We start from the raw sequence: 57671 nt of genomic DNA, 5'->3' as shown, positions 1-57671 counted from the left end.
GTGACAGTCGTTGTATAGCGAAACCAGTGACGTTATTTTAAAACGAATGCTATCCAATGTATCCTCTGATGTCGACAAATCTGAGGGCTCTTTTATTTATGACGCGACCTCACCGGTTGCCATTGAGCTTGCTCAGCAAGAGGCCAATCTCGACCAGGTCGCTCAGAAGTTTGATATTACAACTTTAAGTGGCGATGAGTTGGCCATGAGAATCTACCAACGGACGGGAATCACCCGAAATCCAGCGACCTACGCTACGACAGACGTAACCATAACCGGCAACGGAACAATGACTATTGGGGATCTTGTTCAAACCCCTGGAGGAGTCCAGTTCAAATCAACTGAGCAAGTAACCATCAGCGGATCGGCGAGTGTCCGTGTTGAAGCTCTCATCGCCGGATCATCAGGTATGGTTCCAGCGAACCAGATCACCCAGTTTCCGGTTGCCATCGCAGGTCTTGTTAGTGTCACAAATCCCAACCCAACTCAGGACGGCTTTGATGCAGAAAGTGATTCAGCCCTTTTGCAAAGGTATTACGATTACATTCAAACTCCGGCAACCGGAGGAAATATTGCTCAGTTTGTTAATCTCATGAAAGATTTTACGGGTGTCGGCGATGTGAAAGTCTATCCCACTTGGAATGGTAACAACACTGTAAAACTGGTGATGATTGACGTGAATAAGCTGCCCCCGAGCAGCGATTTAGTGACAGCGGCTCAGGCTTATATGGACCCAGGGGTCCAAGGACTCGGGCTGGGAGCTGCTCCGTTCGGAGCCTTTACGACCGTGGAAGGCACATCAGCAAGTACGATAACGGTTAATTTTACAGCCGTTAAGGATTCGGATTATACCGACGAACAACGACTGGCCAGTGTCCAAGCGAATTTAACATCCTATCTCCGTTCGATCGCATTCGTAGAAACCTCAGTAAGTTACGCCAAGATTGGATCGGCTATTTTATCCAGTCAAGGGATCCTGGACTATAGCGATTTAACGGTCAACGGAGGAATTTCCAATGTTGCTCTCAGTTATACCTCATCGTTAACAGAAACGCCTGTTCTTGGAGTGGTGACTATTGCTTAGCGATAATTTGAAAAGTTCTCTTCCTTTTTTTATATCGAGCACTCAGCTCTTTACAGAGTTATTCGTTGCAGAAGGGCAAGAACTGGATGGTCTGGACGCTGATCTTGCCGATCTACAGGCTCAATTTAACGTTGATACGGCGACTTGGGCTTTAGATTTTTATGAAAAGGAACTTGGCATACCGACCGATTATACAAAACCTTTGGCGTATAGGGCCAGTGTTATTAAGTCCAAGTGGCGGGGCGGCGGGAAGCTCAATTCAACTTTGATAAAAACGGTTTGTGATGCGTTCACGAATGGAAATACTGAGGTAATGTTCGATGGAACCATTAAAGTCAAGTTTAATAGCATTCTGGGTATACCACCGAATCTTGATGATTTAAAAGCAGCAGTTCATCAGATTAAGCCAGCCTACTTGGAGCTGGTTTATTTATTTTCATATCTTCTTATTAGCGAGATAGACAAGACCATGACCATCGACCAGCTTGAATCGACCCCACTTAACGAATTTGCAGGAGGTGTTTAAATGGCTAAGACAACCCCGAATTTGGATCTATATGAAGTTGATCCGGAAACAGACGGATCGCTGACCTTCAACATTCAAACGATGCTCAATGACAACTTTGACAAGATCGACTCAGCGATCCCAGCAGCACAGGCAGCAGCTCAGAGCTACACAGACTCGAAGTTTCCTATCTCTGCTTCAGAACTGAGCGCAGGAGCTGCCATCGATACGGTTATTGGAAATCGAATCGGGGACCCAACGCTGGCCGCACCTTCGAGCACCGGAACGATTACTCAACTGTTTGGATGGTTGATGGGCAGGATTAAGGCGATCTCTGGAACGACAAACTGGTATGATCCCCCAGACATAACACTTGCGGTATTAAGTACTCATAAATCCAGACATGCTACGGGAGGGGCCGATGCTTTAGGTCCATCTGATATAGGAGCAGAAACACCATCAGGGGCACAGGCGAAGGCAACAGCAGCACAAACGTCGGCGCAATCCTATACAGATTCTTCGGTAGCTCAGGTTAAGTCAGATGCTCTAAATTACAAGCATGTTATATCAATGGGAGGGCTTTGTTAATGGCAGTAGGCGATAGAATACCGACGGAGTTGGCGCAGTCAGCATTAAGCGCCACGGCAACAAATTATTTCACCAACGCAGGGTCGAGCTATAGAACGCAACTATTAGAAGTATGCTTAGTTAATACGGGCTCTTCGCAGCGAGTTGTAACTCTTTATAAAAATGGGTTGGCGGCAAACAATCAAATTGCCAATTCTATCACACTCCCAGCAAACACCTCAACCATTATTGACTTAAAACTCGTAGCAACCGGAGTACAAACTTTTGGAGCAAATCAAGACTCCGGAACCGACATAACGATGACCGTCAGCGGCATTGTCGAACAAATATCGTAGGTGATTTGAGTGGGTATTAGATTATTTGGAGCTGTTCAAGGTTTAAAGGCCCAGGTCCAAGGTATGCTTCTCGGCCTGGGAACTGGCGGGAACGCCAAAGCCTCAGACGTCCTAAATGGAAAAGTTGTCACAGTCGATGCGGGGCAGATTACTGGAACCATGCCAAATGAAGGCTCCGTGACACTCACGCCGGGGCCTTCCAATGTTCCTATTCCACAAGGCTACCATGACGGGACCGGAAAAGTCACAGCGGTCGTCGTACCGGCAACTAATGTCTTGACCGGAACAACGATCGCTGGAACAGCCGGAACCATGCCCAACAATGGTGGCGTGACAATCACGCCAGGGGCAGCCTCCCAAACAATCCCGCTGGGCTATCATGATGGAACCGGAACGGTCCCGGCTGTCGTCGTTCCGGCGGCGAATGTTCTGACAGGCACAACGATTGCTGGAACAGCCGGAACTATGCCAAACCGGGGAGCCGTGACAATAACACCAGGGCTGTCTGACCAGACGATTCCAGCCGGGTATCATAACGGATCTGGAACGGTCCCGGCGGTATCAGTACCGGCGGGGAATGTTTTGACAGGAACGACGATCGCCGGAACAGCAGGAACCATGCCAAACCAGGGAGCACCGACGTTCACACCTTCTACTACAGGAGACACGGCAATATCAGCAGGGTATTATTCCGGCGGGACTGTTAAGAAGGCTTATCCTGTCGGAAGTATGGTATCTAACGTCACGGTTGAACAGATAGCATATTCAGCAAATCCGAACAGTAGTAGTACCGGAAATGGAGTCGCTGTTGATTCGCAAGGTAATATGTACATTGTAATTAATGCTGTTTTGTATAAGTACAACTTAGCAGGGTCGCTTGTGTGGTCAAAGAGTGATTTCTCCTATTTTAGTGTGTTCGTAGACCAGTATGATTATATCTACACTAACCACAACAACTCCAATATTCATAAGATGGACGGTTCAGGTAATACGATCTGGAATAACGCCGTAGGGGTTCAACAAGCCTATAATATCAGCATATGCAATTCTGGCTATATTTACACTTATGATGGGGGTACAAGTACCCATCCCACGAGAAAGCATGATGGAAGCGGTAATATAGTCTGGACCGATACAACAATTGGTTCTAACTCTTGGTTTGCTCACACAAATTTTAGTACCGAAATGACTGTTATCTCAGCAGATACGACTTCATCTAGTATCGCAATCCGAGTGGTAAACTCAAGCGATGCTTTACAATGGAATCTGACTGCTTCTGCTTCGGGAATGTCAAACTGTTCCGGCGCGATTATGGGTTCCGATGGGTATGTATATGCCAGAAATGGCGTTCAGCTTATGAAACTAAACAATAGCGGCGGGATGGTATGGTCTGTGGCTATAAATGATACCTATACACTAAAAGGAAATATAGCCATCGACAATTCGAACAATATCTATATCGTTGAATACCAAACAGGTCATAGGTATATGAGAATCAATTCAAGTGGCTCCATTCTATGGACTTACACGGCATCAAATATGACTCCGTATGCAATTAACACAAATCTAAGTGGCAGTTATTCATGCGTTAGTATCCCATACGCAGGTGGTTCCGTATTTTACGGTAATACGCAATATCTAATAAATGGCTAGGGGGGAATTAAAGATGATATTCTTAGGTAACTTATCTGTCATAGATCCGAACAAATCGTTGGTCAATTTCATTCACTATATACCTTTAGACCCGGAACATGGGATGAAGGATGATAACGGAAATCTAATGCCCCAAGATGAATTAAATTCAATGGGTATTCTTGTTGATTCACTACCTCAACCGACTCCCCCGAAGGGCTTTATATCTCTGCAACGTATGTAGATCCAACTACGAAGGAAGTATCTTATGGCTATGCTCAAACCCCTAAAACCCCCGAACAACAATTAGCAGATTTACAGGCTCAAAACGCCCAAATGCTTCTGGCCCTGGTGCTAGGAGGTTTGATGTAAGATGGATTGGGTAGCAATTTGTACAGATTATTATAAAGACGGTTACTACAACAACGACACCTTAAAAGTATTCGTGGTCAAAGGCAAAATCACTGCAGACGATTACAAGACGATTACGGGGTTTGATTTTGTCGCTTAAGTAAAATTAAGAGGTCTGATTAATTACTCACTCAACAATGGCTTTTTATAAATGGGAGTTTAGCGAATATCAGCCAATCCTGAAAATGTCGTAGTATAGAGCAAATGTTGTATCGACGCGTCCGAATTGCATGATCTTAACAATGCTTTGACAATACGCCGATAGGTAACGGCAAAGGAGCTCCATTTCCAATTAGTTGATGGATAATTGTAACAAGTTATCTTCAGTGTTTATAGAATAAATAGGGAACTGCAAAAAGAAGAAAGGGGTCGAACACGATGAAAGGTTTAATAAAGCTGACACTTTGTCAAAATGGCTGTTGTCCAACCGTAGAATTTGATACTGACAGTGTAATCATCAAGGATGATTTTGGTGGGAAAGTATCCCTAACCACAGCTCAGTTCAAAATTCTTTTAGATCGATGCGTAAATAATGAAGGTGAAGCGTAATGCTTTTTCAAATACTACTAACATTAAGCATTCGATTCTTTCTATTTGATTTTGTTCTGTTTAAAGGTTTAAGAAATTACCTTAAAATAAAAGGGTATTTCTTCAGAAAACTCCTGAGTTGTCCTTTCTGTCAAGGATTTTGGAGCGGTCTGGGAGTCTTCCTGACTACTCACTTAATCACTTTTAATCTAAGTTTTTTACTACCCATGCTTAGTTTTGGTTTTGTCACGGCTTATCTGAGCATGATGACTACTGCCATATTTTATCCCTTGATTGATAAGTTCGAGAAAAATTACGGCACCCTTTGATAGCCACAAAAAATACAATATTAGCTTAATCCGAGTGCTGACGAGTGCATTTTTAATGTAGATAACCTTCGCTAAAGACCCAATAAACGAAGCTAAATGACACCTTTAAACAGAGGTGTCATTTAATTTTTAGAGGAGATGATACTTGGACCCAGAGGAAGGTGATATTTGTAAGAAATCAATTAAAACCGATGACATTACAATTCTCGGTTCCAAGAAAGGGGATCTAACCCGTGAGTGAACAAGAGATTGCCGAACTTAAAACTCGCGTCGCTGTCTTAGAAACCAAAAATGAAGCTGCAGAAGTAAGGCTCAATTCCCTAGAGATCGATGTCGGCAAAAAATTCGACCGACTTGAGGCTAAGTTGGATCAAGTTTTACAGGCTGCCCGAGGAAGGCCGTCGTGGTTCGTGGCACTGGCGATCTCAGGACTCATGACGATTGTTACGGGACTAATTGTTTATTTGGTGACACAACATTAAGGAGCGGGTTATGAGCTATACGATTGAACAAAATTTTATCCCCGGCCTTCCAAAAGAGCCTTACGATAACGGACATTATGTTGGAGTAATAGCTCATTCGACGGCGAACAATGGTGACTCAGATGATGGAGAAAGAAATTATGAATCTACTACTTGGCAAAATGCGTTTGTCCATTTCTTCGTGGACGACCAGAAAATTGAACAAGCTGCAGATAGCAACTATATCTGCTACGGGGCCGGGCATACGGCCAATCACCTGGGGTATGTCCAAGTAGAGTTATGTCAAACAGCTGATCCAACCAAGTTTAATAAGGCCTACGCCATGTACACTTGGTTGCTGGCAAAGTTGCTATATAATAGGAAGATTTCTGTCGTGGATGGGGTAACGCTGATGTCCCACGCTCAAGTTTCCGCTAAGTGGCATGAGACAAACCATACTGACCCAATCGATTATTTAGCAAGTCACGGGAAAACATGGGCTAATCTGGTGGCGGATGTAGCAGCTCAATATATGCAAATGGAGGAGGAAGACAAGGTGTTGAACGTTGCAGTTTTATTATTCACGAAAGATGATTATTGGGCCGGTGTCGATGTTGCAGCGAAGAACGGTAACTGTGCTTTATTTATAAGACCATCAGATCAGTCTGTTCCTGCTGAGGCGATGAACACAAAGCAGCTCTTCGTTGTAGGGGGACCGACGGCCAAACATCCCAATGAAGTGTTGTTAAGTGGGAAGGACAAATATGCAACGGCTGCTATGGTTGCGAAGTATTTAGGGTAATAAATCAGGTCAAAGATGGCCTGATTTTTCATTTAACGAAGGAGGAATTATGATGCTTCAAACGATACTTAGTTCAATAGTGGACACGAAAGTCTTGGCTACTTTGGAAACTGTGCTCGGTTTAATTCTGGCGGACTTTATTCTAGGAGTTTTAGTTTCGCTGAGAAATGGAAACTTCAGTGCCAGTAAGCTGCCGCAGTTTGTACAGACAAGCCTAATTCCTTATATAGGGGGGTTATTGGTATTAGGGTTGTTTTCTAACGCCAACGCGGAGCTAGGGGCATTGTTTTTCACGATTGCAGCTACAATCACTGTAAAATTCTTAGCCGATATTACCACAAAAGCAACGCAATTATTTAGTGGATTCCAAATTCAGATTCAAAGTCCGATTAATGTTACATCAGTAGTTCAATCTCAAGCAGCGTCTTCTGGGACAAATGATACTAACGATATAGCTTCCATTCCTACGGAACAAGAGCCTGTTAATACTGCCCCGGTTGCTACTACTGATATGACTTTTACTGGATCAGTGGCTGCCCCACAAGGATAGAATCATTCAGAGAACGGTCTCGAACCTAACATCCCTCAACGATTTGTCGATGAGGGATGTTAAACTTGTACTTACGAAGATTTTTTCAATTGATATTCTAGCTGAATGTGTTTATAATAGAACATAAGTTCGATAAATACCAAATACATGTACTGAGAGGCGATTGCAATGAGAGATGTTTGTGAAGATTGTGGCAGAAAATCGTATTGTTTGGAACCATGCGAAGAGTGGTTAATTGCTCATGAGCAATGCCCAGTCTGCCGGAACAAACTTTTACATATTGGAGGATGTACAGAGTGCATTACTGGCGATTGGGCGAAGTGTGGCTGAAATGAAAGTTGTTATGGAGCCCATCGAAATGATTGCTTGGTTTGATATTCCTGGCACACCACGTCCTATCCGCTTTCGACATGCTGAAAATGTTGTTAAGGTTGAGATGATTAAAAGGATATCTGAAGAGAAAATAGCTGGTAACCGAATGAAGATTTATGAGTGTCAAAGCGAGATTCATGGACAGATGAGACTTTTTGAGCTCAAATATGAGCTGAATACGTGTAAGTGGTTCTTGTTCAAAATGTAGGTGTAAACGATTTTTACGCCCTATTACAGGATAAATGTCTTCCCAGAAACAGTAAAGTATTATCAGAATCCGTCCAACTGAAAAAAATTTATAAGGGGAACGCATAGTGCGACTCCTCTTCTATTTGTGTTATACAATAGGTCCATGTTGACCATTAACAAGCTTTGTAGTATCTTTCATACAGCAGTAAGATTATCGGCTAAAATCGTGAAGGGTGAGGACCTTTAAAAATGAAGTACACAGAATTCGAGTTTAATATCAATCAGGGATCTGTAATTTATCTATGATCGTTTCAACTTTAATACTTCTCGCAACTTTGTTCATATTTACTGTTGGAAAAAGTCCGATTTTCCGAGTGGATCGAGCCGGAGTTGCGATCATTGGTGCTTCTCTGACGATTGCCACAGGAATGACCTTTGATCAGGCTGTCGGTGCGATTGATTATAGGACCATTGTTCTCTTATTTTCCATGATGATTATTACGGCTTACCTAAACTTATCTGGTCTCTTTCAACTGGTTGGTGATTATTCGATAAGTAAGCTGCAAACCAAAAAACAATTGCTGTTTGCGGTTATACTATCGACGGGTATTTTATCCGCGTTCTTCATAAATGATATTGTTTGTCTTCTCTTTACTCCAGTGGTAATTCTGATTTGTAGCCGCATGGAGCTTAATCCGATCCCATATTTACTGGGCGTGGCTACCGCCTCAAATATAGGCAGCGTCGCCACTTTGATCGGTAACCCGCAGAACATTCTGATCGGAAGTCTATCCCATATGCCTTTTAATTGGTATATGGCAGTGGCTGTGCCCCTGTCCCTTGTTGGTCTTATGTTGAATTACATGGTCATCGCTTGGGCATACAGGGAAGAACTCAACGGCCTTCTCCCGAATTGCTCGCCTATGGTTGGAGTTGTTCACCGTTACTTGATTAGAAAAGGCTTGGTAGTGATGGTATTGGTCTTGTCTGGCTTTCTCGTGGGGTTTGATCCTGCTGTTGTTGCCAGTTTAGGTGCTGCTATGCTCCTAGTAACTCGGCGTCTCAAACCGAACAAGGTGTATGCCGGGATCGATTTCAATCTTCTGGTCATATTTATTGGACTATTTGTTATCATCGGCGGTGTAGAACAAAGTGGCCTGATTGGGCGACTGCTAAATCCTCATTTTGTCCAGAATGTACAGAGTTTACCACTATTTACGGTCTTAACTATTCTGTTTTCCAATGTAGTAAGTAATGTGCCAGCGGTAATGATGCTGAAATTTCTAATTCCGACATCTTCTGCACATGTATGGTGGGCAAGTATGGCTGTTTTTAGTACTTTGGCGGGTAATTTAACCTTGACTGGTTCCATAGCCAATCTAATCGTGGTAGAACAAGCCAAAAAGCAAAACGTAGATATAAACTTTTCCACTTACCTTAAAATCGGATTTCCCTTAACTATAGCCATGGTCGTTATAGGTCTCGTGTACTTTAGGCTACTATTTGGGATATGATACGGTTACTATTGACTCTCCACTACTAAAAACAAATTAACTTGCTATCCAACCAATACAGAGCTAACATCACTACACCCGGACAATCTAGCGGGTGTAGTGATGTTATTTTAACTGCAATATGTTCCCACAAGCCTCCAAAATCACTGTATTGAGGAAGGAAAGGAGACACATGAAAAAGATAAGGACCATTGAAAAATCTCCAACTCTTAATGAGTCTCACAAAAAGCTTAGAGTTTGTGCTTACTGTCGGGTTAGTACAGACCAAATCGACCAACAAAACAGCCTGTCTGCCCAAGTCCAGCATTACACTTCCTATATAAATAGTAATCCAGCTTGGACCTTTGCTGGCATCTATTCGGATAACGGCCTATCCGGCAAGAACGCGGCAAAACGACCAGAGTTTATGAGGATGGTTCAAGACGCTGAGAATAAGAAATTCGACCTTGTCATAACGAAGTCAATTTCCCGTTTCGCTAGGAATACTCAAGATTGTTTGGAAACTGTACGTAAACTTAAACTACTTGGAATTGGAGTTCAGTTCGAAAAAGAGGCGATAAATACTCTAACCGCCGAAAGCGAACTCTTACTTTCCATCCTAAGCTCCGTCGCAGAGGAGGAGTTGGCCTCCATTTCTCAAAATATGCATTGGAGTAATCAACGGCGATTTAAGAAAGGTAAGTTCTCAGTTAGCACAAAACGTTTCCTTGGTTATGATAAGAACCATGATGGAAATCTTCTTATAAACGAAGAACAAGCCGCCATTGTGAGGCGAATCTTCAAAGACTATCTTTCAGGTCTGGGAGTTTCCTGCATAGCCAAAGGTCTTGAAGCGGATGAAATTAATAATATCTCCGGGAAGGTTAAATGGGCCGAATCAAGCATCCGAGATATTCTAAAAAACGAGAAGTATTGTGGGGATGCTCGCTTGCAAAAAACCATTACAACGGCCCTATATAATAGGAAGCGAAATTCTGGTGAAGCTCCAATGTACTATGTGAAGGACTGTCATCCTGCCATTATTAGACGGGAAGATTTTGATAAAGTCCAGGAATTAATGATGGAGAGGGCCAAGTCAAAAGGAAATATTGAGGGTGATGAGAGAAGTACCAAAATCGTTATACTTTCACTGGAACCATTGTTTGCGGCCATTGTGGAAATACATTTAAAAGGCATATGGACAATTGCGGTACTGTCGCAGAGAAAGTTTCTTGGATTTGTGGCACATATATAATAGAAGGGAAAAATTCATGTGGGGTAGGGAGGATTAAAGAAGAGACCATTAAAGGCTTGTTCGAAAGAGTTTTTAATCGGCTTTATGATGATCGTGTCAGGCTGCTGGGAGATTATAATGCAAAATTGGAACGAGAAAAGTTAACCGAGTTAGATAATGAGCGCATCGCGAAGTTGGATGAGGAAATTGAGAAACTCATCAAACAAGAACGGGCGCTCTTTTTAATTGAAGAAAAAGGTTATGCCGATCACAATTTTGTGAAAGCTGAACATGAGGAACTGGTTAAAACGTTGACTGGGTTTCAAATGAAACGATCTAATTGGATGGATGAAATCAATAAGCGAGATACCAGAATGGCAAGAACCTTGGAACTTGAGTCTATTCTCGAAGCACAAGAAGGTAATATCACAGAATTCAGCGATGACTTGTACAGTAGGATAGTTGAAAAGATAGTAGTCAAAGAACGAACCAAATTAATATTCCAATTAAAAAACGGCCTTGCTTTCGAGGAGACATACACCTTGAAGCGAGGCCACGATATTTTCTAGGGAGGTATTATTAATGGCAACAGTAACAGTAATTCCAGCAAAACCGATGCAAGAATTGAAAGGTTTAGAGGCTACTGCAAGACTTAGAGTTTGTGCCTATGTGAGGGTTTCAACCGATAATGAAGAGCAACTATCGAGCTACCAGGCGCAGGTTGAGCATTACACTTCTTATATCAAGAACAATCCTGCTTGGGAATTCTGTGGGATTTTTGCGGACGAAGGTATCAGTGGCACCAACACAAAAAAACGTGTTGAGTTCAACCGTATGATCGAATATTGTATGACTGGTAAAATCGACATGGTGATCACTAAATCAATCAGCAGGTTCGCTAGGAATACTCTTGATACTTTGAAATATGTACGTCAACTTAAGGAGAAGGGGGTAGCTATTTTCTTCGAAAAAGAGAACGTAAATACGCTCGATAGTAAGGGAGAATTTCTGATAACCTTGCTCGGAAGTTTGGCACAAGAAGAGAGTTCAAATCTGTCACAAATAACCCGGATGGGAATTTCCTACCGCTTTCAAGAGGGCAAGGTTTTAGTTAACCATAACAAATTCCTCGGTTATACCAAGGATGAACAGGGTCAGTTAGTTATAGTCCCAGAGGAAGCTGAGATAGTTCGGCGGATTTATCGAGAATTCCTTGATGGCAAAAGTCCCTACAAAATTGCAAGTAATTTACAAAGGGATGGGATACTCACTGGTGCAGGCGGTTCGCATTGGTATGACAGTACGGTCATTAAGATTTTAAGGAACGAAAAGTATATGGGCGATGCGCTGTTGCAGAAAACTTTTACAGTTGATTTTCTAACGAAAAAGCGTGTAAAAAATACTGGACATGCCGCTCAGTATTATGTTGAGAATAGCCATGAAGCTATTATCAGTAAGGAAGAATTTGCGGCGGTGCAGATGGAATTAGAAAGACGGGCGAATATGCGTGGTTATTCCAAAACCGGAAAGAGCAAGTTTACGAGTGATTATGCTTTTTCGGGGACCCTTTTTTGCGGGAATTGCGGAAGCAAGTTCCGGCGCATGAAGTGGGGGAGGGGTAAGAACGAGCAAATTGTTTGGGTATGTATCAACCATCAAATGAATGGAAATGAAGCCTGCGAGATGAAGGCAGTTAAGGAAAAGGCTTTAGAGAAGGCATTTGTTCGGGCTATGAATAGAATCATTGCCAGTAAAGAGACCTATATAATAGAAGAAATTAGTGGTACTGAGTATGATTTTGAGGCTATTGATGCCAGGTTGAAGGATCTTCAGCAAGAGTTGGTGAATGTGGTGCGGAATAATCAGGAATATTCCAGTTTGGCCGCTGAGATTGAAAGGTTGCAGGTCCATAAGCAAAGGTTGAAGGGAGATGAGGCTGAAAAAGTATGGAGAGACAGAATGCGAGAAGACTTCATGGCTTATCTGGATGCTAGGGAAGGTAAGCTACTGGATAAGTTTGATGGGGATTTGTTTCGGAGATTAGTTGAGAAGGTTAAGGTTTTGTCGATGGTGGAAGTCGTGTTTGTATTTAAAATTGGAGTTGAGATGTGGGAGATACTATAACAAATTTACAATAATAGGCATATTATGGATATAATAAAGTGCAAGGTGGTGTAAAAATGGCGACAATCGACGTTTTCCCTACTGATAGTGTCTATATATCCCAATTTTATCACAATACTAATTTTGGAGCTGTCGATCAATTGTTTACAGGACAATATCTTATAAGTAAGGTAAATCATTGTAAACCGGATGCTTATAGAACACTATTGAAATTCGATATTAATTTACTTTGCTCTGATACAATATGTAGTGCTAAGCTATTTCTTTTTGTAAATAGGAAAGATAAACCCGATGCAGAGCTTTCGCCACAAACCGTAACAATATATGAAAATGAAAATGACTTTAACCAAGCAACTGTAACTTGGGATACAGCACCAAATACAATTATTACTCCTTATTCTTTTAATGTAACTGATCATGATGTAGGGTCTTATATAGGAATTGATATTAAGGATTTAGTTCAAGGTTGGGTTAACTCTTGTCATGTGAATGACGGTATTACACTTATTGGAATTGAAGATAAAATAGATACGATTATTGGATACGCAAGTACGGGAAGTGTCAATCCGCCTTTTTTAAGCATAAACTTTAGCTCATGTACTGGTGCAGCAGGAGCAACCGGGGCAACCGGAGCAGCAGGAGCAACAGGAGCAGCAGGAGCAACCGGGGCAACCGGAGCAACAGGAGCAGCAGGAGCAACAGGAGCAGCAGGAGCAACCGGAGCAACCGGGGCAACCGGAGCAACAGGAGCAGCAGGAGCAGCAGGAGCAACAGGAGCAGCAGGAGCAACCGGAGCAACCGGGGCAACCGGAGCAACAGGAGCAGCAGGAGCAGCAGGAGCAACCGGGGCAACCGGAGCAACAGGAGCAGCAGGAGCAACCGGAGCAACCGGAGCAGCAGGAGCAACCGGGGCAACCGGAGCAACAGGAGCAGCAGGAGCAACCGGAGCAACCGGAGCAACCGGAGCAGCAGGAGCAGCAGGAGCAACCGGGGCAACAGGAGCTGCAGGAGCAACCGGGGCAACAGGAGCAGCAGGAGCAACCGGGCCAACAGGAGCTGCAGGAGCAACCGGGGCAACAGGTGCGACCGGAGCTACTGGTGCGGGATTAGCAGCATTTGCCTATATTTATAATTTGGGCCTTCAAGTCGTACCGTTAGAAGCGGATATATTATTCAGTGATAACGGAGTAATTTTAGGTAGCATTACCCATGCGCCGGGAACAGCTCCAATTATCCTTGGTGCTGCAGGCACCTATTCTATCTGGTTCAACACTGAATGTAATGAAGCTAACCAGTTTACCCTCTTCCAAAATGGTGTTGCCGTTGCTGGTGCCATCTACGGCTCCGGGGCTGGAACTCAACCTAACCCAGGTATGGTAATTATTACAGCTAACGCCGGTGATGTGTTAACCTTGAGAAACCATACTAGTGCGGCGGCGGTTACCCTACAGACTCTAGCAGGCGGGACTGAAAGCAACGCAGATGCCTCTATCTTGATTGAAAAAATTAGTTAATGACGATGAATTTTTTAGGCCACTTAGGAGCAGGCCATAAACATGCTCTCAAAGTGATATTCAGTTTTTGGACCGGTCTTTGTCTCTACTGTGCAAACTGTGGTAAGGATTGTGCTAGAGCCTTGTAGGCTGTACGAGTAAAGTAGTTATCCGAAACGCCCATAAAAATTTTCTATAAGGTAAAACACCGGTCAAGGTAGTGAAGGTTACCTTGACCGGTGTTTGGCACATGCATATAATCAAGAAACCGTCAATTGTTTTCTTTACCGACTTTATAAAGTGTCAATGTGTTTGCTAACCCGACAAAATAGCGACCCCACGCAAGAAGAGAGTTCCAATCTGTCACAAATCACGAAAATGGGGATAAGTTACAGATTTTAAGAGGGGAAGGTTTTAGTTAACCATAACAAATTCCTCGGATACACCAAAAATGAGAATGGTGAGTTGGTAATCGTGCAAGAAGAAGCCGAGGTAGTTCGCCGAATATATCAGGAGTTTCTTGATGGTAAAAGTCCTTATAAAATAGCAAGTAATTTACAAAAGGATGGGATAATCACTGGCTCGGGTGGTTCACGGTGGTATGACAGTACGGTCATTAAGATATTGAAGAACGAAAAGTTCATGGGCGATGCGTTGCTACAAAAAACCTACACGGTCGATTTTCTAACAAAAAGGCGTGTAAAAAATACAGGACATGCCACCCAGTATTATGTTGAGGATAGCCATCCTGGGATTATTAGTAAAGAAGAGTTCACAGCGGTGCAGATAGAATTTGAAAGACGAACGAATATGCGTGGATATTCCAAGAGCGGAAAGAGCAAGTTTACGAGTGATTATGCCTTTTCAGGGAAGCTCTTTTGCGGATATTGCGGTAGCAAATTCCGGCGAACTAAATGGGGAAGGGGTAAAAATGAACAGATTGTCTGGATATGTATTAACCATCAAACGAGTGGAAATGAAGCTTGTGATATGAAGACGGTTAAGGAGAAAGCTTTGGAGCAGGCATTTGTGCGGGTTATGAACCGGATCATAATGAATAAAGAGGCCTATATAATAGAAGAAAGTGGTGGCCCTGAGTTTGATTTTAATGATATCGATGCCAAGATAGCTGAGCTTCAGCAAGAGTTAGTGAACATGGTGCGGAATAATCAGGAATATTCGAGTATGACCGCTGAGATAGAAAGGTTGCAGGCGCATAAGCAGAAGATGAAGAGCGATGAGGCTGAGAGGGCATGGAAGGGTAGGGTGGTAGAAGATTTCAAGGCTTATCTAGATGCTAGGGATGGCAAGCTACTGGATAAGTTTGATGGGGATTTATTTCGTAAGTTAATTGAGAAGGTCAAGGTTCAGTCGATGGTTGAGGTGGAGTTTGTGTTTAAAATTGGAGTTGAGATGGGGGGGATACTATAACAAATTTACAATAATAGGCCTATTATGGATATAATAAAGTATAAGGTGGTGTAAAAATGGCGACTATCGACGTTTTCCCTACTGATAGTGTCTATATATCTTGGGATACAGCACCAAGTACAATTATTACTCCTTACTCTTTTAATGTAACTGATCATGATGTCGGATCTTATATAGGAATAGATATTAAGGAGTTAGTTCAAGGTTGGGTTAACTCTTGTCATGTGAATGACGGTATTACACTTATTGGAATTGAAGATAAAATAGATACGATTATTGGATACGCAAGTACGGGAAGTGTCAATCCGCCTTTTTTAAGCATAAACTTTAGCTCATGTACTGGTGCGACAGGTGTAGTAGGAGCAACAGGAGCTACTGGTGCGGGATTAGCAGCATTTGCCTATATTTATAATTTGGGCCTTCAAGTCGTACCGTTAGAAGCGGATATATTATTCAGTGATAACGGAGTAATTTTAGGTAGCATTACCCATGCGCCGGGAACAGCTCCAATTATCCTTGGTGCTGCCGGCACCTACTCTATCTGGTTCAACACTGAATGTAATGAAGCTAACCAGTTTACCCTCTTCCAAAATGGTGTTGCCGTTGCTGGTGCCATCTACGGCTCCGGGGCTGGAACTCAACCTAACCCAGGTATGGTAATTGTACAGCTAACGCCGGTGATGTGTTAACCTTGAGAAACCATACTAGTGCGGCGGCGGTTACTCTACAGACTCTAGCAGGCGGGACTGAAAGCAACGCAGATGCCTCTATCTTGATTGAAAAAATTAGTTAATGACGATGAATTTTTTAGGCCACTTAGGAGCAGGCCAAATCCAACAGGCTCTCCAAGTGATATTCGGTTTTTGGAAAGGTTTTTGTCTCTACTGTGCAAACTGTGGTCAGGTTGTACCAGTGTCTATGGCTATAACTTGAAATTAAATCACCTATATTTAAAGGCGCCTTCTCACAGAATGAGAGGTCGCCATAATATTTATTGTGGGATTAAATAATTTGTTCATACTAATTCTCCATACATTGGAGGGATTTTTGTCCAGCCTTTCGTTTTCCCATATTTTAGGAATTTATCATACGAACTCATTTCGTCTTTAAATAAATCGATGAATATTTTACGCAGGCTGTCATTTCTTACCGTCTCCATTACTGCCCTCATGTGCAGGTCAATAGAATTCTGAAGTCCTGAGAGAAGAATTCTATACATAAATTGATCTTCCATTGCTTCCGGATCTATGCGCTGCACCATTTCAGCGGGTGGCCTTTCAGGTACATGGACACTATATTTTATACACAGTTCCTCAAGTTCGTCGATCTGCTTTTTGATAATTATTAAGCCCATATCTAATACAGCAATAAAGCTTGTGTCATGGGCAAAACTAATGGAGAACATGACTAATTCCAGCTGGTCATATCTTAAGTTTAGATGGTCCCAGAGATGGAAAGCTTCACTGATCGATAAATCCTCAGTTTTAATTGGTTTAGAGGGCTTATAAGCCGGAGGATTGTCCTCCCAACTCTTCAATTTGCCAAATTTATACAGTATCTGAAATTGATAGGCGTGGCCTAACAGGGCATGTTTGAAAAGTTCTCGGAGTTGATCATTATTTGTAGTGGTTCTATAAGACCGACCAAGGACAACCATTTGAGTAACTAGGTCTTCAAATATTCTCCTGTAAATATATCTGTCTGTAAGCTCATCAAGCTTTTTATCAATCCGGATATCCACTGCGGGTCTCTTGGGCAAGGTTACCGAATAGTGGGCTGCTTTCTCTTCCAATATCTTTGATTCCTTTATAAAGGTACTTAAGAAGCGACTAAGTATAAGATCAAAATCACGGTCATGGATAAAGTTCCTATACATCTGAAGGGTTTCTATACTTCCATAACGTGCTCTTAAGGCATTCCATAAATTGAAGGCTCCTAGAATATCAATAACTTCTTCACCTGATATTTTTTTAAAGATAGAAAACAAAACAATCACCTCATTATAAAATTGTTTTAGTATCCGTTTGGTAGGGTATTTTTATGCGATGCAAAGAAAGGCCTGATGAACCCGGGATCGACAAGTTATAGGTATTTGAGATGTATAATATAATTAAATAATTAAAGGAAAATAGAGGTAATATCCAAATAATGTCCAATATTAATATATAATAATAATTCGGAATGAACAGAGGAAAAATATATTGCAAAATAACTTTAGCGTAAACGAGAGTTTTCCAGTGGTTGGAATCGGAGTCTCGGCTGTTGGGGAAAAGACATTTAAAGCTTTTTTTGAAACAATACCGGACGACTATGGGATGGCCTTTGTTATTGTCGGCTGTCACGAAATGACGGTTCAGGTCCTGCAGGAATACATATCTATGCCTGTTTTAGCGGTGAAAGACGATATGAAGATGCTGCCAAATCATGTGTTTGTATGCCCCGTAGATAAAGATACCGGAGTTGTACGGGGTAATTTTTTTTTGAGGGAACCCCTTTCTAATCCTCGAAAACCTTTAGATTATTTTTTTAGCACCCTGGCCTATGACCAGGGTGAAAATGCCATATGTATTATTCTTTCCGGCATAAGTCATGATGGGGCCTTGGGCTTGAAAGAAATTAAAGCACAGTTTGGTACAGTAATGGTCCAGGACGGGGGCTTAGGGGGGTGTGCGGATTCCGCCGGCAGTGCCTCGGTCTTGGGATTGGCAGATTATAGTTTACCTATTGGGAAAATGGGTGACCAGCTTCTTGTCCATAGCAAGTGGTTGCAGCGAAGAGCTTCGCGAAGTATGAACGAAAAATTGAGCAAGAACTCAGAAATACTCAAGAGAGTGCTTTTTATTATCCAAATGCACAACAGCCACGATTTTTCCCTATACAAAAAAGGCACTATTTACCGGCGAATCGAAAGCAGAATGCGCGTCTGCCATATTCAAGATATTGAGGAGTATGTTCGCTATTTGCAGCAAAACGCGGCAGAAGTAGAAACCCTTTTCAAAGCGATACTCATTAATGTAACCCGTTTTTTCCGCGACCCTGAAGCATTCGAGGTTTTAGAGAATCAAGTGATTCCAGATTTACTGGCGGATAAACCTGAGGGATATAACCTACGAATATGGATCCCCGGGTGTTCCAGCGGGGAAGAAGTCTACTCCCTGGCAATCATAATTCAGGAATGCATGAACAAAGCCCGGCAGAATATGACTCTGCAGATATTCGCTACAGATATTGATGAAGACGCCGTTTTAACGGCAAGGACTGGCTTATATCCCTTAAGTATCGCGGATGACATGCACCCTGAGCGCTTAAAACGCTTTTTTAAGCTGGAAGAAAATCGCTACCGCATTTCGAAGGAAATTCGGGAAACCATAATTTTTGCTTCCCATAATCTTATTAAAGATCCGCCTTTCATTAAGGTGGATATGATCAGCTGCCGAAACCTGTTAATATACTTTGAGAATTCCTTGCAGAAAAAGATTTCCAACCTTTTTCACTTCAGCCTTCTACCCAATGGAATACTCTTTTTAGGTCCTTCCGAATCCTTTGGAAGCAACACGAACCTTTATACTGTGCTAAATAGCAAATGGAAGTTATATAAACGCCGGGATGTCATCTCCAAGCTCTGGACAAATTTTCTTCCCGGTTCATCTATCGTTACGGCAGCGAGGGCAAGGGCGAATTTAACAAGCATCGTAGGATCGGAAAAACCAGGAATGATCAATTCTATAGAGAAAATGTTGTTGGAAAACTATACCCCGCCCTGTTTTATAGTCAACGAAAAGGGAGATATCATTTATATCAATAGCCGGAGCGGAAAATATTTTGAATTGGCTGCCGGAGAAGCCAGCCTGAACATCGCGACCATGGTTAAGGAGGAAATGCGGTATAGTTTAAGGGCAGTACTTCGTCAGGCAGCAAAAACAAAAGAAGACATTACGATTGAAGGCGTAAGGGTGATCATCAATGGCGAACAAGTCACTCTTAATTTTGGTGTTAGGCCGATTGACGAACCCGGAACATTACAGGGTTTGATCCTGGTGATCGTTGAGGAAGTTTTGGCATTACCCCTAGATACCCCGCTTAATAACATCGGAGACAGCTCGTTAGACAGTGTGACGCGGATCGACGAACTGGAGAATGAGCTGAAAAGTACAAAAGTTCAACTGTTCAGAACAATCGAAGAGATTGAATTATCCTATATGGAGACAGCGGCGGCCAACGAAGAACTGCACTCCGCTAATGAGGAATTACAGAGTTCCAATGAAGAAATGGAGACTTCTCGAGAAGAAATGCAGTCCCTCTACGAGGAAGTCGTAACCGTGAACAACGAACTGCAAAATAAGCTGAATGAACTTGCCCACTCCAATGACGATATGACGAATCTTTTAAATAGCACAGAAATCGCCTTTATATTTCTGGATAGTAATCTGAACATTATGCGGTATACTCCTTTAGCCCCTAGGCTTGTTAACGTCATTCCTTCAGATGTTGGTCGTCCTCTGGCCCACCTTGTAACAAGGCTCCGAAAGACGGATATTGTCAGCGAAGCTCAGAGGATTCTGGAAACCTATGGCCAAATTGAGAAGGAGGTTGAAACATTAGACGGGGTATGGTACCTGATGCGGTTAACACCCTATCGAACCTCCGAAAACACGGTGGCTGGTGTCGTAGTTTCTTTTGTTAATATCAGTAAACTTAAGGCGCTGAATTTATTAAATACTGAGCTGAGGGACAGACGTGATTATGCCTTTAGTATCATTGAGACCATAGACTTTCCCCTCCTGGTGCTGGACGGTGATTTTAAGGTTCTAACAGCGAACCTGGATTTTTACCATGTTTTCCAGCTGACGCCTTTAGAAACGGAAGGCAGGTCGCTTTCACAACTTAGCAAAGGCCGATGGAACACCCACGAGTTGGAGGAAAAACTCACTACTATTATCGCTGAAGGGGTATCTTTTCGAAGCTTCCTCTTGGATTATGAATTTCCAGGCGTCGGCTATAAAAAAATTTACCTCGATGCCCACCGGATTAACAGCAAAAAGCCTTCTGCAGATTTAATCCTAGTCATCTTTAAGACGGAGAATTAATTTAGTTATGTTTAAATAAGGGGGTTGGTGATTGCATGGATGGTGTAAAATTACGCCAGGAAGCAGAAGCACTAAGAAACCAAAAGAACAGAGCTTTAGGGAATACTTCGGCAGAAGGTTTAATGGAGAATAAGGAACTTGAGCTTTATGAGATCGAATTATCAATGCAAAATGAAGAATTGAAGCGTGTTGGTCTGGAGAACGAATTATCCCGGGACAAATATAAGAAATTATATGATTTTGCCCCAGTGGGGTTTTTTACCTGCGGGACGAATGGCCTGATCCTGGAAGTAAACCGAACAGGGGCTGCTCTATTCGGAGTGGAGAAGGATCATTTATTGGGTAAAGTTTTTACCAGCTTTGTGGCAGCTGAACACCAACACAATTTTTCTTCCTACTGTGAGTTGCTGCAACGAATTAACACAAAGCAGGAATGCGAACTGGACCTCCGGAAGAATGATGGGACAGTTTTTTGTGCTTTAGTGGAAGGAATAGCAGAAAAAGTAGACGATGAAAAAAACACCCTTTGCTTTCTTGCGGTCAAAGACATTACCGAACGGAAGAAGAATGAGGAAGATAAGTTGAATTACCAACGGATGGAATCTTTAGGAATTCTGGCTGGGGGCATAGCCCACGACTTTAACAATCTTCTGACTGTCATATTAGGCAATATCTCGTTATTCAAAATGAAGAGTTTGAAACAGGAAAAAAACCTGGAACTATTGGAAGAGGCAGAAAAAGCCTGCCAGCAGTCTACAGATTTAACCTTGCAGCTACTGACCTTTGCCAAAGGTTGTAAGCCCTTTAAAGAGGTAATATCCATTGTTCCGTTACTTAAAGATACCGTCATTTTTGCTATGAGGGGTTCCAATGTGCGTCATGAACTTGATTTGCCCGATGATTTATGGATGGTAGAGGTTGATGGCGGACATATCAGACAGGTGATGAATAATCTGGTCATCAATGCCCAGCAGGCTATGCCTAATGGGGGAACGGTGTCTTTGAGGTGTGAGAACAAATACTTGACACAGGAAGAGGGACTGCCGTTAAACATAGGCCCCTATCTGAAGATAACCGTGGAAGATCACGGAGTTGGCATCCATAAAGACCAGTTGAACAGGATTTTTGATCCTTACTTTACGACAAAGGCTCAAGGTAACGGGTTGGGATTAGCTACTTCTTATTCCATAGTCAGGCGGCACAATGGTCACATTAGTGTTGAGTCCGAACGAGGTCAGGGAACAGTTGTATCGGTATACCTTCCAGCCATACCAGGGATGGCTCTGTCAGAGAAGAAGGCTCCAGAGCTGTCTCTCCCGAGGCAGGGCAAGATTTTGGTTATGGATGATCAAGCCACCATACGAGAAGTTATCGGGGGATGCTTGCCCAGTTGGGTTGTGAACCTTCTTTAGCCGTAGATGGAGAGGAAGCGATCCTTCTTTACAGGGAAGCCAGTGAGAGGGGCGAGCCCTACGATGCTGTTATTTTCGATTTAACTATTCCCGGTGGAGCAGGAGGCAGGCAGGCCCTAGCGGAGATCATTAAAATAGATCCCCATGTCAAGGCCATAGCCTCCAGCGGCTACTGTAACGACACTATTATGACTGATTTTAAAAAGTATGGATTCAAAGCGGCTTTACCTAAGCCTTTTTGCCTGGAGGAACTAAGCGGAGTCCTCAGGAATACTGTTTTGGACTTCATGTAATCTTTATCTCTCAGGTTAACTTTATCAATTTCAGAAAGATTCCTTAAATGAAGTTGTGTTGTGCTGAGTGTACAAACATACGCGATGTTCTTAATGGCTCAACTCTTTCCTTTGTATATGGGACATCTAATACCGTTTGAGTCTTGCCAGAACGTTTGTGACGCTCTGGCTTTTCGTTTTTCAAATAGAATTATCAAATTCCTCTGTTAAAGTCAACCAATTACTTCCTGTAATATTTCCTTCAACATTTGTGAATTCTATTAATAATTCTAAAAAATAAAAGACATTGTTAAACATATTATTCAGATGTAACTCAAAAGAATGTTTGACTCATAAGAGGAGGTAATAACCCAACATGAAAAAAATAAAGGATAGAGATACCCTTTCAATTGTTTCAGGAATGATTGGACTTGTTGGATTGATGCTTACTGATGGAATCTCTCAAAAAGCAAAAATATCCAAAAGGTCATATAGAGAAGCTGCCGCAGGGGTCTTCGTATCCAAGAATGAAGCGGAAAATTTAAGGGGTCAGGCGCTTGGGGTAATAATGAACTCCGCTGTGAGCATTCTTGGGGCTAATTACATCATCAAACGTATGTCGCAAAACGGACGCGATAAACTTGTTTCTAAAGGGATTACATCAGGAATTGTCTTCGGAGCAATAGCTACGGCTATCCCAAATCTTGCCCCCTGGAATAAGATGAGGCCTAGAGATGCGGCAAGTAATCTGTCCTACGTTTTTAGTAACATAGTTTTCGGTTTACTTGCCACCTTTTCAGCAGCTAAATTGGGGCATGATACACTTTTCGATACCCCACCTCAAAACGACTATTTGAAACCGACTGAAAAAACAACTGAGCAAATAAAAAAGTCGAAAAGAAATAACATTCAACCTGTTTATTCGGATGTAAATCCCAATCTAGAAGAAACAACATTCTTTATGTAATTCGTTTTTCCATATGTTACTATCACGAAAAAAATGTCGTTCAGGGTTGCTTTCGACCTTGACCGACATTTTTCGATGCATATAGTTATGAAACTGTAAAATGTACTCTTTTCTAACTTTATGAAATGTCAATGTGTTTTCAAAGCCAACAAATCAAGCACCCGAGACACGTTGAGACCGTGGTAAGTTTGAAAACACTTACATTTTGAAAGCCGCCTGTATCAAGGGCTTCTGGCCTGGGGAATTATCCCAATAAGCTAAAAATGTCAAGAATGTGTTAAGACTGCGTCCATGGAAACATATTCGAGGTAAATATAGCATTTTTGCAAGAAAGATATGCTAATAAATGTGTCGCGGTGTCTAGGGAGCATAAATTTTTCTCAAACCCTTCATTCGGAAACATTAAAATGTTTTGCGTTTACTATAAAGTTGTGAGATGATTGAAGAGTAAAGGCAGGGGTTGTGTGATGGGCAAAGTTAAACGTTGCAGTTTTATTATTTACGAAGGACGATTTTTGGAGCGGGATTGATGTCGCTGCGAAAAATGGAAACTGTGCCTTGTTTATAAGATCAGCCAACCAGTCTGTTCCGGCTGAGGCCTTGAGCTCCAAGCAACTCATTGTTGTGGGAGGGCCAAGCACAGGGCATCCAAACGAAGTACTGTTATCTGGTAAGGACAAATTAGCTACAGCTGCGGAAGTTGCTAAGCATTTAGGGCAATGATTCGGGTCAGAGATGGCCTGATTTTTAATTTAAGAAGGAGGAATTATTGTGTTAAGTTTTATCCAATCATTAATAGCAACAAATGTTCTCATTACACTTGAGACAGTTCTAGGTCTAATATTCGCATATTTTATTTTTGGAGTGTTGCTTTCGCTTAGAAACAGTAATTTTAATTTTAGTAAGCTGCCCCAATTTGTAGAAACGAGTTTGGTTCCCTATATTGGAGGTCTTCTTGTGTTAGCTCTGTTTTCCAATGCTAACGTAGAGTTAGGAGCATTATTTTTTACCATTGCTGCAACGATTACGGCGAAATTCTTGGCTGATATTGTAACCAAAGCGGGGCAACTGTTTAATGGATTGCAAATTCAGAGTCCAGTGACTGTGGCGAAAGCAGATGTTCTACCACAACCGGCTCCTGCACAGCAAGAACCAGTGGCACAGCCTGCGGTCAATGTTTCTGCGGAGGTTACTCAGTAAAATGAAAGATATATGTTCAGATTGTAAACGAAAATCTTATTGTATGGAACCGTGTGAACAATGGTTAATTGAGCATGACAAATGCCCGGTATGCCAAAACAAGCTCATTCACCGCGGTGGATGTACAGAGTGCATCACTGGGAGCTTCCAGAATAGCCAAAGGTCTTGAAGCTGATGAAATTGAAAATATCTCCGGGAATGTTAAATGGGCCGAATCAAGCATACGAGATATTCTCAAGAATGAAAAATATTGTGGTGATGCTCGACTGCAAAAAACAATCACAACGGCCCTATACAATAGGAAGAGAAATTACGGCGAAGCCCCAAAGTACTATGTGAAAGATAGTCACCCAGCTATAATTAGCCAGGAAGATTTTGCGAAAGTTCAGGAATTGATGGCACTTAGGGCCAAATCGAAAGGTAATGTTGAGGGTGATCGAGAAAAATACACAAATCGATATGTTTTAACAGGAACTATTATCTGCGGACACTGTGGAAATAAATTTAAAAGGCATATAGACAATTGTGGTACTGTTGCCGAGTCTATTTGCTGGATTTGCAGCACGTATATAATAGGAAGAAAAAATTCTTGTGGGGTAGGGAGGATTAAGGAAGAGACCATTAAAGGATTGTTTATCAGAGTGTTTAACCGGCTTTACACTGATCGAGCCAAGTTGCTAGGAGATTATAGGGCAAAGTTGGAAAGAGAGAAGTTAAATGAGTTAGATAATGAGCGCATCGCGAAGTTGGATGAGGAAATTGAGAAACTCATTCAGCAAGAACGGGCGCTCTTTTTGATAGAAGAAAAAGGTTATGCAGATCACAATCTGGTGAAAACTGAACACGAGGAGCTAGTTAAAAAGTTGACGCAACTTCAAACGCATCGATCGGATTGGATGGCTGAAATCAATAAGCGAGATACTCGAATGGCCAGAACCTTGGAACTTGAGTCAATTATCGAATCTCAGGGTGGCAACCTCACGGGATTCCATGATGAGTTATATAGGAAGATAGTCGAGAAAATCGTGGTTAATGAACGAACCAAATTAATATTCCAATTAAAAAACGGCCTTGCTTTCGAGGAAAAGTACACCTTGAAGCGAGGCCACGATATTTTCTAGGGAGGTTTTATTAATGGCAACAGTAACGGTGATTCTAGCAAAACCGATGCAAGAGTTAAAAGGGTTAGAGGCTACCGCAAAGCTCAGAGTTTGTGCTTACGCTCGGGTTTCTACAGATAATGAAGAGCAACTGTCGAGCTATCAGGCGCAGGTTGAGCATTATACTTCGTACATTAAAAACAATCCGGCTTGGGAATTTGTTGAGATTTTTTCGGACGAAGGAATTAGCGGCACGAATACCAAAAAGCGTGATGGATTCAACAGAATGATAGATGATTGTATGAATGGCAAGATTGATATGGTGATTACCAAATCTATTAGTAGATTTGCTAGGAATACTCTCGATACTTTGAAATATGTACGGCAATTGAAGGAGAAAGGAGTGGCTATTTTCTTTGAAAAGGAGAACGTGAATACTCTCGACAGTAAGGGAGAATTCCTAATTACGTTGCTTGGAAGTTTGGCGCAGGAAGAGAGTTCCAATCTGTCTCAGATCACCAAGATGGGAATTTCCTATCGCTTTCAAGAGGGTAAGGTTTTAGTTAATCATAACAAATTCCTCGGCTACACTGAGGATGAGCAAGGTCAGTTAGTCATAGTTCAAGGGGAAGCTGAAGTGATCCGTAGGATATATCGGGAGTTTCTTGATGGCAAAAGCCCCTATAAAATTGCATCTGGCTTAGAGAAAGACGGTATACTCACAGGATCGGGTGGATCACGATGGTATGACAGTACGGTTATTAAGATTTTGAAGAACGAAAAGTATATGGGCGACGCTTTGTTACAGAAAACCTACACCCTCGACTTCTTGACAAAAAGGCGTGTGAAAAATGCCGGATATGCCGCCCAGTATTATGTTGAGGATAGCCATCCGGCAATTATTAGTAAGGAAAAATTTACGGCGGTGCAGATGGAAATGGAAAGACGGGCCAATATGCGCGGTTATTCTAAGACTGGGAAGAGCAAGTTTACGAATGATTATGCTTTTTCCGGTAAATTATTCTGCGGGAATTGTGGTTCAAAATTTCGGCGCATGAAGTGGGGCAAAGGGAAGAATGAACAGATAGTCTGGGTATGTATCAACCATCAAATGAATGGAAACGAAGCTTGTAATATGAAAGCAGTTAAAGAGAAGGCTTTGGAGAAAACATTTGTACGGGTAATGAATAGGCTTATTGTGGAAAAGGATAGTTTGATGGTAAGGAATTAGGCGAGGAAGAGTACAGGGTTGAGGAGATTCAGAACAGGATTGAAGAATTACAAGCTAAAATAATTAACTTGACCAAAGCGGGATTTGATGAGAAAGAGTATAAGATTCTAGCAGGGGAAATTGATTTGCTGCGTGAAAGGGTTCGTTGAAAAGGTTAGGGTGCGGTCAATGGTTGAGGTGGAGTTTGTATTTAAGGCGGGGTTGGAGGTGAGGGAGATTATATAATTAATATTGTCTAGAAATAGAATGCCGGTTAGGGTTTTATTACCTTGACCGGCTTTTTAACATTAGGTATTTTAAATAATAAATATTTCATAAATAATAAAATTAAATAATTTTAAATTTTGATCAATAGATACCATTAAAATCTCGAACTAATTAAAGCGATGAGAAAGCGGATGTACGGGAATTCTACCTGTCAGATAAAACGATGCCCCGGCTTTAGCCCAGTCCGACGTTGGGGTAGCTATGAACAGCGGTACTCAGGCAGCCAAAGAAGCCGGGAATATGGTTGATCTGGACAGCAATCCTACGAAGCTCATCGAGATCGTTGAAATTGGCAAACAACTCCTGATGACCAGAGGAGCACTGACAACCTTCAGTATTGCGAATGATGTGGCCAAATATTTTGCGATCATTCCTGCTCTGTTTGTCGTCACCTACCCGGAATTGGGTGCCCTAAATATTATGCATTTAGCTACGGCGCAGAGTGCAATTTTATCTGCCGTAATCTTCAACGCCCTGATTATCATTGCCCTCGTACCCTTAGCTTTGCGTGGGATTGCATACCGTCCTCTCGGAGCAAATGCCATCTTAAAGCGAAACCTCTTAATCTACGGGTTGGGAGGTTTCATTGCCCCCTTTATAGGGATAAAGTTAATCGATATATTGCTGGTTGCTTTAGGTTTAAGTTAAGGTGTTAATGGAAAGGATGAGAATTTCATGCTAAAAACTTGGGGCAGGGCTTTTATGTTATTAATAGCCCTGACAATCATCACAGGAATTGCCTATCCCTTAGTTGTTACGGGCCTGGCGCAGTTGATTTTTCCGCATCAGGCCAATGGCTCTTTAGCATACCAAAACGGAAAACCGGTTGGCTCGGAGATGATTGGTCAGAACTTCAGTGATCCACGATACTTTCATGGCCGTCCTTCGGCAGCAGGGAAAGATGGCTATGATGCCACGAGTTCTGGCGGTTCGAACATGGGGCCAACGAGCAAGGACTTATTGGATCAAGCTGCTAAGAATGCGGCTCAAGTTAGAACAGAAAACGGACTCTCTTTGAATACCCCTGTACCCAGCGACCTAATTACGGCTTCGGCGAGTGGACTGGACCCGGATATCACGCCTGCCGCCGCCCAGATTCAGGTAGCTCGAGTAGCCAAAGCCAAAAATATGAATGAACAAAAAGTACAGGCCCTGGTTAATCAGTATACGGAAGGCCGACAGTTTGGTTTTCTTGGGGAGCCCAGAGTGAATGTCCTTAAACTAAATCTGGCGTTGGATCAACAATAAAGAACAATAAATGTAGTAAGTTATGTCAAGCGCTACCAAGATGTTGAGGAATTATTGGCTTCAGGTATCAATGTTTATACTACGCTGAATATCCAACACGTGGAAAGTTTTAATGATGTCGTGGCGCAGATTACTGAGGTAAATGTTCGCGAAACAATCCCTGACCGAATTCTAGAGATTGCTTCCCAGATTCAATTAGTAGATATTCCGCCGGAAGAGTTGATCCAGCGACTAAAAGAAGGTAAGTTTATGTCCCGGGCCAAGCGGGTGAGGCTTTAAAGAAGTTTTCCGGCCTGGAAATATCAATGCCTTGCGCGAGATTTCGATGCGTTATACGGCACAACGGGTGGACCGTCAATTGAAATCGTTGGCCTTAACGGAAATGATGTTGCGAAAGAGATTCTGGAATTGGCCAGAAGGTGCAATATTTCGCAGATTATTATCGGGAGACCGGAACAAACCATGACATTGCTAATAAATTGGATTTTCCACAATAATCCTTTAATATATGCTGAAGGAGATTAATATGGAAACGAAAGGACCACGAATTTTAATAGTTGACGATGAGTTGCAAATTCGCCGGTTTTTGCGGGTTAGCCTTACGAGCCACGGCTATGATGTTAAAGATGTGGGGACAGGTAAAGAGGCCCTGGATGAGGCAGCAATTTTTGGTCCAAACCTAGTTATTTTAGATTTAGGATTACCCGACATCGATGGCCTCGACGTATTATACAATTTACGGGAATGGTCTAAGGTGCCGATCATCATACTCTCAGCAAAAGAACAAGAGCAGGCGAAGGTTATGGCCTTAGATTCTGGTGCTGACGATTATGTCACCAAGCCATTCGGGATGGGCGAATTACTGGCTCGAATCCGGGCAGGTTTAAGGCATACGATGGCCGCTGGTGAAGAACCTGTCTTGAAATTTGACGACTTATCTATTGATCTTGCACATCGTAACGTGAAATTAATGGAAGTAGAGGTTAAATTAACCCCCACTGAGTACGAGTTGGTAAAACAACTGGCTAACAATGCTGGAAAGGTGCTAACGCACAAGTATTTACTTCATGCGCTTCGAGGAGAAAACTTTGAAAACAATATTCAGTACCTCAGAGTTTACATGGGGCACCTTAGGCGTAAGATAGAGCGGGATCCCTCACGTCCTAGACATATCATTACTGAACCAGGCGTCGGTTATCGATTGTTATAAAACAACATTTATTTACTCTTCCTTCGCATTTCATACATGCGAAGGACTTTTCATGGTTGAAAATTGAATAATTTATATTTAAAGAATAAGTAAATAATCTACAGAATTTAAACTCTGCTTATTAAAATTTAATTAAGAAATATGTTTACAAATAAATAAAAATTAAAGAATATTCAGATATCCATTATTGCGCATTTATGTTTTATTTATATTATTTTAATAAATTTTTATTACCTTTTTTATTGGAGTGAGATTATAATATAGCCTATACTTCGCGATTAAAAAAGCTTTTAAAGGAGAAAGATAAGTTTTGAATTAGGAATTTTGCAGCATGTAGAATTTAGGAAGGGGATTAAGATGCTACGCCTTAAAGACATCATCATTGGCAAACCGCTACATAATTCGTCGCTTGTTCACGAGAAATTAACAAAAATTAAAGCATTAGCGGTGTATTCCTCAGATGCATTATCATCCGTAGCCTACGCTACAGAAGAAATCCTTTGGGTTCTTGCACCTATTGGCGCCTTTGCTTTGTCGTTTTCTCTTCCAATCTCGGGGATTATCTTATTACTTTTAGCGACCTTAATTATGTCTTATCGCAAGACAATTTTTGCCTATCCATCAGGTGGGGGGGCCTATATAGTCGCAAAGGACAATTTAGGTCAGCTCGCTGGTTTAGTAGCAGGGTCTTCTCTCGTGTTAGATTATATATTAACAGTTTCTGTAAGTATAGCCTCTGGTGTGGCGGCTATTACCTCAGCTTTTCCTAGCCTACTTCCTCATACAGTAGCCTTGTGCTTATTCTTTGTTTTACTATTAATGATTGTAAACCTTCGAGGAATTAAAGAGGCTGCGACTGTTTTCACATTGCCCACTTATGTCTTTATTATTTCGCTGTTGACTTTAATTGGGATTGGTATATATAAACATTCCATGGGTTTACCAATTCCAGCGGCTCCGATAAATCCAGTTCTAGGTTCAACTCCTCAAAAATACATTACCTTATGGATATTAGCAAGAGCGTTTTCGTCAGGTTGTACAGCGTTAACAGGAGTAGAGGCAATCAGTAACGGTGTCCCCAATTTTAAAGAACCTCGTTCACGTAACGCAGCACTAACCCTTGTTTCCATGGGAATTATTATTGTTTTTCTTTTTGGAGGAACCACATTTTTAGCTCAAATTCTCCATGTGACACCTAACTCTAATGAGACGGTTATCTCGCAGATAGCTCGTTTATTAACAGGTAGAGGATGGTTCTACTACTTATTACAGGCGAGTACCGCTGCAATTCTAATTTTGGCTGCAAATACGAGTTATAATGATTTCCCTTTAGTCTTTAGTCTAATAGCAAAAGATGGATATTTACCACGGCAATTTTCCGCTCGCGGTGATAAGTTGGTCTTTTCTAACGGTATTATTACTTTATCGTTATTGTCTGCGGTATTGCTCGTTGTATTTGACGGGGATACGCATAACCTACTCCCACTCTATGCAATAGGAGTTTTTCTGTCGTTTACCTTATCCCAAGTTGGTATGGTAGTTCACTGGCGAAAATCAAAAGAGGCAGGCTGGAAAACCAATCTTCTGGTTAATGGGTTCGGTGCAACATTAAGTGGGATTGTACTTGTAATTTTGGCAACTACAAAATTCATCCATGGTGCATGGATCGTAATAGTTTTGATACCGCTCTTGATTGGGTCTTTCTTGAAAATCCATAAACACTATATTGATATAGCCAAGAAGCTGAGAGTCGATGATCAAATATGTGAACATCCTGAACACATAAAAGTCATAGTACCTGTTGCTACGTTTACTAGAGTCGTTGTTAATACCCTTGAATATGCTACATCGATTAGCAATGACGTTACGGCCGTGCATATAATACTTGATGAGGAAAAATCCGAAAAGTTAGAATCGAGATGGGATAGTTATTATCCAAATATCCCTTTAGTTACGCTTTCAAGCCCTTATAGAGCCTTTTTGGCACCTCTTATAAAGTATTTAGAAAGTGTAGAAAAAACGATAAAATCTCACGAGTTAATTATGGTATTAATCCCAGAATTTATTACTCATAAATGGTGGCAGTACTTTTTGCATAATCAAACTGGTTTGGTTTTAAAATCTGTGTTGTTCTTCAATAAAAGCTATGTTATTGCCAGTGTACCCTATCATATTAGTGAACCACAAAAGAAAGTCATTACTGAAAAATAACCATTAGTATTTGTCTTTTGAGAGAGTCTTTTGACTCTCTCATTAAGTTTAGAGAGCAAAAACTTAATGTGTTTGCTAAACCAACAAATCGAGCACTCCAGGCACGTGGAGACCGTGTCTTGTCTCAGAAAACAGACACTCTAAAGTCGTCTGTGGTGCAGGTTGTAGATCTTTGAAATATTCAGAATTAAATCAAAAACAGGCGCAATGTTTCTATCTGCTTTCGAGGGAACATGTTTAGGGATTTAGCTGGCAAAGAGGCTAAAAAAGTGTCAAAATGTCAAGGGGGACTTTGAGTCAGTGATACCAAGGGATGTTTTTGCTACATAATGCCTTCAAACTAAGACAAAAATACATTCTAATTTTCTGTTTTTTGGCCGCTGCCTAAGTGGTGGGGGCTTTTTTGTATTATTGAACACCGTGTGACGGGAGACTTTCATGCATGGTGTACTTAACTACACCAATCCATGCGAACAAGTTTTGAATCTAAGAGTTCTATGGTAGCATAAATATCAGATGGAACATCTTCTATTAAAAGTAGATCTCCTTTCGAGATACGCAGTGATTCTTCTGTTGAAAAATTAAAGATACTACTGCCGTGACCACAAAAAAATGCTGTCGTATTGTATGGGTTATGACACGTCTCGCAATAACCACCGACTACTACAGTCTTATTTTTATCTACAACAGACATTTTACCATGGACATTTTTGTCAAGTTGCATATTAAAGTCTGTAATTTTTCCTTTTCCGAATGTCTCCCAGCCACCATCGAAAACATCTATTTGATCATACGGATGCATTACGATATCGTAATGGCCCTTATGACTGATAGTTGAGGTGCCTTCCAAAACTATGAGATGACGCGTTATGTTGTAAAGAGGAGTAAATTTAGCATCTTCATCAGAAGTAGCAATTGCCATACTCAGTCGAATTGAAAAATCTCTGGCCGCAAACGAAGCTGAGTTCGGGAAAATAAAATATTGTTTACCGATTCCACCTGCCCAAACGGATGTTAACGCTGCCTCCTCTTTAACAATGGCAATTTTCATGTTCTGCCTCCCTTACAAAAGATCAATTATTTTAATGCGTATCCAGAATAAAAATGATCTGTAAATGGGATACCATGATTTGGCGTTTTAAGACTTGTCAAGACGTGGCTTTTTTTCCTGCTAAATATCTGCGGATTCATTGTACTAAGATATATGGTTCTGGTGCAAGCTTAAAAATCTTGTGTTAAATGGGATACTCTCGAGAATTTGGACAACTTAACTTGGTAATATTCCGGGTACGATGGCAGATTGTTATTCACCAATGCCACTTGCGCTTATCTAAGCTCAAGAAGAAAAAGCCTCGCTATCAACAAGGAACACCCAGGCCCCGGTCTAATTCATCATTCTGATCGAGGCAATCAAAATACGAGCAAGGCATTTCGACAACTTTTGGAACAGAATAGGATTTCCGGCAGTATGAGCCGCAAGGGAAATCCCTACGATAATGCCCCAATGGAATCATTTTTCCAAACCCTGAAGACAGAGTATGTCTACAAACGATGCTTTCAGACTGGGATGGAATATCGTAGGTGGCGAAGCAATGGCTATTGCAGGTTTTTTTCTAGTCGCAAGTTATGCTTTAAACGCCCTTTCTCCAAAGCTTGCCGGTAAGTTTCAGGTCTCCACCACTATGATTAAAATTATTCCTCTGGTTCTAATGGCTCTTGTCGGAACAATCGTTGGTCTCAAAAACGGTATTTTGATTAGCAATTTTACAAGTGGCCCCATCGCCAATGCGACTAGTAGCAACCCTTTATTTACCGCAGTTGTTGCTACCGCTTTCGCATACGAAGGATGGATTATTGCAACCAGTATCAATGCTGAGCTTAAGGATGCAAAAAGAAACCTGCCGCGAGCTCTTACTTTCGGAACGTTGTTTGTGGTCCTAATCTATATCCTATATTATACTGGACTTGCTGGAGCAGTTAAAAACAGCATTATGATGAAAGGTGGCGAAACTGGAGCAAAATTAGCGTTTTCCACTGTTTTCTCTAATGCGGGAGGTATAGTTCTGTTTGTTTTCGTTGTAATTTCCTGCCTGGGAACTTTGAATGGCCTGATGTTGGGCTGCACCCGTGGCCTCTACTCTCTGGCGGCTAGAGACATGGGCCCAAAACCGGAAGTGTTCAAAAGCATTGATAAAAACACGAATATGCCGACTAACTCTTCTATTATTGGTGTTTTACTCAGTGGCGTATGGCTTCTATACTTCTATGGTGCAAATTTGACGCCTGTCTCGTGGTTTGGCATTATTTATGAAGAAGATCAAGTCACCTGGTTCCAGAGCATTAAAGTTTATCGGTGTACCTATATTTGCCTGATCGCTTGAAACTCTGGGTAGGCTAATCCCGTTTTGCGCAAAAACATATTGAACGAATCCCGAACAATCAAACCCTTTTGGTGATTCGCCGCCCCATAGGTACGGAGCCCCAATGTATTTTTCCGCAGTGGCAATGATGGCGTTTGCTTTATCGGCATGTAATATCTTGGCATAAGCACTAGTTAATGCCTCACTAGTGTTCGTCCCAACAATGCCATCGGCACTTAAAGAGTTAGCTTTTTGAAAAGCAACGACCCCCGTTTCAGTTTTTGCACCGAAGATACCGTCAGGACTACCAACATTATCACCAAGGTAGTTCAGTTCAGTTTGTACCTGCGTGACCTCAGGGTCAGTTGAGCCGACTTCTAGTAAGGTATTACCTGTGGATGCTTGCGCGGTTTGAGCGAAGCCGAAAACGAAAAAGGTTGCAAGAACTCCTTCATTTTTTAGCTCCAAACTTGTATGTGATTAGTTTCATTATATAAAAGAAGAATGGACAAACTATAAAGGAAATGTATCCATTACATTTATAGTTAGTATAAGAAATTGTTTGAAAAGGATAGGATTTAATCATTAAAATAACTGAGATTCTATTTCAAAAAGCTCAACGAAGATCCGCATCTAAAGCTGAATTTACTTGAAAACATAATTACAACAAATAAATTATAGATTTTTAATGCTTAACTATAAATATTTAATTGTAAATAGAAACTTGTGGCGATTTTCCCAGCAAATCTAATAAGGGTACATTACGAAATTCATAAATCCTTCACACATTCCTGTTTTAGTTGTGTTAATATTGCACTTGACGTTGAAAATTCCTCAAGAAAACAATAATAAACAGGAGTGTGGCAAGTTATGAAAAAAAGACGAATTGATTGGGTTATCTCAGGTGTCCTAATTGTAGCTGTAGCACTAGTTGGTGGAAATATACTATATAACACCCAAAATGCTAAAGCAGATACACCAAGTTATATTACTGGGACAGTAAGAATGGGTACTGTTGAGAAATCAGTCAGTGCTTCAGGAACGATCCAATCGCTCAATCAATACGATTTATCGTCAAGCAGCGGAGGGAAGATTACAGAGATTGATGTCAAAGTCGGTGACTCAGTGAAGGCCGGTCAACAATTAGCGAGGTTTGACTCAAGTCAGGCTCAAGAACAGCTCGACACAGCGCAAGCAAACCTTATCCAAGCCCAAACGAAAGTGGATCAAGCTGGATCTAACAGCACTAATTTAGAAGCTGCGCAACTTCAACTTTCTGCAGCCCAAATCGCGTATGATTCCGCAAAGACTGTTCTCGCGGATACCATCATCAAAGCACCCGCTGATGGAATTATTACCGCTGTCAATGGCCAGGTTAACTCAGCCTCCTCTAGTGGAACATCATCAAGTGGTCAATCCTCTTCAAATAGTACAGGAAGCCAAGGAAACAGCGCTTTGATCTCTATGATAGGTACCTCTGACACGATGCAAGTGGTCGTTCCTGTCAACCAAGTGGATATTGGCAAAGTCAGTGTAGGGCAAGCAGCCAATATCACATTGGATGCCTATCAAGGCCAGACATTTTCAGGAAAAGTGACTGAAGTGAGTCCAACGGGCACATCGCAAAGCGGTGTAACAACCTTCAACGTAGCCATTAATGTTACTAATAAAGATAATGAAATGAAATCTGGGATGAGTGCTAATGTAACGATCATTATCGCTCAAAAACAAAATGTTCTCACCATACCAAGTTCTGCAGTCCATACCAATGGTTCTAATGAAACTGTTTCCTTGCTGAAGTCTGGCTCAACAATCCCTGTGACTCAAACCATACAAACGGGGCTTGACGATGGCAAGACTGTCGAAGTCGTTCAAGGGCTCCAAGCGGGCGATAAAATCGTGCTAGGAATCCGAAGCACGAGCTCGCAAACGAAATCTCAAACATCACAATCGGGGAATTCCCTCAATAAAGCCTTAGGCGGAAGCACTGGCAACTTCGGTGGCTCTGGCGGAGGCATGGGCGGCTATGGTGGCAGTTCCGGTGGGGGCCGAGGAGGATATTCAGGCGGCAATGGCGGTTCATCGAGCAGAACTCAAGGTTAGGAAGCAGGTGATATGGCATGATTATTCTTAAAGACATCGTCAAAATTTATAAAACGGGGGATCTCGAACTAAGAGCACTGTCGGGAATTAATCTGATGGTGGAGGACGGAGAATTTGTGGCCATTATGGGGCCATCAGGATCCGGTAAATCGACGATGATGAACATTCTCGGTTGTTTAGATACCGCGACATCTGGAGAGTTTTTGTTAGATGATTTAAATATCAACCATGCTCGAGAGGATGAGTTAGCGGAAATTCGAAATCGGAAGATAGGCTTCGTTTTCCAAAGCTTTAACCTATTATCTCGAACGACGGCGTTAGAAAATGTTGAATTGCCCATGCTTTATAATGGGATAGGTGCTCGGGAAAGACGGATCAGAGCCACCAATGCTATGAGTGCAGTTGGACTCTCCTCACGGCTTCACCATAAGCCCAATGAATTGTCCGGGGGGCAACAGCAGAGAGTTGCTATTGCCCGTTCCCTTGTTAATAATCCCGTCATTTTAATGGCGGATGAACCGACAGGAAATCTTGACAGCAAATCAAGCATAGAGGTTATGAATATTTTCCAGCAATTGAATGCCATGGGAATTACCATAGTCCTGGTTACTCACGAACCGGATATAGCTCAATACAGCAAGCGAATTATTCATTTCAAAGATGGTTCTATTGATCAGGATGAGATTGTTAAAAACAGAAGTATCGCCGAAGGCGAACCTTTAAATTTGAACATTAATTGGCGAACGGAGGTGGCCAGCTGATGAATTTTCTGGAAAACATTCGGATTGCTCTTCGTGGCCTAAGATCGAATAAACTTCGTTCAATTCTTACGATGTTGGGAATCATCATCGGAGTGGGTGCCGTGATTATTATGGTCTCCATCGGTCAAGGCGCCAAGGCATCTGTAGCAGGTCAGATCCAAGGACTGGGGTCGAACTTACTCATTGTAACACCGGGTCAGTCCAACACAGGAGGCGTCAAAGGAGGCATGGGAAGTTTAAATAATATGACCATGGATGACGTCAATGCCATTAAAAGCAGTGCTGATGCCGTTGCTAGTGTTGCCCCCACGACCAGTAAACAGGCACAGGTCGTTTATGGAAGTGAGAATACGAGCACACAGGTCGTAGGAACAACCCCTTCCTATGCAGATGTCCGCAATCAGCAAGCAAGTATTGGACGATTTTTTACCGATCAAGAAAACCAAGATAATGCTCAGGTAGCCGTGATTGGTACAACGGTTGTACAAGATTTAACTGGTAATCCCAATACCGATATGGTTGGACAAACCATTAATATAAACCAAGTCCCTTTCCAAGTCATTGGAATCTTACAAAGCAAAGGGTCGAGCGGAACGAGCAATAACGATGACCAAATTGTGCTGCCGATTTCCTCGGCTGAGACCAGGCTCATCGGCTCAGATAATATTCGCACAATCTATGTAGAAGCCAAAAGCTCTGATTTAATGAATACGGCCAGCGCTGAGATTACCCAAATTTTGCGGCAACAGCATGGTCTGAGTTTCAACGCAACCAATGACTTTACGGTAACGAGTCAAACCGATATCTTGTCAACTGCCGAAGGTGTATCCCAATCCTTGACTCTCTTGCTCAGTGGTGTTGCGGCCATCTCCCTCTTAGTTGGGGGAATTGGAATTATGAACATCATGTTAGTTTCCGTAACAGAGCGTACCCGAGAAATAGGAATTCGTAAAGCCATCGGTGCAAAACGAAAAACGATTTTGCTGCAGTTCTTGATAGAAGCAGTTATTATAAGTATGCTCGGCGGCGTACTGGGAATTCTGTTTGGGGCCGGAGGTTCGTCCTTGCTCAATAAATTTGTGGGAATGTCCACTCAAATCTCAACCTCACCAATCATTATGGCCTTTGCCTTTTCATTTGCCATCGGGATAATTTTTGGAGTATTCCCTGCTCAAAAAGCTGCGAAATTACACCCAATTGATGCTCTGCGCTTTGAATAGTCAAGGAAGCAAAAGTCACAATGGTCGATAGAATCATGGATTAAGAATCAAGAATTGATAACTAACAATTAATAATCCCCCTGTACGTAGATGAAAAGGACATCTAACGTACAGGGGGATTGTCTATATGCAAAAAAAATCTATGCAGATAAGGATTGATTGTTTAAGTATACCTACGAGCCCTAAGATAATGGTTTATATAATAACTACTATTAAGGTTTGTCACAGATACACCTTCACGGGGATTATCGGCATGAACAAAGCGTCCTCCTCCAATATAAATGCCTACATGAGAGGCCCCATTAGAGTAATAGTTTGGTGGGGGGGCAGTGGCAAGCAGTACATGGTTAAGCTCAATAAGCCATTCATAAGAGAAATAAAAGTTAGTGAGTGATGGCAGAATTTTTATGAGACGAGAGAATAAATATTAGTGGTGATGCCCTTCGCTTCACCTTTCAATGGAAAAGAGTACAATCCTCTATGTCACCTCATAAACGACAAACGACTATAAAATGTCGCTCTCTTAGTGCGAGATGCACTTTATACAGACCAAGAATGGAAATGGATAAGAAGCTGGACGCCAAAAATAAAAAATGAATCAATGTTTTTTATTAGGAGGTGGAAAGATGAAAAAGATAATTATAGAGCCAGAAATCATGTTAACAGAAGAACTTAAATTATGTGAGATTGAATGTCCCGATGGATATAAACCGGGGGACGGCAAGTTACATCTTCATGACTGTTTCAAAACGGCATGGAATTATGCGATAGATATTTCGATGTTAGGTACGACAATTAACGCAAGGTTAGTTCATGGAAAAATAAATGTTTATGCTGACATTGACCATGCCTGGGTTGAACTGGATGATGAAGTTGTATTTGACGGAGTGTTACAAAGGTTTTATAAAAAAGATTGTTACTACAGAATAAAAAAGGCCAAAAAGTTAGCTGAATGGTCAGCAGTTAATGCAAATGAAAACTTCGCACGATTTAAACACTATGGTCCATGGTAAGGTCAACCTCGGCAACCGAGAGGGTGGATATGTTTCCGTGGACGCAGCACGTTGAGACCGTTACAAGTCTAGAACTTTCCACACGCTGAAACCAGCCTGTGGTGCGGGTTTAAAATTCATACCCCTAAATTGTTTAACAATTTAATAGGACCAGCTACGTCCATGGGAACATGTTGATAGGTAAAGTAGCCTAGAATATGCAAAAATATGATCACAGTGTCAAGGGGGCCTTGAGACTGTAAAAGTGGCTTTTATGTAATTTGTGGAAATCACTGTGGTAAATACAACCTAGTCAACCAGTCCGAAAGCTCAAACTCCTATAACTCAATAATTAAAGCAGCGTTGCCGGACGCTGTGACGAAAGCCCACTTCTTTGATTGGAGGTGGGCTTTTTTATTATATATCGGGTATTGATGATGAATTTTCAGTGGTAAAAGATTTGCTCATGTGCCATATTATCTACTATTTCAGGAGGACTATATGACGTTGTTGATTTAGGTTTTTCGTGCTGTACGGCGATGTGTCTTTCTGCTTGAGGAAATACCGAGGAGTCAGCTAATGAATACACGGTATGTGCTGTTGTAATCCCAAATAAAAAATTGTTAAATAAAGATGAGTAGTGAGACTTAGTTAGATGAGCTTTTCCATAGAAAAATCCTATTTTTTGACCAAAATCATAGAGAATTCCCCACGACAGGCCGCCAAAAATCATGCCTTTAATCAGATGATGGTCTTTACCAGTTTTCTTTAACAAATATACAAAAGGGATACCAAGTGTAGCCCCTGTGAATGTGTGAAGTATTTGCCCTAATAAGAAATTTTTAGTTTGATTGGTTCGGAAACTTCGCATAATCATTGAACCAGCCAAATGTCCGTAAAGGCCCTCGGTTTTATTTGTTCTCCATAGAAAGAAGTTTGACAGATCCATTACAATAGTACCCGCCAAACCTCCTATCAACCCGAGGACTATCGAGTCCTTGATTTTGTGGACACTTTTAAAGACACTTAGAATACGACTAATATTCATTGTGTTAATCTCCTTTACTAATTCAACTCATCTCATAATTGTTATGAACTTATTATGCGCTGGTGTTGAGTTGCTATGCATTACCCTCTTGCCTTAATTGGTGGGAGGGCTTTTTACGTTTTAACACTCTCTTCATTAATAGTTCATAGAATGGTAACAAATATAGTTTATGATGAAGACAGTAGACACAATACATAGTTGGATGGTATTGAACAAATTCTCAAAAAAGGATGTAGCTAACTCAACTTTCGCATAGCGAAAGTTACCTCTAACCCAGTATGTATCTAGGTTGGGATAAAATATTTTTGTCCATTGAAAGAAAAACACCTTTCCTAATTGGTAAAATGGAAGTGACCAAACAACCATTAAATCCAAACAGAAAGGTGCATATCTAAATGTTACAACACAACTCTCTGTCTGAACAGCATCAAACTAAACTTTCTTTAGTTTTTTCTTCTCTTAAGTTGAGTCAACTTCTTCGAAAAGCGGGAATCTGCAAGTCTTATGGGGTCTCAAGCTTCGCTGTCTTTCAAATCGTCTTTCAGTTAGTTTTCCAAGGCCGTAATCTATATCGCTTATTAGACGGCGATAAAGCAGAATTTCTTCCAAGTAAAGATGTTGTTTATCGGTTTCTTAATGAATCCCGATATAACTGGAGACGTTTCTATCAATTACTCAGTCTTAAGGTCGTAGAACGATTCGAAAAACTCACCTCCGCACAACGTATTCGTGTTTTTATCGTCGATGATTCTGTCATGGGACGAGAACGGAGTAAGAAGGTTGAACTCTTAGCTCGAATCTTTGACCATGTTTCGGGTCGCTTTATCCGTGGCTATAACTTACTCACGTTGGGTTGGTCTGATGGCTACAGCTTTGCACCCATAGATTTTACATTGATGAGTTCGACTAAACTTAAAAATCGTCTTTGTGAAATGCGAGAGGACTTGGACAAACGATCCATTGGCTATAAGCGTCACATGGAAGCGATGAACCCTAAACCCAATGCTGTCGTTCAAATGCTTGAAGGGGCTTTAAATGCTGGATTCTCAGCAGATTACGTTCTGATGGACAGTTGGTTTACTCATGCACCGCTTCTTCAAAAACTAAGGGATAAGGGACTTCACATCATTGGGATGGTAAAGGAGCTAAAACAACGCTATCGTTTCGAGGGGAACGCATTAAGTTTAAGTGAGCTTTATGCCCAAATCCCTAAAAACCCAAAGGCAGAAATTCTGGGCTCCGTTCGAGTTCAAACTCTTGCAGGTTTATCTCTTAAGATTGTCTTCGTCCAGAATCGGAACAACTGCAGAGATTGGTTGGCGATTCTAACGACGGATCTTGCATTAGATAATGCTGAGATTATAAGGATTTATGGGATGCGTTGGGGTATTGGCGTGTCCAGCTAAGGACACAACATCTAGTCGGTGAAAGTCCGATCGGGAGAAAAGGCTCCCCTCCCGTAGCCTGAGAGGCACCGTGGAACGAAAGCGAGACGGTGGAGCCCTCTGACAACACGTTCATTAGGAGCGTAGGCAAAATTCCAGGTTGTAACGTATGTGAACGCAGACGTAGCCTCGTTACACGCAAGTCCGGTGGCTGAGACGGTCGATAACGCGCGAAAGCAACAAGGACTGACCGAAATGAGTCTGAAACGGCAGTTCTCACCGGCGGGGTATCAGCGGCGACATGGAAGGAAAGATGATGTGGAAACTGGAGAAGCCCTCGACATCCGGTGAAGAAATCTCACTGAGGAGGCCATCCCTATAACCGTGATCGGGAAGTGGGATAGACAGGTGTCAGGGTGACGGAACGGATCGTAGTACTGAAGATCCGCGTGCAGCAAAACGCGCGAGGAGGGAAGGGTCCGAACCTGTAAACATTTCGTACGACCAAAGGAGGCAAGGGTGCCATGACAAAAACACCCATTAATTTGCAGGAACTAAGGCGGCGAATCTATCAAAAGGCGAAGGCTGAACCTACGCATCGGTTTTGGGGACTATTTGTCCACATCACCAAGCTGGCAACCCTTCATGAAGCGTACCAAAATGCGAAGAAAAACGGAGGTGCCCCAGGCATCGACGGACAAAGCTTCGATGACGTGGAACAAAGGGGTGTCATTCCGTTTCTGGAAAGCATCCAAGCAGAACTGATAGCAGGAACCTACAAACCGCAAGCCAATCGTAAAGTGGATATCCCGAAGGCCAACGGTAAAACGAGAACTTTACAAATTCCGAGTATTCGGGACCGCGTAGTACAAGGAGCGCTGAAACTCATTTTAGAAGCGATCTTTGAAGCCGATTTCTGTTCAAATTCGTACGGATTTCGGCCAAAGCGCTCTCCACACCAGGCACTCGCAGAAGTGGAGGCTGTCTCAAAATGATGTCTACGACATCACGAAGAGGCAGCCTCTTTTCAATATTTGGGGAAAAATAAGTTGAGATTGTGAAATCACAAGGGAGTATTCCTGATTTCACAATCTTATTGTTATATTTGGGAACGCTAAAAGAGCACTCTCTAAAACTCCCTAATTAAAAGGCATAAGCAGATTACGCAACCTCTATTTTATGTAACGAACAGCCACATCTGTCTTGTTGTATTTTGTTGTGCAACTTATTGATGTTAAAACCAAAGCTCAAAAGCAAAAATTCAGTTTCAACATTCTTTTTACCACGCATTACAAATCTTCGGAAGCTATGATCTTCCTTCAGAATTCCAAAAGCCCCTTCAACCTGGATGGAACGATTCATTCTTAGTAGGATACCTTCAGCCGTTGTGATATTATGTAAGGATTCTTCTCGTTTCTCCAAAAATACTTTTGATACAGATAGTTTCTTATTACCCGCTGCTTTTGTGCATTGTTTTTTGAATGAACAGCCTCCACAACTCTCACACTCATAGAGAGTTACATCCGATTTATAACCACTTTTCGAAGTTCTTGTCGTCTTTCCGACAGCCACTAGTTTTTTATTATTTGCACAAAGATATTCGTCTTTGACTGCATCATAGACCATATTTTCCCGTTTACCAATGATCTTACTAAAGCTTTTTTTCTTCATTACTTCATAGGTCTGTGGCTTAATGAAAGGCTTTAGTCCTTGTTTCTCAAAATAAACATAGTTTTCTTCACTTTCGTAGCCTGCATCAGCAATGACATTATGATATCTTTTAGGTAAGTTCTCAATTAGCTTTTCTAAAAAAGAAATAAGAGTCAATTGATCGGAGCGCTCACTCGAAATGGCCAATCCAACGATATATTCAGCCTCTACGCCAATCTGCACATTGTATCCTGGCTTTAGCTGAGAATTTCTCATATGATCTTCCTTCATATGCATAAAAGTGGCATCCGTATCCGTCTTTGAGAAGCTATTTCTACCATCAAAAAGCTCGTTATAACGATCATATCTCGTTTGTTTTTCCAAGAATTCTTCTAGTGTCTCTGTTGCCCTTTGCAGATTAGTCTTGCGTTTTCCCTTTCCAGAAACAAACTCTATTTTTTCGGCTTGTTGCTTCTCCTTCAGAAAAGCAATGTAATTCTGAAGGGTTTCCACTGTGATTGCCGACTCGCTTAATGGAATACCAGTTTCGATTTCTTTATTGAGTTTCACAAGAAATGCCCTGGCTTTTTCTTGCAGTTTCTGTTCATTTTTGATGGTGGTTTTCTTCCATACGAATGTATATTTATTGGCATAGGCCTCAATTTTTGTACCATCTATAAAAATATTTTCATACTGGATCTCACCCAGTTCACCTAGTTTAACGACCAATTGGTTGAAGAGCCCTTCGATAATTCCTTTAATCCGACCGTTGCGGAAACGAGCAATCGTATTATGGTCGGGCACCTTCTGTCCTTGGAGCAACCACATGAAATTAATATCTCTCCTACAGGCTTCCTCTATTTTTCTGCTTGTGTAAATGTCGTTCATGTAAGCATACACCAATACTCGGAATAATGTCTTGGGTGTGACTGCTGGATTTCTTCCCTTGGAAGAGTACGCCTTGTTTAAATTTGTATAATCTAATCCCTCCGTCATATGGCATAGCAGTCTCACCGAGTCATCTTCTGGTATTAATACTTCCATGTTTAGTGGGAGCACGAGTTGATAAACCCCACTATTTTCGTTATAATTTTTGCGTATAGTTTTGTTTTGTAGCATAAACTAATTATACCGAAAAGACGGGTCTTTGGACTTGTCTTTTTGTATTTTTACACAGAAAGGGGCTGCCTCTCCATAGAAATTATATTTCTATTTTGAGACAGCCTCTATGACCACGGTGATTGATGTTGATCTATCCCGCTATTTCGATACGATACGGCATCACATATTGCTGGAGAAAATCGCAAAACGTGTACAAGATCCACAGGTCATGTGCCTTGTAAAACAGGTTATCAAAGCGGCAGGAAAAGTCGGCGTTCCGCAGGGCGGCCCGTTTTCTCCGCTTGCTTCCAACATTTACCTTAATGAGGTTGACTGGACTTTTGATGCCATACGGTGCAAAACGACGGAAGGTGGCTATGAGGCAGTGAACTATCATCGGTTTGCCGATGATATGGTGATCACGGTAAGCGGGCATTCCAGCAAACGCGGATGGTCAGAACGGGCACTGCAGAGATTGAAGGAACAACTGGAGCCCTTGGGAGTTGAGCTTAATCTAGAGAAAACCCGGATGGTCAACGTCCTAAAGGGCGAATCATTTGCCTTTCTTGGGTTTGATTTTAGGCGAGTACAAAACCGAAGCAGAACCGGATATTTCATCCTTATGACGCCGAAAAAGAAAGCCCGTATGACGGTCAAAGCGCGAATCCGCGAACTGATTCAAAATGGAGGAGCAACAACGGCAAAGGACTTAGTGAAACAAGTTAATGCCACACTAGCCGGATGGGCGAATTACTTTCGGGTCGGGAATTCCAGTCGCGCCTTCAGTGAAGTGCGTGACTATACGGAGATGAAAATCCGAATCCTGCTGACGAGAAGAAAACGGAGACAAAAGCGTAGTATTGGATGGCGGAGATGGAGTAACGAATATCTATATAACGTGTTGGGGCTTTACTGGGACTGGAAAGTCCATCCTCTCAAAAACGCTGAGGCATTTCGATGAAAGTGTCCATCATTCAATAGGTCTCATAACTCTTATGATGAAGTTTACGGGGTGAGCTGCTTGAGGGAAAACTTCACGAGCAGTTCTTATGGGGAGGGGTTGGAAACGGGTTGTAACCGATACCGCGCCAGTCCTTTACCCGACAAACCTTTTTCAAAGTGGCTAAATCGCACTTAAAACTGGGTACCGAATTTCAAGGACGGTCATTCGATATGATGATCAGCCATACGACTATAGTCTTTTCTCGTTATCTCATCCTTGAGTGGGAACGTAGAGAAACCAATGATGAACGCTCCCTGGGCGGATTGTTTTACCTTTTTGCAGATGAGGTAATGGATTTAGACTTAAAAACGGCATTGCGCCAGTTGATGGCATTTGTACTTGAACTACTACCCGACAAACCAAAGAATCACAAATCGCTTAGTCAACTACATAACTGGATCAGGGAATTGCCTAGTTATATCAAAGCTTTATTCGCACAACTGGGGTGCGAAAGTTGAGTAGCTAATAAATGAAATTAATTATTGTTCTACTGTTGATCGGTTTTATGCCCGCCTTATCAAGGACATTACTCTACAGCGAATAATGCATCGGCATAATAGACAGTTACCCGCTAAGCGGTTAACATATACAGCCTTTTTTGCCCTTCCTCCTATACTACCCTCCAAGTGAGGGAATTTTTTTTGCGAAGAAGTAAGCCCCTATTTTCTAGGAGCTTACTTTTTTTGATATTTTAGATCTTTGGCTTAGCAATTCTTCTTAATGTGTTTGTTATAGCGTTTGACCAGCGACTTATGAACTGAATACGTGTAAGTGGATGTTGTGGATAATGTAGTTGAACATATGAAAGTTATTTAACATACAATGTTGTGGCAGAGTATTCCCTTACCAAATACAGGTTTCCTTTAGCCCTCGTCAGAAATGACGGGGGGCCCATAATTTATACTTATTACAGCCTGCAGTATAGTCAGCTCGATTCTTGAGCAGAATGATTACTGAACACTCTACCAATATGCCTGTGCTCTCATCAGTAATGGTGGGAGCATTTTTTTGTGGAAGATGTAAAAGGAGAGCCTTTGCTCTCCTGATGGTTTATTCATATAAGATTTAGATGGGATTTTTTGAGCTAAATATTAATACCATCCATAGGGATACGGTGCATAGTAATACGAGGATGGGTAATAGCTAGGTCTCGCTATAGCAGTCCCTAGGAGAAGAAGAGGAATAAGAAACATAAGATCAACTCCTTCTACATAAAATATTCATGGGTAGGCCCCACAAATTCTATTTACCATAAAAGGAGAGCGTTTTAAGCGGAGGCCGCTGAAAAAGTTAATTTGAAAAATAAAAGAGAGCTGGAATTATGAAAATAAGTAATTCCAGCTCTCTTTTTGATACAATTAAAGTACTAACACAAGCGGGTGATTCGATGATAAAAAGGCAAACTAACCTGGTCCTGAGTCCTTACATAGAATTATATGAGTTAATTGTACCAAAAGATAACTTATTGCGTCAGATGAATGAATTGGTGGACTTTACATTTATCTATGACGAGTTAGCAAATGTCTATTGCCAAAATAATGGACGTGGTGCCATCGACCCCGTAAGAATGTTTAAATATCTTTTGCTGAAAAGTATTTTCGACATTTCAGATGTTGATGTCGTTGAACGATCAAAATACGATATGTCATTTAAGTATTTCTTGGGTATGGCCCCAGAAGAAGAAGTTATCGATGCAAGCTCATTAACGAAATTTAGAAGGTTGCGGCTAAAAGATTCAAACTTACTTGATCTATTAATCAATAAGACAGTGGAAATCGCCTTGGAACAAGGAATCATAAAAAGCGAATCTATTATTGTAGATTCCACCCATACAAAGGCTAGATACAATCAGAAATCACCACGGGAAAACCTAGTTGAGTATTCAAAAAGGCTGCGTAAAACAGTCTATGCCATAGATGAAACGATGAAGGAACAATTCCCTCCTAAGGTTAATAATGGATTACTGGAAGATGAACTGGACTATTGCCAAAAGCTAATAGCGGTAATAGAATCTACAGAAGCCATTTCTAGCTATCCTGCTGTTAGGGAAAAGTTAAATATGCTAAAAGAGCTCGTTGAAGATGACATTGAGCGTTTAAGTCTATTGTCAAAAGATACTGATGCTAAGGTTGGTCATAAAACAGCAGATACTTCATTTTTTGGATACAAAACACATATCGCAATGACTAAAGAGAGAATCATAACCGCTGCAGTTGTTACATCCGGTGAAAAACACGATGGTAAGCAACTCCAAGAATTAGCAGAGAAAAGCAAACAGGCAGGTATTAAAGTAAGAGGTATAATAGGCGATACAGCTTATTCAGAGAAAGAGAATATTACCTATGCTAAAAACCACAATATTAACTTAGTCTCTAAATTAAGCAAAACCGTAACCCATGTTAAGGCTGGCCGCACAAATCCCAATGATTTTGAATTTAATAAAGATGCCGATAGGTATGTCTGTAAGGCTGGACATATGAGCTTTAAAAAAACAAGTACTCGCTCCAAAAAGCATGCAAAAGATGGTTTGGGAACTGTTGAATCCTACTTTTTTGATGTAGAAACGTGTAAAACTTGCACTTTTAAGGCTGGATGCTACAAAGAAGGGGCAAAAACAAAATCTTATTCCGTGACGATTAAGCACCATATCCATGAGGAGCAGGCTGCATTTCAAGAAAGTGAGTTCTTCAAAGAAGAATCCAAGGAACGCTATAAGATAGAGGCGAAAAATAGTGAACTAAAACATAGACATGGGTACGATGTTGCATCTGCCTCAGGTCTATCTGGTATGCGTTTACAAGGGGCAACAACAATATTTGCGGTTAATCTGAAGAGAATAATAACCTTAATGAGAGACAAATAGTAAATAAATATTAATCGGGGTTAAAAAGGAACCAGAAGATGAGCAATTCTCCCGAATTGTCCCAGCTCCTGGTTCCTTTTTTATTGGTAGGTTATAAAATTTGATTCTTTTTCAGCGGCCTCTTTTAAGCGCCCCCCTTTTTCTGTTTATAAGGTGAAGAATCTATTTCTAGAAAATAACCCCTAAAGCGATAAGAATTAAAATAGCAATTGCAATGATTCCTACACCAACGCAAGATCCTGTAACAGGAAGTGGACAACAAACTGGCCGACAACAGGTAGTAACAGGTCCGATGTGGGGTGGGGCGCCAACTGATGAAATGTTGGGGAAATGACCATATCCGTACATTAATATTTCCTCCTTTCTAAATTAGAATACAATTCCTAGTGCGATAAGCAGAAGAATAATTACGACAACAATTGCGATTCCTTCTCCAAAATGGTGCATTTGAGGTACCTCCTTTTTTCAGAGATAGTACATAATATGCACAAGCTGGGATATATGTAACAATATGGTAATAAACTATCTATGATGATGAATAACATCTAGCTTTTATCCCAGCTCGTATCTAAGTCTGAGCTGATTACGTGTAAGTAGTTTTTGTAGAAGATGTAAGATCCTCGATTTCAATTTACAGGTTAGAAAGATATGCAATTGTACTTGCACGATGGAATTGTGCCTGCATACTCTGGTTTATACTCAGTTTAAGGTGATATCAAATGAATCTCACAAAATATATTGTTTAGTAAATATAAGAAAAGCCCTCCTACGCCTGATAACGCAAGAGGGGTATAATTGCATAAAGAATTCTCGCCCTACTAAAACTAATACCTAACTTTACATTACTTCGGATTAGAAACGGCGAAACCTTTCGAATCGATCATCAAAAAAGGGGAAAAAGGGGAAAAAGGGAAAAAAGGGAAGCCAAAACCAAAACGTCTGAACATTGGATATCTTAACCTCCTTTCGTTATAAAAGTGTGATTTTAAAAATCGTTATTAAAAGATAACACCTAATGCGATTAAAATTAAGATAGCTATAGCTATGATCCCTACTCCGACACAACTTCCAGAGCCACCGTAGCCATAAGAAGCACCACCCATACCGTAACCACCATAACCCATTCCGTAACCCATACCGTACATTAATATTTCCTCCTTTCTAGATTAGAATTAAGAATTAAATTTAAAATACTATAGAATTAAAAAACAATACCCAATGCGATAAGCAAAAGAATGATTACGACAACAATTGCGATTCCTTCAAATCTTTCGCCACGACGACAATCTACATCAACACCACCGAATGCCATTTGCATTTCCTCCTTTGCTAAGAGATAGTACATATTATGCACAAGCTGGGAATTGTGGTACAATATGGTAAAAGGTAACTAATGAAAATTTGGTTGGTAATATTTAGTTCTTATCCACTCGAATGTCAAGTTTGAGTAGTTGGGTAACAGTAAACGACTTTTGAATAAGATGTGAGAATGATAATAGAGTAAGGCCGGGCGCAATGCGGGGACCTTACTCTTTCAATATGTTCTGACAAAACTTAACCTTTTACATGGCCACTCCAACGCTCACTCCGGTTACGTGTAGTGTTTGAAAGTCAGGCGGCCTTGCTCAATTTATTGACTACTATAAGTGAGTTTAAGTCAGTGGGGAAGTACCTTCCCCATCGTGGCATCTGTACTCGTTCTACAAACAAGTAACTTCGATTCCAGTTTCGAACGTCTGATGATGTTCAATTCGTAGAAGGTTTGCACTAAGCGATGCCTTTAAGCATTTTGGGCAGAAATAGTACGGGTGATTAGCTGCAATAATTATTTTTATTCTTAAGGTTTCAGCTGAACATTGGATCCACTTGCTTAAATAGTCCTCGTTCTGACAAATTGGGCAAACTAAAAACACTATTGCTTCACTTCCTCAGAATTAGCCTATGGTTAAAAAAAGACAAGTGTTACAGGCTTCTAAGAAGTGATGGAGCAATTTTCAATATTTTTATAGACTATGACTGGCGCTAAATAGGATTTTAGCTAATGAAAGAGAATCCTTAAATATCCATATTCTCGGAGGAATGGTCGCCGGATCATTTAAAGATGGGGAAGGGAGTAACGCTTACCAAAGAGGAACTGCAGAAGTTGAGAGATGTGCTGGGTGGGTTGAATCTGTAAAATTAAAGTTAATACCGTGGGCAAAATGTATGAATTGTAACCACTCTACCCTACACTTTTGAGGTGTAGGGACATTTTTTTGCTTTAACCACTTTTTCGACATGTTTCGCCGTCAATGTAGAATATAGTGTTTACATGGCGATTAGTGAATAAGGCAGTTACTATTTAAACAGCAGGAGACAAAAGATGAAACCAAAAAAACTATTTAGCTATATATTCATATTCTTTGGATTTATACTAGGATTAACTCTTTTCATGTTTGATCGATTATAAACGCTAAAATAAAAGTGAGCCAAAAATAAAGGAAACGCCAGGAAAAAAGTGAGCCACTTCTATGAAAAAACCTGTATAGTTCAGAAGAGAGAAAAGCTGACGTACAGGGGGAGAAAGGGTGTCAATAGAAGTGGATATTTACGAAAAGATACGCTATTTGCATGTACATGAGGGTAAGTCACAAAGGACAATATCTAAGATGCTCGAGATATCACGTAATACGGTTAAAAAATACTGTGAAGGATCACAGGTCCCCTGGGTACGTCAAGGAACAAGTGGTCGTCAGCGATATGTGGTTACTGATGAGGTAATGGATTTTATCAAGAACTGCCTGGCCATTGATGAAACAGAAAATATTAAGAAACAGAAACATACTGCTAAGCGAATATATGACCGCCTCGTGGAAGAGAAAGACTTCAAGGGTGGCGAATCAACTATCCGGGAAATCGTAGCGGAACTAAAAGGCAAACAGGCAAAAGTATTCGTCCCATTATCTTATGATCCGGGAGAAGCGATTCAGATTGATTGGGGCGAAGCAACCGCATACATCAGTGGTAAAAAGACGAAGTTGAACCTGTTTTGTATGCGGGAGTGTTACAGTGCCGATATTTACTGCCGGGCATATTACCGCCAGAACGAGGAGAGTTTCCTCGAAGCTCAAATCACCGGCTTTGACTATTTTGAAGGTGCTCCAAAACGGATAATATTTGACAATGCCAAAGTAGCCGTTAAGGAAGGGTTCGGGATTCATGCCAAAGCCCAAGACAGATACCTTGCGTTGGCCGCACATTATGCCTTTCAATGCGACTTTTGTAATATAGCGGCGGGGCATGAGAAAGGACTCGTCGAGGGACTTGTGGGCTGGGTGAGGCGCAATGTTTTAGTGCCCATACCTCGAGTAGAAACGATTGACGAACTAAATACAGAAATACTGCGCAGGTGCTTAAGATACCGTGAACATAAGATAACAGGCCGTGAGCAGACCGTCGGTGAGATGTCCATGACCACCAGAGTCATGCTGACATCCCTGCCACGATATAGATTTGACCCAAGCAAGAGCATAACACAAAGAGTGAGTGATTTTTCAACGGTGAGATTTGATTACAACCACTACTCCGTGCCGGTTAAGTACGCTGACAAAGAAATCAGTATTAAGGGCTACGGTAACGAGATAGTGATGATATACAGAAATGCTGAGATAGCCAGGTATCCCCGCTGTTACGAACGAGGACAAACCAAATATCGGCTTGAACACTACATAGACTTGATTGAAAAGCGTCCTCGCAGTGTTTTCAATGCCAAGCCCGTAAAAAGCACCCTAACAACACAATTGCTAGAGATCGGCAGACGGCTTTCTAGCCCGCGCGAAATGGTCAAGTTGCTAAGGCTTTGTGTTGACTATGGAGAGGACAAGGTTCTGGGAGCAATAGCCTCTCTGAAAAGTCCTGAACTATCGGTCGATCAGATACGAGCTTTTCTAACGCCGATTAATACACCTGAAAAGATACCTGTAGAAATAGATATTCCAGTGCCCAAGCCTCAGTTTGAAAAGTATAACGTTCTGATGAACAGGGGGGCTGCGGTATGAGTGGGGCCCATGAAATCAACCCTGTTAAAGAGAGCATCAAGCTTTATGCCAAGCAACTCAGAACACCTGCATTTGTAAGCTATGAAAACGTTGTCCGGCAGCTCTCTCCTGGTGACGGATATGACCAATTTCTCTGTGAGACCATGAAACTTGAGGTTTCACAGCGACAGGTTGCTGGGCAAAGACGCAGGATTAAAAAAGCTTGCTTTCCAGTCATGAAGACTCTTGATGAATTTAAATATGAACGTCTTGAACATATATCGGACTCCTACATATGGGAGCTTGCCTCTTGTGATTATATTAAAAACCGACAAAACATTGTAATGATCGGTACCCCCGGTGCGGGGAAAACCCATCTTTCCATAGGACTAGGCATGAAGGCCTGCTACGCAGGATTTAATGTGAAATTCTATTCGGCGATCAACTTGGCGAATGAACTTGCAGAGGCTATTCAGTTTCACCGGTTGTCAAAACTTGAAAAAAGTCTGGCTAAGATCGACTTACTGATCATCGATGAACTCAGTTATCTTACCTTCAACCGTCACCAATCCGAAATGTTGTTTCAGGTGATATCGGAACGTTCCGAAAGGGGGAGTATAATCTTAACCACCAATCTAGAATTCTCACGTTGGACAGAGCTATTTGAGAACGAAATTATGGTTGCAGCATTGATTGACAGAGTAACCTTCCGATCCCACGTATTAAACATGAATGTGAAGGATTCTTACCGATTAGAGCAGACATTGGCTAAACAAACTATGTGAATACAGGCATGGAGCTTAGCCGCGCGCGCCTGTAAAATCTCCATTCGGGCTACGCCCTCTTTCCGATTTTACAGGCGCATATCTATACCAGTAAGTGGCTCAATATTCTTCCAGCGTTTTCACTAATATGGATCACCTTTTTACTGGCGTTAGTGGATCAAATTTTTCCTGGCGAATGGCTCACTTTTTTCTTGACATTCGCACAAGATCATTTCCGGATTGGGGAAGGGCGTACCGGCTTGGTAAAGAAGAACTGAAGCCGTTAAGGGATGTTCTGGGTGTTTGTAATTGAAAGCTCGTTAAAAAAAGCCAGAACGGCGAGTCAGCTACTCCCCGTTCTGCGGCTATCACAATAACCTTGAAGTCAATGAATTTAAATGTCGGAGGCAATGAGAGACACATTGACGGATATTTACAACGGATTAGAGAACTATGCGGCCGGCTACTCCTAACTGTACACGCATCGCTGTGGTGAAATCAAACTCGGACGTTGAGATGTGCGAAGGTTCCGGGGTAAGGAGCGTATATAATATAGTCTGTACCAAACTGGATGCTTAGATTTAAATAGAAATTGATTTGAATAAGTAAAAATATTAATTATAAAAAGGAGAAAAGGTTATGGCAGATTTAATAAAATACTCCCCAGAAGATCCCTGCGTAGTTACGCGTTTTACGGGCATTCGTACATTCATGAAGTTGCCCTTTATAAAGGGAGATCTTACTGGTGCTGATTTTGCCATCATAGGTATCCCCTGTGATGGAGGGACAACTTTTCGTTCCGGAGCTGCTTTTGGGCCTTCCGCTATTCGAGAAATGTCAATTATGCTCCGCTCAGGAAATCCAAACTTAGATGTTGATATCTTCCAATATCTTTCTGGAATTGATTATGGCGATGCCAACATAAACCCTTGTAACTTGCAGGTCAGCCATGAAGAGATTGAAAGAACATTTGACGAGGTAGTCAGACAAAACGTGCTTCCAATCGGACTTGGCGGCGATCACTCAATAACCCTCCCACAGTTGCGTGCAATAGCCAGAAAACATGGCCCTGTTGCACTGGTGCAGTTTGACGCTCATTTAGACACGTATGATAGCGAAAACGGTAGTTCATTAACGCATGGTACAATGTTCCGCCGAGCAGTCGAAGAGGGTATTATCGACTCAAAGCGTTCCATTCAGGTTGGAATCCGAGGCGTATTCAACATGGAGACAATTCGAGAGTCGGAAGCACTGGGCTTTACAGTCATCACGGCTAAGGAACTCCATGAACAAGGGATCGAATGGACCGCCCAGAAAATCTTGGACACCGTTGGAGATCATAAAACGCATTTTACCTTTGACATTGACTTTTTCGATCCTGCTTATGCTCCGGGAACCGGTACGATCGAGGTAGGAGGTTTTACGAGCTATGAGGGAATCAAGCTAACCCGGAGTATCCGTCAGCTTAACTTTGTGAGCTTTGACGTAGTGGAAGTGCTACCGGCCTTTGACCCCACTCAGATTACTGCTTACCTTGCCGGAAGTGTGGTACAGGAGTTCCTTTCGATTCTTGCATGGAAGCGTAAAACAGGTAACGCTTAAATGTGATGGTGAAATACAGCACTTTAGCCTCATCCACAGTCAAAGCATTGATGTCACTGGTATTTATACCGATTTCAAATTCGGAGTTATTTAAGCTTATGTCAGACTTCTCTTTCTGCTAAAATCAGTGGGGAAGAGAGGATGAGATGAGAAATAATTACTTTGCAAAATTGGTAAGGTATATGAAGAATGTTTACCATGTCGAACGTGGTTTGAATAAACTGACTGACGGAAGAGTCAACCTAACTTATAGCAGGGCAAGTTATTTTGCTTCTGAATTTTGTTTTTTTGCTAAAAATAACTTTTGTAAGCGGTGGAACATATAGCGTTACCCGAAAAATTGGCCCTGATTTTCAATAGTTGAAAATCAGGGCCAGCTTACATCTAAAAAAATCCTTCACTTGCAACATCCTTGATGTACTTATACTGTTTGCGGATCAACCTCTTGAATTGGTCATCTGATAGATCATCGTACTTATTGGTCCCTTCTTCTACTAGATAGTCAAAAATTAGTTCTGCATATTCTCTATGCTCTCGGACCATCTTCCGATAGCGCTTTTCTATCTCATAGGGAAAGTCCAGCCAATAACTTATGCAATCAATTTCTCCATCAAGAAACGATTTCGTCATATCCATCATGTAGTTAATATTCGTCATCGCCACCCTGTTTATTTCCCTTCCTCAGCTTCCTTATTAGTTTTCTTCACATAACAAAATTTCGGTAGCGAATCCGCCCAGGGCATTAAGCCTTCCAATAACTCCGGTTTGTTATGAATGTCCAGATTGGGTAGATTTCTAAATATGTAGACCAGATATTCATAAGGATCTAAACCATTGGCTTTAGCCGTTTCTATAATGCTAAAGGCAAGTGCACTTGCCTCGGCACCCTGCGGAGTGTCAGAGAAAAGGAAGTTCTTTCGCGCTACTGCTACAGCTCGGATAGAATTCTCGCTCAGATTATTCGAAATAGGAATACGCCCATCCAACAAGAAGTTTGTAAAGTATTCCCTATGGTTAAGTGTATATCTGATGGCCTTCTTTAACGGTTCTTGATTGGTATTCACATTTTCAACCCACGAAAAAAAGGCATTTAGAACAGGGACACTCTGTTCTAGACGCTTCTGTTTACGCTCCTCATGCGGCAGTTCTTTCCATTGCTTTTCAAGATTAAAGAGCTTGTTACAATAAGCTCTTCCTTTGGCACCGGCAGAACCTGGAATTTCCTTTTTGCTACTGTTTAATGGAATAGCTTCATGATAGTATCGTCTAAGGTGCGACCAACATAAACAGCGGGTTACGTTTTCCACCTTGTTATAACCTGCATAGGCATCCGTTACATTATATCCGGAAAAGCCCTCCAGGAATTTTCGGGCGTTTTCGCCTGCCCGAGTACGGGTATACTCAAACAGTATGACCGGTGGTCCCTGACACGGTCCGTTCCGATGTAGCCAAAAGTATGAGTTGCTCGATGCCTTCCGACCTTCCTCCTTATTGCATTGGATAGTCGTCTCGTCGCTCATGACAATGTCATACGTGAGCAGCTTTTCGCGCATCCTTTCAACCATTGGCTTAAGCCAGGAGGCAGCACACTGGATCACCCAGTTTGACATTGTTGACCGGGTTAAGGCTATGCCCATACGCAACCATTCCTTCTCCTGACGGTAGAGGGGAACAGCTAGGGCATACTTTTGGTACATTATCCATGCCACGCTTGTTGCGGAGGCAAGGGACCGTGGGAACAGATGCTTTCTTAAAGACAGCATCGGGATACTCTTCCGTTGTTCCGCAGTTGCTGCACTTGAAAATGAGCTGCACATACTCCAAAACTTTTAATTTTGCCGGTATAAACTCCAGTTCTGTTCTTACCGTTTTCTTTCCAATAATCTGTAGGGGAGATGAACATACGTCGCACACTTCCTCGGGACTTAAGACACACTCTACAACTTCGCGGGGAATATCTGCGATCAAACGTGCTTTGTCACCGCTTTTTCTCTTTAGGCGTGTGTGTGCTTTTACAGTTTGCTTTGGTGCTTTTTCTTCTTCTGATTGAAACTCCGGTTTTTCCTCAAAAAGATAGAGCTGCTCGTCGCTATTGGGCGTTCTTTCGCTGGATGCACCAAAACGCTGTTTGGCTGCCTGCAGAAGTGCCTGAGTCAAAGCTTCCACGTTATGTTCTAAAATTTCTATTCGTTTTTGTTTTATTTCATTCTCTTCGCGAAGCTTCTTTTCCGATTCTTTGAGTTTAGAAAGCTCCTGCTCAAGGTATATCATCATCCGTCTTTACCCCTTTAAATCCTATCATTATTATACCGGAAATGCTCGAATACTGCGATATACTCGCTAATTTTAGGCATAAATAATGCTGGCTTCATGAAAAAGCAAACATGAAGCCAGCAATTTTTTGGATTGTTTTTAAAAGACAGTACTTGTTGTATCGACAGTTTGAGGATGTGCCTTTTTCTGGTCAATTTGTAAACCTTCCAGCAACCACTGCATCTGTCGGATATTGATATCTCTCAGTTCTCCCTGTGTTTTTGGCCATTGAAACTTCATGTCATTGGCCAACTGTTTAGTAGCAAGCAAAAAACCGTTTCCATCCCATCTCAAGGCTTTGATTACGGTATGACGTTTATTGCAGAACAAAAAAAGCGTCGTACCGGAATAGGGATCCAGTTTAAACTTTAGGGCGACCATCGCCGTCAAGCCCGTAATTTGTCTCCGAAAATCCGTATATCCAAGGGCAAGATAAATATGTTCAACATGATCGGCCATATGTTGGATCATAGCTTTCGAAGAACCTTTACCAGTTCCGCTAAGGTCACAGGATTAAAACCATCGGGTATTCCGATACAATAGTCCCCAAACGATAAGGAAAATTCCGCCTTGAGCGATGTTATTTCTTTCGTACTGTTTTCAAGCTTAGGGAGCAGAACCACTTCCGCAAAGGAATTATCTTCGGCCTTCTGCAGCTCCTGAAGTTTAAACTTTCTAGCCCAATAATGATAAGCGGTTTTCTTCAGCCCGTTTTGAACGCACC

General features: G+C 41.6%; 56 protein-coding genes and 5 pseudogenes (2 of these 61 only partly in view). 47 read left to right on the top strand and 14 right to left on the bottom strand.

What is annotated here, in order from left to right; translation table 11 throughout:
- The 20 genes from VZF35_RS06455 to VZF35_RS06360 all read left to right on the top strand — a co-directional run.
- Positions 1-18, top strand: partial view of a DUF2634 domain-containing protein gene (locus VZF35_RS06455; protein ID WP_407312034.1) — the end only. It extends 414 nt beyond the left edge of the window; only the last 18 of its 432 coding nucleotides appear in the window; its start codon lies off the left edge, out of view; it ends in the stop codon at positions 16-18.
- Complete coding sequence (locus tag VZF35_RS06450; protein ID WP_407312032.1) at positions 11-1084, top strand: baseplate J/gp47 family protein; 1074 nt, start codon at positions 11-13, stop codon at positions 1082-1084. The genes VZF35_RS06455 and VZF35_RS06450 overlap by 8 nt, the downstream gene beginning before the upstream one ends.
- The gene (locus tag VZF35_RS06445) at positions 1077-1610 is read left to right on the top strand and encodes a putative phage tail protein (protein ID WP_407312030.1); all 534 of its coding nucleotides are present in this window, start codon (positions 1077-1079) and stop codon (positions 1608-1610) included. Before VZF35_RS06450 ends, VZF35_RS06445 begins: the two co-directional genes overlap by 8 nt.
- On the top strand, positions 1611-2177 hold the full coding sequence (locus VZF35_RS06440; RefSeq protein WP_407312028.1) for a hypothetical protein: 567 nt from the start codon (positions 1611-1613) through the stop codon (positions 2175-2177). It abuts the gene before it with no gap.
- Positions 2177-2512, top strand: a complete 336-nt coding sequence (locus tag VZF35_RS06435; RefSeq protein ID WP_407312026.1) for a hypothetical protein — start codon at positions 2177-2179, stop codon at positions 2510-2512. Before VZF35_RS06440 ends, VZF35_RS06435 begins: the two co-directional genes overlap by 1 nt.
- A gap of 9 nt (positions 2513-2521) precedes the next feature.
- The gene (locus VZF35_RS06430; RefSeq protein WP_407312024.1) at positions 2522-4165 is read left to right on the top strand and encodes a hypothetical protein; all 1644 of its coding nucleotides are present in this window, start codon (positions 2522-2524) and stop codon (positions 4163-4165) included.
- Between the two features lie 13 nt (positions 4166-4178).
- Positions 4179-4388, top strand: a complete 210-nt coding sequence (locus VZF35_RS06425) for a hypothetical protein (RefSeq protein WP_407312022.1) — start codon at positions 4179-4181, stop codon at positions 4386-4388.
- A 129-nt stretch (positions 4389-4517) separates the two neighbouring features.
- The gene (locus VZF35_RS06420) at positions 4518-4655 is read left to right on the top strand and encodes an XkdX family protein (protein WP_407312020.1); all 138 of its coding nucleotides are present in this window, start codon (positions 4518-4520) and stop codon (positions 4653-4655) included.
- Positions 4656-4933: 278 nt separating this feature from the next.
- Complete coding sequence (locus tag VZF35_RS06415; RefSeq protein WP_407312018.1) at positions 4934-5104, top strand: hypothetical protein; 171 nt, start codon at positions 4934-4936, stop codon at positions 5102-5104.
- A 541-nt stretch (positions 5105-5645) separates the two neighbouring features.
- Positions 5646-5894, top strand: a complete 249-nt coding sequence (locus VZF35_RS06410) for a hypothetical protein (protein ID WP_407312016.1) — start codon at positions 5646-5648, stop codon at positions 5892-5894.
- Positions 5895-5904: 10 nt separating this feature from the next.
- Positions 5905-6675, top strand: coding sequence for an N-acetylmuramoyl-L-alanine amidase family protein (locus VZF35_RS06405; protein WP_407312014.1), 771 nt, complete (start codon positions 5905-5907; stop codon positions 6673-6675).
- A 49-nt stretch (positions 6676-6724) separates the two neighbouring features.
- The gene (locus VZF35_RS06400; protein ID WP_407312012.1) at positions 6725-7225 is read left to right on the top strand and encodes a hypothetical protein; all 501 of its coding nucleotides are present in this window, start codon (positions 6725-6727) and stop codon (positions 7223-7225) included.
- 331 nt (positions 7226-7556) lie between these two features.
- Positions 7557-7805, top strand: coding sequence for a hypothetical protein (locus tag VZF35_RS06395; RefSeq protein ID WP_407314505.1), 249 nt, complete (start codon positions 7557-7559; stop codon positions 7803-7805).
- 283 nt (positions 7806-8088) lie between these two features.
- Positions 8089-9300: an anion transporter gene (locus VZF35_RS06390; protein ID WP_407312010.1), complete on the top strand. Its 1212-nt coding sequence runs from the start codon at positions 8089-8091 to the stop codon at positions 9298-9300.
- Between the two features lie 172 nt (positions 9301-9472).
- Positions 9473-10534, top strand: a complete 1062-nt coding sequence (locus tag VZF35_RS06385; RefSeq protein ID WP_407312008.1) for a recombinase family protein — start codon at positions 9473-9475, stop codon at positions 10532-10534.
- Complete coding sequence (locus tag VZF35_RS06380) at positions 10477-11082, top strand: hypothetical protein (protein ID WP_407312006.1); 606 nt, start codon at positions 10477-10479, stop codon at positions 11080-11082. The genes VZF35_RS06385 and VZF35_RS06380 overlap by 58 nt, the downstream gene beginning before the upstream one ends.
- Before the next feature lie 13 nt (positions 11083-11095).
- Positions 11096-12637, top strand: a complete 1542-nt coding sequence (locus tag VZF35_RS06375) for a recombinase family protein (RefSeq protein WP_407312004.1) — start codon at positions 11096-11098, stop codon at positions 12635-12637.
- A gap of 56 nt (positions 12638-12693) precedes the next feature.
- Positions 12694-14151 carry a DNRLRE domain-containing protein gene (locus VZF35_RS06370; protein ID WP_407312003.1) on the top strand — a complete coding sequence of 486 codons (1458 nt, stop codon included), beginning with the start codon at positions 12694-12696 and terminating at the stop codon, positions 14149-14151.
- A 453-nt stretch (positions 14152-14604) separates the two neighbouring features.
- Positions 14605-15561 (top strand): recombinase family protein, encoded by a 957-nt coding sequence (locus tag VZF35_RS06365; protein ID WP_407314503.1) that lies wholly within the window; start codon positions 14605-14607, stop codon positions 15559-15561.
- A gap of 56 nt (positions 15562-15617) precedes the next feature.
- The gene (locus VZF35_RS06360) at positions 15618-16250 is read left to right on the top strand and encodes a DNRLRE domain-containing protein (RefSeq protein ID WP_407312001.1); all 633 of its coding nucleotides are present in this window, start codon (positions 15618-15620) and stop codon (positions 16248-16250) included.
- A 326-nt stretch (positions 16251-16576) separates the two neighbouring features.
- Here the strand turns inward: VZF35_RS06360 and VZF35_RS06355 are convergent, their stop codons facing one another.
- On the bottom strand, positions 16577-17548 hold the full coding sequence (locus VZF35_RS06355; RefSeq protein WP_407311999.1) for a DUF3231 family protein: 972 nt from the start codon (positions 17546-17548) through the stop codon (positions 16577-16579).
- A 250-nt stretch (positions 17549-17798) separates the two neighbouring features.
- Here VZF35_RS06355 and VZF35_RS06350 point away from each other — a divergent pair, with 250 nt between their 5' ends.
- From VZF35_RS06350 to VZF35_RS06290, 13 genes and pseudogenes are all read left to right on the top strand, one after another.
- Positions 17799-20648, top strand: coding sequence for a CheR family methyltransferase (locus VZF35_RS06350; RefSeq protein WP_407311997.1), 2850 nt, complete (start codon positions 17799-17801; stop codon positions 20646-20648).
- A 35-nt stretch (positions 20649-20683) separates the two neighbouring features.
- A complete protein-coding gene (locus VZF35_RS06345) occupies positions 20684-22060 on the top strand; it encodes a two-component system sensor histidine kinase NtrB (protein ID WP_407311995.1) in 1377 nt (458 codons plus the stop codon).
- The gene (locus VZF35_RS06340) at positions 22027-22353 is read left to right on the top strand and encodes a response regulator (RefSeq protein WP_407311993.1); all 327 of its coding nucleotides are present in this window, start codon (positions 22027-22029) and stop codon (positions 22351-22353) included. The genes VZF35_RS06345 and VZF35_RS06340 overlap by 34 nt, the downstream gene beginning before the upstream one ends.
- Positions 22354-22708: 355 nt before the next feature.
- A complete protein-coding gene (locus tag VZF35_RS06335; protein ID WP_407311991.1) occupies positions 22709-23299 on the top strand; it encodes a hypothetical protein in 591 nt (196 codons plus the stop codon).
- 558 nt (positions 23300-23857) lie between these two features.
- Positions 23858-24022 (top strand): hypothetical protein, encoded by a 165-nt coding sequence (locus tag VZF35_RS06330; RefSeq protein WP_407311989.1) that lies wholly within the window; start codon positions 23858-23860, stop codon positions 24020-24022.
- A 48-nt stretch (positions 24023-24070) separates the two neighbouring features.
- Complete coding sequence (locus tag VZF35_RS06325; protein ID WP_407311987.1) at positions 24071-24499, top strand: hypothetical protein; 429 nt, start codon at positions 24071-24073, stop codon at positions 24497-24499.
- Positions 24500-24573: 74 nt separating this feature from the next.
- Complete coding sequence (locus tag VZF35_RS06320) at positions 24574-25620, top strand: recombinase family protein (RefSeq protein ID WP_407311985.1); 1047 nt, start codon at positions 24574-24576, stop codon at positions 25618-25620.
- A 13-nt stretch (positions 25621-25633) separates the two neighbouring features.
- Positions 25634-26830 (top strand): recombinase family protein, encoded by a 1197-nt coding sequence (locus VZF35_RS06315; protein ID WP_407311983.1) that lies wholly within the window; start codon positions 25634-25636, stop codon positions 26828-26830.
- Between the two features lie 426 nt (positions 26831-27256).
- Positions 27257-27745, top strand: a pseudogene (locus VZF35_RS06310) (potassium-transporting ATPase subunit B); the annotation flags it as partial.
- A gap of 27 nt (positions 27746-27772) precedes the next feature.
- The gene (gene kdpC / locus VZF35_RS06305; RefSeq protein WP_407311981.1) at positions 27773-28345 is read left to right on the top strand and encodes a potassium-transporting ATPase subunit KdpC; all 573 of its coding nucleotides are present in this window, start codon (positions 27773-27775) and stop codon (positions 28343-28345) included.
- Positions 28346-28399: 54 nt separating this feature from the next.
- Complete coding sequence (locus VZF35_RS06300) at positions 28400-28624, top strand: hypothetical protein (RefSeq protein WP_407311979.1); 225 nt, start codon at positions 28400-28402, stop codon at positions 28622-28624.
- A gap of 247 nt (positions 28625-28871) precedes the next feature.
- Positions 28872-29555 carry a response regulator gene (locus tag VZF35_RS06295; protein ID WP_407311978.1) on the top strand — a complete coding sequence of 228 codons (684 nt, stop codon included), beginning with the start codon at positions 28872-28874 and terminating at the stop codon, positions 29553-29555.
- Between the two features lie 357 nt (positions 29556-29912).
- On the top strand, positions 29913-31766 hold the full coding sequence (locus VZF35_RS06290) for an APC family permease (protein WP_407311976.1): 1854 nt from the start codon (positions 29913-29915) through the stop codon (positions 31764-31766).
- Between the two features lie 451 nt (positions 31767-32217).
- On the opposite strand, the gene VZF35_RS06285 is transcribed toward VZF35_RS06290, so the two are convergent.
- Positions 32218-32817 (bottom strand): HutD family protein, encoded by a 600-nt coding sequence (locus tag VZF35_RS06285; RefSeq protein WP_407311974.1) that lies wholly within the window; start codon positions 32815-32817, stop codon positions 32218-32220.
- A gap of 511 nt (positions 32818-33328) precedes the next feature.
- Here VZF35_RS06285 and VZF35_RS06280 point away from each other — a divergent pair.
- Positions 33329-34066, top strand: a pseudogene (locus VZF35_RS06280) (APC family permease); the annotation flags it as partial.
- Here the strand turns inward: VZF35_RS06280 and VZF35_RS06275 are convergent.
- Complete coding sequence (locus VZF35_RS06275; RefSeq protein WP_407311972.1) at positions 34022-34594, bottom strand: C40 family peptidase; 573 nt, start codon at positions 34592-34594, stop codon at positions 34022-34024. The pseudogene VZF35_RS06280 and the gene VZF35_RS06275 overlap by 45 nt on opposite strands.
- A gap of 402 nt (positions 34595-34996) precedes the next feature.
- Between VZF35_RS06275 and VZF35_RS06270 the strand changes: the two genes are divergently transcribed.
- The 3 genes from VZF35_RS06270 to VZF35_RS06260 are packed head-to-tail and all read left to right on the top strand — an operon-like array spanning position 34997 to position 38210.
- The gene (locus tag VZF35_RS06270; protein ID WP_407311970.1) at positions 34997-36229 is read left to right on the top strand and encodes an efflux RND transporter periplasmic adaptor subunit; all 1233 of its coding nucleotides are present in this window, start codon (positions 34997-34999) and stop codon (positions 36227-36229) included.
- Positions 36230-36246: 17 nt separating this feature from the next.
- The gene (locus VZF35_RS06265; RefSeq protein WP_407311968.1) at positions 36247-36990 is read left to right on the top strand and encodes an ABC transporter ATP-binding protein; all 744 of its coding nucleotides are present in this window, start codon (positions 36247-36249) and stop codon (positions 36988-36990) included.
- Positions 36990-38210: an ABC transporter permease gene (locus tag VZF35_RS06260; protein ID WP_407311966.1), complete on the top strand. Its 1221-nt coding sequence runs from the start codon at positions 36990-36992 to the stop codon at positions 38208-38210. Before VZF35_RS06265 ends, VZF35_RS06260 begins: the two co-directional genes overlap by 1 nt.
- Before the next feature lie 163 nt (positions 38211-38373).
- Here VZF35_RS06260 and VZF35_RS06255 read toward each other — a convergent pair whose 3' ends face one another.
- Entirely contained in the window at positions 38374-38487 is a 114-nt protein-coding gene (locus VZF35_RS06255; RefSeq protein ID WP_407314501.1) for a hypothetical protein, read from the bottom strand.
- A gap of 349 nt (positions 38488-38836) precedes the next feature.
- Here VZF35_RS06255 and VZF35_RS06250 point away from each other — a divergent pair, with 349 nt between their 5' ends.
- On the top strand, positions 38837-39223 hold the full coding sequence (locus VZF35_RS06250) for a hypothetical protein (RefSeq protein WP_407311964.1): 387 nt from the start codon (positions 38837-38839) through the stop codon (positions 39221-39223).
- A 424-nt stretch (positions 39224-39647) separates the two neighbouring features.
- On the opposite strand, the gene VZF35_RS06245 is transcribed toward VZF35_RS06250, so the two are convergent.
- Positions 39648-40250 carry a DUF6789 family protein gene (locus VZF35_RS06245; RefSeq protein ID WP_407311962.1) on the bottom strand — a complete coding sequence of 201 codons (603 nt, stop codon included), beginning with the start codon at positions 40248-40250 and terminating at the stop codon, positions 39648-39650.
- Positions 40251-40645: 395 nt separating this feature from the next.
- Between VZF35_RS06245 and VZF35_RS06240 the strand changes: the two are divergent.
- From VZF35_RS06240 to VZF35_RS06230, 3 genes and pseudogenes are all read left to right on the top strand, one after another.
- A pseudogene (locus tag VZF35_RS06240) lies at positions 40646-41641 on the top strand (transposase); the annotation flags it as partial.
- A 165-nt stretch (positions 41642-41806) separates the two neighbouring features.
- Entirely contained in the window at positions 41807-41986 is a 180-nt protein-coding gene (locus VZF35_RS06235) for a hypothetical protein (RefSeq protein ID WP_407311960.1), read from the top strand.
- Between the two features lie 173 nt (positions 41987-42159).
- Complete coding sequence (locus tag VZF35_RS06230; protein WP_407311958.1) at positions 42160-42630, top strand: hypothetical protein; 471 nt, start codon at positions 42160-42162, stop codon at positions 42628-42630.
- Positions 42631-42796: 166 nt separating this feature from the next.
- On the opposite strand, the gene VZF35_RS06225 is transcribed toward VZF35_RS06230, so the two are convergent.
- Positions 42797-44404, bottom strand: a complete 1608-nt coding sequence (locus tag VZF35_RS06225; protein ID WP_407308493.1) for an IS1182 family transposase — start codon at positions 44402-44404, stop codon at positions 42797-42799.
- A gap of 109 nt (positions 44405-44513) precedes the next feature.
- On the opposite strand from VZF35_RS06225, the gene VZF35_RS06220 reads away from it, so the two are divergent.
- From VZF35_RS06220 to VZF35_RS06210, 3 genes and pseudogenes are all read left to right on the top strand, one after another.
- Positions 44514-45347: a reverse transcriptase domain-containing protein gene (locus tag VZF35_RS06220; RefSeq protein WP_407311956.1), complete on the top strand. Its 834-nt coding sequence runs from the start codon at positions 44514-44516 to the stop codon at positions 45345-45347.
- A gap of 143 nt (positions 45348-45490) precedes the next feature.
- Positions 45491-45847, top strand: a pseudogene (locus VZF35_RS06215) (IS4 family transposase); the annotation flags it as partial.
- 929 nt (positions 45848-46776) lie between these two features.
- Positions 46777-48252 carry an IS1182 family transposase gene (locus tag VZF35_RS06210; protein WP_407314430.1) on the top strand — a complete coding sequence of 492 codons (1476 nt, stop codon included), beginning with the start codon at positions 46777-46779 and terminating at the stop codon, positions 48250-48252.
- 168 nt (positions 48253-48420) lie between these two features.
- Here VZF35_RS06210 and VZF35_RS06205 read toward each other — a convergent pair whose 3' ends face one another.
- On the bottom strand, positions 48421-48600 hold the full coding sequence (locus tag VZF35_RS06205) for a hypothetical protein (protein WP_407311954.1): 180 nt from the start codon (positions 48598-48600) through the stop codon (positions 48421-48423).
- Positions 48601-49250: 650 nt separating this feature from the next.
- Complete coding sequence (locus tag VZF35_RS06200) at positions 49251-49397, bottom strand: hypothetical protein (RefSeq protein ID WP_407311952.1); 147 nt, start codon at positions 49395-49397, stop codon at positions 49251-49253.
- Between the two features lie 1422 nt (positions 49398-50819).
- Between VZF35_RS06200 and istA the strand changes: the two genes are divergently transcribed.
- From istA to speB, 3 genes are all read left to right on the top strand, one after another.
- Complete coding sequence (istA, locus tag VZF35_RS06195; RefSeq protein WP_407306384.1) at positions 50820-52289, top strand: IS21 family transposase; 1470 nt, start codon at positions 50820-50822, stop codon at positions 52287-52289.
- Positions 52286-53053 carry an IS21-like element helper ATPase IstB gene (gene istB, locus VZF35_RS06190; protein ID WP_407306382.1) on the top strand — a complete coding sequence of 256 codons (768 nt, stop codon included), beginning with the start codon at positions 52286-52288 and terminating at the stop codon, positions 53051-53053. Before istA ends, istB begins: the two co-directional genes overlap by 4 nt.
- Before the next feature lie 618 nt (positions 53054-53671).
- Positions 53672-54634 (top strand): agmatinase, encoded by a 963-nt coding sequence (gene speB / locus VZF35_RS06185; protein WP_407311950.1) that lies wholly within the window; start codon positions 53672-53674, stop codon positions 54632-54634.
- 384 nt (positions 54635-55018) lie between these two features.
- Here the strand turns inward: speB and VZF35_RS06180 are convergent, their stop codons facing one another.
- The 6 genes and pseudogenes from VZF35_RS06180 to tnpA form a co-directional block, all read right to left on the bottom strand.
- Entirely contained in the window at positions 55019-55264 is a 246-nt protein-coding gene (locus tag VZF35_RS06180) for a hypothetical protein (RefSeq protein ID WP_407306685.1), read from the bottom strand.
- Between the two features lie 38 nt (positions 55265-55302).
- Positions 55303-55446: a hypothetical protein gene (locus tag VZF35_RS06175; protein WP_407314499.1), complete on the bottom strand. Its 144-nt coding sequence runs from the start codon at positions 55444-55446 to the stop codon at positions 55303-55305.
- Positions 55447-55485: 39 nt separating this feature from the next.
- A pseudogene (gene tnpC, locus VZF35_RS06170) lies at positions 55486-56322 on the bottom strand (IS66 family transposase); the annotation flags it as partial.
- Complete coding sequence (locus VZF35_RS06165) at positions 56204-56905, bottom strand: IS66 family transposase zinc-finger binding domain-containing protein (protein ID WP_407314497.1); 702 nt, start codon at positions 56903-56905, stop codon at positions 56204-56206. The gene VZF35_RS06165 and the pseudogene tnpC, both read right to left, overlap by 119 nt.
- Positions 56906-57046: 141 nt before the next feature.
- Entirely contained in the window at positions 57047-57418 is a 372-nt protein-coding gene (gene tnpB, locus VZF35_RS06160; RefSeq protein WP_407311948.1) for an IS66 family insertion sequence element accessory protein TnpB, read from the bottom strand.
- A protein-coding gene (tnpA, locus tag VZF35_RS06155) for an IS66 family insertion sequence element accessory protein TnpA (protein ID WP_407306676.1) crosses the window boundary here: on the bottom strand, positions 57415-57671 show its 3' portion. It continues 82 nt past the right edge of the window; only the last 257 of its 339 coding nucleotides appear in the window; its start codon lies beyond the right edge, outside the window; the stop codon is at positions 57415-57417. Before tnpA ends, tnpB begins: the two co-directional genes overlap by 4 nt.

It is taken from the genome of Desulfosporosinus paludis (genome assembly GCF_045689965.1).
Taxonomy (GTDB): domain Bacteria; phylum Bacillota; class Desulfitobacteriia; order Desulfitobacteriales; family Desulfitobacteriaceae; genus Desulfosporosinus; species Desulfosporosinus paludis.
The sequence above is the reverse complement of the archived record's forward strand: the minus strand, read 5'-3'. Positions and strand labels throughout refer to the sequence as shown.

Excerpts from the sequence above, each read along its gene's own strand:
- VZF35_RS06440 (WP_407312028.1), top strand. The coding sequence starts at position 1,611 with ATGGCTAAGACAACCCCGAATTTGGATCTATATGAAGTTGATCCGGAA.
- VZF35_RS06435 (WP_407312026.1), top strand. The coding sequence starts at position 2,177 with ATGGCAGTAGGCGATAGAATACCGACGGAGTTGGCGCAGTCAGCATTA.
- VZF35_RS06425 (WP_407312022.1), top strand. The coding sequence starts at position 4,179 with ATGATATTCTTAGGTAACTTATCTGTCATAGATCCGAACAAATCGTTG.
- VZF35_RS06420 (WP_407312020.1), top strand. The coding sequence starts at position 4,518 with ATGGATTGGGTAGCAATTTGTACAGATTATTATAAAGACGGTTACTAC.
- VZF35_RS06415 (WP_407312018.1), top strand. The coding sequence starts at position 4,934 with ATGAAAGGTTTAATAAAGCTGACACTTTGTCAAAATGGCTGTTGTCCA.
- VZF35_RS06405 (WP_407312014.1), top strand. The coding sequence starts at position 5,905 with ATGAGCTATACGATTGAACAAAATTTTATCCCCGGCCTTCCAAAAGAG.
- VZF35_RS06400 (WP_407312012.1), top strand. The coding sequence starts at position 6,725 with ATGATGCTTCAAACGATACTTAGTTCAATAGTGGACACGAAAGTCTTG.
- VZF35_RS06395 (WP_407314505.1), top strand. The coding sequence starts at position 7,557 with ATGAAAGTTGTTATGGAGCCCATCGAAATGATTGCTTGGTTTGATATT.
- VZF35_RS06390 (WP_407312010.1), top strand. The coding sequence starts at position 8,089 with ATGATCGTTTCAACTTTAATACTTCTCGCAACTTTGTTCATATTTACT.
- VZF35_RS06385 (WP_407312008.1), top strand. The coding sequence starts at position 9,473 with ATGAAAAAGATAAGGACCATTGAAAAATCTCCAACTCTTAATGAGTCT.
- VZF35_RS06380 (WP_407312006.1), top strand. The coding sequence starts at position 10,477 with ATGGACAATTGCGGTACTGTCGCAGAGAAAGTTTCTTGGATTTGTGGC.
- VZF35_RS06375 (WP_407312004.1), top strand. The coding sequence starts at position 11,096 with ATGGCAACAGTAACAGTAATTCCAGCAAAACCGATGCAAGAATTGAAA.
- VZF35_RS06370 (WP_407312003.1), top strand. The coding sequence starts at position 12,694 with ATGGCGACAATCGACGTTTTCCCTACTGATAGTGTCTATATATCCCAA.
- VZF35_RS06360 (WP_407312001.1), top strand. The coding sequence starts at position 15,618 with ATGGCGACTATCGACGTTTTCCCTACTGATAGTGTCTATATATCTTGG.
- VZF35_RS06345 (WP_407311995.1), top strand. The coding sequence starts at position 20,684 with ATGGATGGTGTAAAATTACGCCAGGAAGCAGAAGCACTAAGAAACCAA.
- VZF35_RS06340 (WP_407311993.1), top strand. The coding sequence starts at position 22,027 with ATGCTTGCCCAGTTGGGTTGTGAACCTTCTTTAGCCGTAGATGGAGAG.
- VZF35_RS06335 (WP_407311991.1), top strand. The coding sequence starts at position 22,709 with ATGAAAAAAATAAAGGATAGAGATACCCTTTCAATTGTTTCAGGAATG.
- VZF35_RS06320 (WP_407311985.1), top strand. The coding sequence starts at position 24,574 with ATGACAAATGCCCGGTATGCCAAAACAAGCTCATTCACCGCGGTGGAT.
- VZF35_RS06315 (WP_407311983.1), top strand. The coding sequence starts at position 25,634 with ATGGCAACAGTAACGGTGATTCTAGCAAAACCGATGCAAGAGTTAAAA.
- kdpC (WP_407311981.1), top strand. The coding sequence starts at position 27,773 with ATGCTAAAAACTTGGGGCAGGGCTTTTATGTTATTAATAGCCCTGACA.
- VZF35_RS06295 (WP_407311978.1), top strand. The coding sequence starts at position 28,872 with ATGGAAACGAAAGGACCACGAATTTTAATAGTTGACGATGAGTTGCAA.
- VZF35_RS06290 (WP_407311976.1), top strand. The coding sequence starts at position 29,913 with ATGCTACGCCTTAAAGACATCATCATTGGCAAACCGCTACATAATTCG.
- VZF35_RS06285 (WP_407311974.1), bottom strand. The coding sequence starts at position 32,817 with ATGAAAATTGCCATTGTTAAAGAGGAGGCAGCGTTAACATCCGTTTGG.
- VZF35_RS06270 (WP_407311970.1), top strand. The coding sequence starts at position 34,997 with ATGAAAAAAAGACGAATTGATTGGGTTATCTCAGGTGTCCTAATTGTA.
- VZF35_RS06265 (WP_407311968.1), top strand. The coding sequence starts at position 36,247 with ATGATTATTCTTAAAGACATCGTCAAAATTTATAAAACGGGGGATCTC.
- VZF35_RS06260 (WP_407311966.1), top strand. The coding sequence starts at position 36,990 with ATGAATTTTCTGGAAAACATTCGGATTGCTCTTCGTGGCCTAAGATCG.
- VZF35_RS06250 (WP_407311964.1), top strand. The coding sequence starts at position 38,837 with ATGAAAAAGATAATTATAGAGCCAGAAATCATGTTAACAGAAGAACTT.
- VZF35_RS06245 (WP_407311962.1), bottom strand. The coding sequence starts at position 40,250 with ATGAATATTAGTCGTATTCTAAGTGTCTTTAAAAGTGTCCACAAAATC.
- VZF35_RS06230 (WP_407311958.1), top strand. The coding sequence starts at position 42,160 with ATGACAAAAACACCCATTAATTTGCAGGAACTAAGGCGGCGAATCTAT.
- VZF35_RS06225 (WP_407308493.1), bottom strand. The coding sequence starts at position 44,404 with ATGCTACAAAACAAAACTATACGCAAAAATTATAACGAAAATAGTGGG.
- VZF35_RS06220 (WP_407311956.1), top strand. The coding sequence starts at position 44,514 with ATGACCACGGTGATTGATGTTGATCTATCCCGCTATTTCGATACGATA.
- VZF35_RS06210 (WP_407314430.1), top strand. The coding sequence starts at position 46,777 with ATGATAAAAAGGCAAACTAACCTGGTCCTGAGTCCTTACATAGAATTA.
- VZF35_RS06205 (WP_407311954.1), bottom strand. The coding sequence starts at position 48,600 with ATGTACGGATATGGTCATTTCCCCAACATTTCATCAGTTGGCGCCCCA.
- VZF35_RS06200 (WP_407311952.1), bottom strand. The coding sequence starts at position 49,397 with ATGTACGGTATGGGTTACGGAATGGGTTATGGTGGTTACGGTATGGGT.
- istB (WP_407306382.1), top strand. The coding sequence starts at position 52,286 with ATGAGTGGGGCCCATGAAATCAACCCTGTTAAAGAGAGCATCAAGCTT.
- speB (WP_407311950.1), top strand. The coding sequence starts at position 53,672 with ATGGCAGATTTAATAAAATACTCCCCAGAAGATCCCTGCGTAGTTACG.
- VZF35_RS06180 (WP_407306685.1), bottom strand. The coding sequence starts at position 55,264 with ATGACGAAATCGTTTCTTGATGGAGAAATTGATTGCATAAGTTATTGG.
- VZF35_RS06165 (WP_407314497.1), bottom strand. The coding sequence starts at position 56,905 with ATGATATACCTTGAGCAGGAGCTTTCTAAACTCAAAGAATCGGAAAAG.
- tnpB (WP_407311948.1), bottom strand. The coding sequence starts at position 57,418 with ATGATCCAACATATGGCCGATCATGTTGAACATATTTATCTTGCCCTT.